Annotated in this window: 42 protein-coding genes and 3 pseudogenes; 23 read left to right on the forward strand and 22 right to left on the reverse strand. The window is 50.4% G+C overall.

What is annotated here, in order from left to right; all coding sequences use genetic code 11:
- Nucleotides 1-114: 114 nt before the first annotated feature.
- Nucleotides 115-642, reverse strand: a complete 528-nt coding sequence (mobB, locus tag A7589_RS11785; protein ID WP_000907622.1) for a molybdopterin-guanine dinucleotide biosynthesis protein MobB — start codon at nt 640-642, stop codon at nt 115-117.
- Nucleotides 624-1208 (reverse strand): molybdenum cofactor guanylyltransferase MobA, encoded by a 585-nt coding sequence (gene mobA / locus A7589_RS11790; protein ID WP_001052147.1) that lies wholly within the window; start codon nt 1206-1208, stop codon nt 624-626. The genes mobB and mobA overlap by 19 nt, the downstream gene beginning before the upstream one ends.
- 69 nt (nt 1209-1277) lie before the next feature.
- Here mobA and A7589_RS11795 point away from each other — a divergent pair, with 69 nt between their 5' ends.
- The 4 genes from A7589_RS11795 (at nt 1278) to A7589_RS11810 (ending at nt 4838) form a co-directional block, all read left to right on the forward strand.
- The gene (locus A7589_RS11795) at nt 1278-1547 is read left to right on the forward strand and encodes a YihD family protein (protein ID WP_001295263.1); all 270 of its coding nucleotides are present in this window, start codon (nt 1278-1280) and stop codon (nt 1545-1547) included.
- 76 nt (nt 1548-1623) lie between these two features.
- The gene (srkA, locus tag A7589_RS11800) at nt 1624-2610 is read left to right on the forward strand and encodes a stress response kinase SrkA (RefSeq protein WP_001062017.1); all 987 of its coding nucleotides are present in this window, start codon (nt 1624-1626) and stop codon (nt 2608-2610) included.
- A gap of 16 nt (nt 2611-2626) precedes the next feature.
- On the forward strand, nt 2627-3253 hold the full coding sequence (dsbA, locus tag A7589_RS11805; RefSeq protein WP_000725343.1) for a thiol:disulfide interchange protein DsbA: 627 nt from the start codon (nt 2627-2629) through the stop codon (nt 3251-3253).
- 154 nt (nt 3254-3407) lie between these two features.
- Nucleotides 3408-4838 (forward strand): YdgA family protein, encoded by a 1431-nt coding sequence (locus tag A7589_RS11810; RefSeq protein WP_010357881.1) that lies wholly within the window; start codon nt 3408-3410, stop codon nt 4836-4838.
- Nucleotides 4839-4877: 39 nt separating this feature from the next.
- On the opposite strand, the gene yihG is transcribed toward A7589_RS11810, so the two are convergent.
- Nucleotides 4878-5810, reverse strand: coding sequence for a 1-acylglycerol-3-phosphate O-acyltransferase YihG (yihG, locus tag A7589_RS11815; RefSeq protein WP_010357882.1), 933 nt, complete (start codon nt 5808-5810; stop codon nt 4878-4880).
- 363 nt (nt 5811-6173) lie between these two features.
- Between yihG and polA the strand changes: the two genes are divergently transcribed.
- Both polA and spfP read left to right on the forward strand, forming a co-directional pair.
- Nucleotides 6174-8960 (forward strand): DNA polymerase I, encoded by a 2787-nt coding sequence (gene polA, locus A7589_RS11825; RefSeq protein WP_105282822.1) that lies wholly within the window; start codon nt 6174-6176, stop codon nt 8958-8960.
- A gap of 165 nt (nt 8961-9125) precedes the next feature.
- Complete coding sequence (spfP, locus tag A7589_RS23690) at nt 9126-9173, forward strand: small protein SpfP (RefSeq protein ID WP_071892919.1); 48 nt, start codon at nt 9126-9128, stop codon at nt 9171-9173.
- A gap of 172 nt (nt 9174-9345) precedes the next feature.
- Here the strand turns inward: spfP and yihA are convergent, their stop codons facing one another.
- Nucleotides 9346-9978 (reverse strand): ribosome biogenesis GTP-binding protein YihA/YsxC, encoded by a 633-nt coding sequence (gene yihA, locus A7589_RS11830; protein ID WP_000183348.1) that lies wholly within the window; start codon nt 9976-9978, stop codon nt 9346-9348.
- A 234-nt stretch (nt 9979-10212) separates the two neighbouring features.
- On the opposite strand from yihA, the pseudogene A7589_RS11835 reads away from it, so the two are divergent.
- From A7589_RS11835 to hemN, 3 genes and pseudogenes are all read left to right on the forward strand, one after another.
- Nucleotides 10213-10440, forward strand: a pseudogene (locus tag A7589_RS11835) (hypothetical protein).
- 118 nt (nt 10441-10558) lie between these two features.
- On the forward strand, nt 10559-11068 hold the full coding sequence (gene yihI / locus A7589_RS11840) for a Der GTPase-activating protein YihI (protein ID WP_001295266.1): 510 nt from the start codon (nt 10559-10561) through the stop codon (nt 11066-11068).
- 188 nt (nt 11069-11256) lie between these two features.
- Nucleotides 11257-12630 (forward strand): oxygen-independent coproporphyrinogen III oxidase, encoded by a 1374-nt coding sequence (gene hemN / locus A7589_RS11845; protein ID WP_000116105.1) that lies wholly within the window; start codon nt 11257-11259, stop codon nt 12628-12630.
- 157 nt (nt 12631-12787) lie between these two features.
- Here the strand turns inward: hemN and A7589_RS11850 are convergent, their stop codons facing one another.
- The 4 genes from A7589_RS11850 to glnA form a co-directional block, all read right to left on the reverse strand.
- Nucleotides 12788-12898, reverse strand: coding sequence for a YshB family small membrane protein (locus tag A7589_RS11850; RefSeq protein ID WP_000893993.1), 111 nt, complete (start codon nt 12896-12898; stop codon nt 12788-12790).
- 111 nt (nt 12899-13009) lie between these two features.
- Nucleotides 13010-14419, reverse strand: coding sequence for a nitrogen regulation protein NR(I) (gene glnG / locus A7589_RS11855; protein WP_016160055.1), 1410 nt, complete (start codon nt 14417-14419; stop codon nt 13010-13012).
- A gap of 11 nt (nt 14420-14430) precedes the next feature.
- Nucleotides 14431-15480, reverse strand: a complete 1050-nt coding sequence (gene glnL / locus A7589_RS11860) for a nitrogen regulation protein NR(II) (RefSeq protein WP_016160054.1) — start codon at nt 15478-15480, stop codon at nt 14431-14433.
- Between the two features lie 174 nt (nt 15481-15654).
- Nucleotides 15655-17064: a glutamate--ammonia ligase gene (gene glnA, locus A7589_RS11870; RefSeq protein ID WP_001271718.1), complete on the reverse strand. Its 1410-nt coding sequence runs from the start codon at nt 17062-17064 to the stop codon at nt 15655-15657.
- Between the two features lie 372 nt (nt 17065-17436).
- Between glnA and typA the strand changes: the two genes are divergently transcribed.
- From typA to A7589_RS11915, 8 genes and pseudogenes are all read left to right on the forward strand, one after another.
- Nucleotides 17437-19260 (forward strand): ribosome-dependent GTPase TypA, encoded by a 1824-nt coding sequence (typA, locus tag A7589_RS11880; protein ID WP_000570663.1) that lies wholly within the window; start codon nt 17437-17439, stop codon nt 19258-19260.
- Nucleotides 19261-19506: 246 nt separating this feature from the next.
- Nucleotides 19507-19623 (forward strand): annotated as a pseudogene (locus A7589_RS23075) (aldose 1-epimerase); the annotation flags it as partial.
- 140 nt (nt 19624-19763) lie between these two features.
- On the forward strand, nt 19764-20363 hold the full coding sequence (yihX, locus tag A7589_RS11895) for a glucose-1-phosphatase (protein WP_010358056.1): 600 nt from the start codon (nt 19764-19766) through the stop codon (nt 20361-20363).
- The gene (locus tag A7589_RS11900) at nt 20357-21229 is read left to right on the forward strand and encodes a virulence factor BrkB family protein (RefSeq protein ID WP_000920720.1); all 873 of its coding nucleotides are present in this window, start codon (nt 20357-20359) and stop codon (nt 21227-21229) included. The genes yihX and A7589_RS11900 overlap by 7 nt, the downstream gene beginning before the upstream one ends.
- A complete protein-coding gene (gene dtd / locus A7589_RS11905; protein ID WP_000560983.1) occupies nt 21226-21663 on the forward strand; it encodes a D-aminoacyl-tRNA deacylase in 438 nt (145 codons plus the stop codon). Before A7589_RS11900 ends, dtd begins: the two co-directional genes overlap by 4 nt.
- 44 nt (nt 21664-21707) lie before the next feature.
- Nucleotides 21708-22649, forward strand: a complete 942-nt coding sequence (gene fabY, locus A7589_RS11910; RefSeq protein WP_001297068.1) for a fatty acid biosynthesis protein FabY — start codon at nt 21708-21710, stop codon at nt 22647-22649.
- 1 nt (nt 22650) lies between these two features.
- Nucleotides 22651-22809, forward strand: coding sequence for a hypothetical protein (locus A7589_RS22950; RefSeq protein ID WP_157945228.1), 159 nt, complete (start codon nt 22651-22653; stop codon nt 22807-22809).
- Between the two features lie 271 nt (nt 22810-23080).
- Nucleotides 23081-23278 carry a ribbon-helix-helix domain-containing protein gene (locus tag A7589_RS11915; protein WP_001251295.1) on the forward strand — a complete coding sequence of 66 codons (198 nt, stop codon included), beginning with the start codon at nt 23081-23083 and terminating at the stop codon, nt 23276-23278.
- A 352-nt stretch (nt 23279-23630) separates the two neighbouring features.
- Here A7589_RS11915 and fdhE read toward each other — a convergent pair whose 3' ends face one another.
- Genes fdhE through fdnG form a run of 4 tightly spaced genes read right to left on the reverse strand, consistent with a single transcriptional unit; the run spans nt 23631 to nt 29154 of the window.
- A complete protein-coding gene (fdhE, locus tag A7589_RS11920; protein ID WP_108188847.1) occupies nt 23631-24560 on the reverse strand; it encodes a formate dehydrogenase accessory protein FdhE in 930 nt (309 codons plus the stop codon).
- Nucleotides 24557-25192 carry a formate dehydrogenase cytochrome b556 subunit gene (gene fdoI / locus A7589_RS11925; protein ID WP_000829031.1) on the reverse strand — a complete coding sequence of 212 codons (636 nt, stop codon included), beginning with the start codon at nt 25190-25192 and terminating at the stop codon, nt 24557-24559. Before fdoI ends, fdhE begins: the two co-directional genes overlap by 4 nt.
- Nucleotides 25189-26091 (reverse strand): formate dehydrogenase O subunit beta, encoded by a 903-nt coding sequence (gene fdoH, locus A7589_RS11930; RefSeq protein WP_000331377.1) that lies wholly within the window; start codon nt 26089-26091, stop codon nt 25189-25191. Before fdoH ends, fdoI begins: the two co-directional genes overlap by 4 nt.
- Nucleotides 26092-26103: 12 nt before the next feature.
- Nucleotides 26104-29154: a formate dehydrogenase-N subunit alpha gene (gene fdnG / locus A7589_RS11935; protein WP_010723259.1), complete on the reverse strand. Its 3051-nt coding sequence runs from the start codon at nt 29152-29154 to the stop codon at nt 26104-26106.
- A 193-nt stretch (nt 29155-29347) separates the two neighbouring features.
- On the opposite strand from fdnG, the gene fdhD reads away from it, so the two are divergent.
- The 4 genes from fdhD (at nt 29348) to A7589_RS11960 (ending at nt 35891) form a co-directional block, all read left to right on the forward strand.
- Nucleotides 29348-30184, forward strand: a complete 837-nt coding sequence (gene fdhD / locus A7589_RS11945) for a formate dehydrogenase accessory sulfurtransferase FdhD (protein ID WP_000753604.1) — start codon at nt 29348-29350, stop codon at nt 30182-30184.
- Nucleotides 30185-30495: 311 nt separating this feature from the next.
- Nucleotides 30496-32331, forward strand: a complete 1836-nt coding sequence (locus A7589_RS11950) for an ATP-binding protein (protein WP_000105783.1) — start codon at nt 30496-30498, stop codon at nt 32329-32331.
- Between the two features lies 1 nt (nt 32332).
- Complete coding sequence (locus A7589_RS11955) at nt 32333-34639, forward strand: tetratricopeptide repeat protein (RefSeq protein WP_016160052.1); 2307 nt, start codon at nt 32333-32335, stop codon at nt 34637-34639.
- 211 nt (nt 34640-34850) lie between these two features.
- On the forward strand, nt 34851-35891 hold the full coding sequence (locus A7589_RS11960) for a YiiG family protein (RefSeq protein ID WP_010357067.1): 1041 nt from the start codon (nt 34851-34853) through the stop codon (nt 35889-35891).
- Nucleotides 35892-35972: 81 nt separating this feature from the next.
- Here the strand turns inward: A7589_RS11960 and araD are convergent, their stop codons facing one another.
- The 10 genes and pseudogenes from araD to yiaK all read right to left on the reverse strand — a co-directional run bounded on the left by araD (nt 35973) and on the right by yiaK (nt 44948).
- Complete coding sequence (gene araD, locus A7589_RS11965; RefSeq protein ID WP_000893150.1) at nt 35973-36668, reverse strand: L-ribulose-5-phosphate 4-epimerase; 696 nt, start codon at nt 36666-36668, stop codon at nt 35973-35975.
- Nucleotides 36662-37522, reverse strand: coding sequence for an L-ribulose-5-phosphate 3-epimerase (locus A7589_RS11970; protein ID WP_016160051.1), 861 nt, complete (start codon nt 37520-37522; stop codon nt 36662-36664). The genes araD and A7589_RS11970 overlap by 7 nt, the downstream gene beginning before the upstream one ends.
- Nucleotides 37515-38177, reverse strand: coding sequence for a 3-keto-L-gulonate-6-phosphate decarboxylase UlaD (gene ulaD, locus A7589_RS11975; protein WP_000089507.1), 663 nt, complete (start codon nt 38175-38177; stop codon nt 37515-37517). Before ulaD ends, A7589_RS11970 begins: the two co-directional genes overlap by 8 nt.
- Nucleotides 38174-39672, reverse strand: a pseudogene (lyxK, locus tag A7589_RS11980) (L-xylulokinase). Before lyxK ends, ulaD begins: the two are co-directional and overlap by 4 nt.
- A 3-nt stretch (nt 39673-39675) precedes the next feature.
- Nucleotides 39676-40662, reverse strand: a complete 987-nt coding sequence (gene yiaO / locus A7589_RS11985; protein ID WP_000776920.1) for a 2,3-diketo-L-gulonate TRAP transporter substrate-binding protein YiaO — start codon at nt 40660-40662, stop codon at nt 39676-39678.
- Between the two features lie 12 nt (nt 40663-40674).
- Nucleotides 40675-41952 carry a 2,3-diketo-L-gulonate TRAP transporter large permease YiaN gene (yiaN, locus tag A7589_RS11990; RefSeq protein WP_000153835.1) on the reverse strand — a complete coding sequence of 426 codons (1278 nt, stop codon included), beginning with the start codon at nt 41950-41952 and terminating at the stop codon, nt 40675-40677.
- Nucleotides 41953-41954: 2 nt separating this feature from the next.
- Nucleotides 41955-42422, reverse strand: coding sequence for a 2,3-diketo-L-gulonate TRAP transporter small permease YiaM (gene yiaM, locus A7589_RS11995; protein ID WP_000821449.1), 468 nt, complete (start codon nt 42420-42422; stop codon nt 41955-41957).
- 108 nt (nt 42423-42530) lie between these two features.
- On the reverse strand, nt 42531-43451 hold the full coding sequence (locus A7589_RS12000; RefSeq protein WP_000646712.1) for a DUF4862 family protein: 921 nt from the start codon (nt 43449-43451) through the stop codon (nt 42531-42533).
- Nucleotides 43452-43473: 22 nt separating this feature from the next.
- Nucleotides 43474-43938, reverse strand: coding sequence for a NanQ anomerase/TabA/YiaL family protein (locus tag A7589_RS12005; RefSeq protein WP_000576115.1), 465 nt, complete (start codon nt 43936-43938; stop codon nt 43474-43476).
- Nucleotides 43939-43949: 11 nt separating this feature from the next.
- Nucleotides 43950-44948 carry a 3-dehydro-L-gulonate 2-dehydrogenase gene (gene yiaK / locus A7589_RS12010; protein ID WP_000869058.1) on the reverse strand — a complete coding sequence of 333 codons (999 nt, stop codon included), beginning with the start codon at nt 44946-44948 and terminating at the stop codon, nt 43950-43952.
- A gap of 216 nt (nt 44949-45164) precedes the next feature.
- Here yiaK and yiaJ point away from each other — a divergent pair, with 216 nt between their 5' ends.
- Nucleotides 45165-45998 (forward strand): IclR family transcriptional regulator YiaJ, encoded by an 834-nt coding sequence (gene yiaJ, locus A7589_RS12015; protein ID WP_000516599.1) that lies wholly within the window; start codon nt 45165-45167, stop codon nt 45996-45998.
- Between the two features lie 101 nt (nt 45999-46099).
- On the forward strand, nt 46100-46441 hold a 342-nt coding region (locus A7589_RS12020), incomplete at its 3' end, for a 4Fe-4S binding protein (RefSeq protein ID WP_108188848.1).

Here is a 46441-nt window from a genome sequence, read left to right on the forward strand (position 1 = left end):
AACTGCCAGGCATCAAATTAAGCGAAAGGCCATCCGTCAGGATGGCCTTTTTGCATTGGCGCAGAAAAAAATGCCGGATGCGACGCTAGCGCGTCTTATCCAGCCTACTCTTGCTTATCCGTTCTGCTTTTGCATCCACTCCACCACAAAATCAGCCAGCCCCTCAACATCATTAATATCCAGTAATGCGACATCAAGATTAAGCGGCACATCACTGGCTACAGCAATAACATGCCTGTCTATCACTAATTCTTCAGGTCGATGTCCGGCTCCATCGCGAAACAGCACAATCTTTGCGATCTCTTCATGCTTAAACCCTTCGACCAGAATCAAATCCAGCTTTGAGGTATCCATTCGACTTGCGAGAAACTGTAGATCCAGCTCTTCTTCGTCTGGTGTTTCCGTCATCAAGGCCCATCGTTGCTGGCTGGCAACGATGGTTTGTGCCGCGCCAGCCTTGCGCAGCTCATAGCTGTCTTTGCCTGGCTTATCAACATCCATATCATGGTGCGTATGCTTAATCAGCCCTGGACGGATCCCTCTGGCGCATAATGCCGGGATCAGTTTTTTCAAAAGCGTAGTTTTTCCGGTACCACTCCACGCGGCAAAGGCGAGTAACGGTATCATCGTTTTTCCTGCCATCGGGCAAGCTCCTCTGGCGTATTCACGTTAACAAATGCATCTTTATGATCGCTGAAATCAACCGCATGACCGCCAGCCAGACGCATAAATGCCATTACCCGGCGTTCTCCTGCTTGCAGATATTCTTGTAATGACGGTTCAATAGCGCGGTTTACCAGAGCAATAGTCGGGTGATCGCGTTCACCGTCATGGACCCACACGACAGGCGCATCTTTGCGCTGATGATTAAGCCGGGCTGCTAAATCAGGGGGAATGTAAGGCGTATCGCACGGGCAAAACAAAAACCACTCACCAGCTTCCTGCTGCATTACTGAAAGCATTCCTGCCAGAGGGCCTGGGTAATCCGCCAGTGAATCTTCAATCACTTTCAGACCGCCTGCCTGATAGATTTCCTGATGGCGATTGGCATTAACCACGACGTGAGACAGCTGCGTCATAAGCGCGTCAGCGACATGTTGCCACAGCGGTTTGCCATTTAATTCAAGCAATCCTTTATCTACGCCGCCCATTCGTCTGGCTTTACCTCCTGCCAGCACAACGCCTGTTATCATCGTCATCAGATTCACCGATATCGCCTCTTTTATTGTGGGATTGACCCTGCTAACGTGTCTGTCTCAAGAGTAAGGAGCATTACTATGAAATGTAAACGTCTGAATGAAGTTATTGAACTCCTCCAGCCAGCCTGGCAAAAAGAGCCAGACCTTAACCTGCTGCAATTTTTGCAGAAACTGGCGAAAGAGTCAGGTTTTGACGGCGAACTGGCGGATTTGACGGATGACATTCTGATCTATCATTTGAAAATGCGTGATTCCGCGAAAGATGCGGTGATCCCAGGTTTGCAGAAAGATTATGAAGAAGACTTCAAAACGGCGCTATTACGCGCACGCGGCGTAATTAAAGAGTAAAAGCTTGTAAGCGGCGCGACCAAAATCATCGTGAAATGATATCCTTCATCATTCGTAATGTTTTCCGGATGATGGGATGAACAACAACGCTTTTACTTTCCAGACACTACACCCGGATACCATCATGGACGCTCTGTTTGAGCAAGGGATCCGGGTGGATTCCGGGCTTACCCCGCTTAACAGCTATGAAAACCGTGTCTATCAATTTCAGGACGAAGATCGTCGACGTTTTGTCGTCAAATTTTACCGCCCTGAACGCTGGACAGCCGATCAAATCCTCGAAGAACATCAATTTGCATTGCAGTTGGTAAACGATGAAGTGCCGGTCGCAGCGCCAGTGGTGTTCAATGGCCAGACTTTATTGAATCATCAGGGATTTTATTTCGCCGTTTTCCCAAGCGTCGGTGGTCGCCAGTTCGAAGCTGATAATATCGATCAGATGGAAGCGGTTGGTCGTTATCTGGGGCGTATGCACCAGACGGGGCGCAAACAGCTTTTTATCCATCGCCCGACCATCGGCCTGAATGAATATCTCATTGAGCCACGTAAACTGTTTGAGGACGCTACGCTGATACCTTCCGGGTTGAAAGCGGCATTCCTGAAAGCGACAGATGAGCTGATCACCGCCGTTACAGCGCACTGGCGGGAAGATTTCACCGTTCTGCGGCTACATGGTGACTGCCATGCCGGGAACATTCTCTGGCGCGATGGTCCGATGTTTGTCGATCTGGATGATGCACGTAATGGCCCGGCTATTCAGGATTTGTGGATGTTGCTGAATGGTGATAAAGCCGAGCAGCGGATGCAACTGGAAACTATTATTGAAGCTTATGAAGAATTTAGCGAGTTCGACACCGCTGAAATCGGACTGATTGAACCTTTACGCGCCATGCGTTTGGTTTATTATCTTGCCTGGCTAATGCGGCGTTGGGCTGATCCCGCGTTCCCGAAAAATTTCCCGTGGTTAACCGGGGAAGATTACTGGCTGCGACAGACGGCGACTTTTATAGAACAGGCAAAAGTTCTACAAGAACCCCCTTTGCAATTAACACCTATGTATTAATCGGAGAGAGTAGATCATGAAAAAGATTTGGCTGGCGCTGGCTGGTTTAGTTTTAGCGTTTAGCGCATCGGCGGCGCAGTATGAAGATGGTAAGCAGTACACCACCCTGGAAAAACCGGTTGCTGGCGCGCCGCAAGTGCTGGAGTTTTTCTCTTTCTTCTGTCCGCACTGCTATCAGTTTGAAGAAGTTCTGCATATTTCTGATAACGTGAAGAAAAAACTGCCGGAAGGCGTGAAGATGACTAAATACCACGTCAACTTCATGGGTGGGGATCTGGGCAAAGAACTGACTCAGGCATGGGCAGTGGCGATGGCGCTGGGCGTGGAAGACAAAGTCACGGTTCCGCTGTTTGAAGGCGTACAGAAAACCCAGACCATTCGTTCTGCATCTGATATTCGCGATGTATTTATCAACGCAGGTATTAAAGGTGAAGAGTACGACGCGGCGTGGAACAGCTTTGTGGTGAAATCTCTGGTCGCTCAGCAGGAAAAAGCCGCAGCTGACGTGCAATTGCGTGGCGTTCCGGCGATGTTTGTTAACGGCAAATATCAGCTGAACCCGCAGGGTATGGATACCAGCAATATGGATGTTTTTGTTCAGCAGTATGCTGATACAGTGAAATATCTGTTTGAGAAAAAATAATTCATTGTAAATTACATAAGGCCCGTGAATATTCACGGGCTTTTTTTATTATTTAATAAATATAAATACATTCTGATAATGCACCCTGTTACTGGACATTATTTCAGCATAAGTGGATATTCAAAGTTTTGCTGTTTTATCAGGGAATATTTATATGATACGTAAGTCAGTTACAGGTGTCATTGTTGCGTTAACCGTTATCTGGGGTGGTGGCACATGGTACACAGGTACGCAAATTCAGCCTGGTGTCGAAAAATTTATTAAAGATTTTAACGATGCTAAAAAGAAAGGTGAACATGCCTACGATATGACGTTAAGTTATAAAAATTTTGACAAAGGCTTTTTTAATTCCCGTTTTCAAATGCAAATGACATTCGATAACGGTGCACCCGATCTCAATATCAAGCCAGGCCAGAAAGTTGTATTTGATGTGGATGTTGAGCACGGTCCGTTGCCCATCACAATGTTAATGCATGGTAATGTCATCCCCGCACTGGCAGCGGCAAAAGTGAACTTAGTGAATAATGAACTGACACAACCGCTATTTATCGCCGCGAAAAATAAATCGCCCGTGGAAGCGACATTGCGATTCGCGTTTGGTGGCTCATTCTCCACGACATTAGATGTTGCCCCTGCAGAGTATGGAAAGTTTTCTTTTGGTGAGGGCCAGTTTACTTTTAATGGTGATGGTAGTTCATTGTCTAACCTGGATATTGAAGGCAAAGTCGAAGATATTGTTCTGCAATTATCACCAATGAACAAAGTAACGGCAAAAAGTTTTACCATTGATTCTCTGGCGCGATTAGAAGAAAAGAAATTTCCGGTTGGTGAAAGCGAGTCGAAATTTAATCAGATTAACATTATCAATCACGGGGAAGACGTTGCCCAAATCGATGCTTTCGTTGCAAAAACCAGGCTGGATCGCGTTAAAGACAAAGATTATATCAATGTCAATCTGACCTACGAACTTGATAAGTTAACAAAAGGGAATCAGCAACTCGGTAGTGGTGAGTGGTCATTGATTGCTGAATCTATTGATCCCTCAGCGGTGTGCCAATTTATCATCCAGTATAACATTGCGATGCAGAAGCAGCTTGCTGCACACCCTGAGTTAGCAAACGATGAAGTTGCTCTGCAAGAAGTGAATGCTGCATTGTTCAAAGAGTATTTACCGTTATTACAAAAAAGTGAGCCGACCATTAAACAACCGGTGAGATGGAAGAACGCACTCGGCGAACTAAATGCCAATCTGGATATCAGTATTGCCTACCCAGCCAAATCTTCATCATCCACAAACAAAGATATTAAATCGCTCAATTTTGATGTGAAGTTACCGCTTAATGTCGTCACAGAAACCGCAAAACAGCTTAATTTATCTGAAGGAATGGATGCGGAAAAAGCGCAAAAGCAGGCTGATAAACAAATCAGCGGGATGATGACATTAGGTCAGATGTTTCAGTTAATCACGATTGACAACAATACCGCCTCGCTGCAACTGCGTTATACACCGGGTAAAGTTGTTTTTAACGGACAGGAGATGAGCGAAGAAGAATTTATGTCTCGTGCCGGACGTTTTGCACATTAATATAATATCTCGCCTCTGCTAATTCAGAGGCGAGAAAAGCTACTTATTCTGGTGCTGCGATGACATCAATGACGTCAGAAGCCTGTCTTTTTCATGCCACAGTGAGTTCAGCCATTGCTGAAAATGGCGTTTAAAGTTTTTGTCATTGATATAGTCGCCATGCAACTCTTCAGCAATAGGTTGTAAATCCACATGCACGACAATTCTGGTCAGTTTGCCACTTAGCATATCGAAGAATGGTTGACGGTGATTATCCGGGTAACACAGCGTAACGTTGAGCAATTTATCGAATTGTTTACCCAGTACATTTAGCGCCATCGCAATACCGGCAGCTTTTGGCGGCAGAAGATTTTGAAATGTTGAGTGGGTTTGCTGGTGTTTCTCTTCAGTGAAGCGGGAACCCTCAACAAAATTCACAATAGTGGTGGGATGCAGGCGAAATTTTTCGCAGGAACGACGAGTGGTTTCTACATCTTTACCGCGTCGCTCCGGATGACGTAACAAATAAGCGCGCGAATAACGCTTCATAAACGGCATATCCAGCGCCCAACACGCCAGGCCAAGAAAAGGCACCCAGGCCAGTTGCTGTTTGAGGAAATATTTATTCATCGGAATGTGCTTACGAAACAGCACACACAGTACGACAATATCTGCCCAGCTACGGTGATTACAAATAAGCAGATACCAGTTCTTTTTACTTAACCCTTCCAGCCCGTGAACTTCCCATCGCAAATGTGGATTAAGGTGTAGTAATAGCGCCAGTCCTTCGCACCAGCAATACATCATAAAATCACAAAAACGTGAAACTTTTCGCCATATCATTGGCACAGGTAACAATAGTTTTACGATCCCGGCGATGATGATCGGGACGGAACAAAAAATGGTAACCAAAATGGTCAATACGATACTCAGCAAAAGGGTTATCGTAGCGAGTATTCTCGTCATAATTAATTTATTCAAAAAGTTAGCCATAGACAGTGCGCGAAAGAAGCGCAAGGCGCAGATTTTAGCAGAAAACGCCCCAAATAACGGATGATCCTGAAGTAGAAAAATAATTTATATCTATCCACATTAGAAGAAATCCTATTATCTCAATTATTAGGGATGGCTTTATTTTTAACTGCATGAAAAACAAAGATAAACATCATGCTGTAAAAAGCATGATAATAAATTAAAAGCGATGTAAATAATTTATGCACAAAGTTATCCACATGACGATTTGCGAGCGATCCAGAAGATCTACAAAAGATTTTCACGAAAAGCGGTGAAAAACTCATGTTTTCATCCTGTCTGTGGCATCCTTTACCCATAATCTGATAAACAGGCACGGACATTATGGTTCAGATCCCCCAAAATCCACTTATCCTTGTAGATGGTTCATCTTATCTTTATCGCGCATATCACGCGTTTCCGCCGCTGACCAACAGCGCAGGCGAGCCGACCGGTGCGATGTACGGTGTCCTCAACATGCTGCGTAGTCTAATCATGCAATATAAACCGACACATGCAGCGGTGGTCTTTGACGCCAAGGGAAAAACCTTTCGTGATGAACTGTTTGAACATTACAAATCACATCGCCCGCCAATGCCGGACGATTTGCGAGCGCAAATCGAACCCCTGCACGCAATGGTCAAGGCGATGGGACTGCCGCTGCTGGCGGTTTCTGGCGTAGAAGCGGACGACGTTATCGGTACACTGGCGCGCGAAGCCGAAAAAGCCGGGCGTCCGGTGCTGATCAGCACTGGCGATAAAGATATGGCGCAGCTGGTGACGCCAAATATTACGCTTATCAATACCATGACGAACACCATCCTCGGCCCGGAAGAAGTGGTGAATAAGTACGGCGTCCCGCCAGAACTGATCATCGACTTCCTGGCGCTGATGGGCGACTCCTCCGATAACATTCCTGGCGTACCGGGCGTGGGTGAAAAAACCGCGCAGGCACTGCTGCAGGGTCTTGGCGGGCTGGATACGCTGTATGCCGAGCCGGAAAAAATTGCTGGCCTAAGCTTCCGTGGCGCGAAAACAATGGCAGCCAAGCTCGAGCAAAACAAAGAAGTGGCTTATCTCTCTTACCAGCTGGCGACGATTAAAACCGACGTTGAACTGGAGCTGACCTGTGAACAACTGGAAGTGCAGCAACCGGCGGCTGAAGAGTTGTTGGGGCTGTTCAAAAAGTATGAGTTCAAACGCTGGACTGCTGATGTAGAGGCGGGCAAATGGTTACAGGCCAAAGGGGCTAAACCTGCCGCGAAGCCACAGGAAACGCTTGTTGTCGACGAAATGCCAGAAGTGACGGCAACGGCGATTTCTTACGATAACTACGTCACTATCCTTGATGAAGATACGCTGAAAGAATGGATTACGAAGCTGGAAAAAGCGCCGGTGTTTGCATTTGATACCGAAACTGACAGCCTCGATAACATCTCTGCCAACCTGGTGGGGCTTTCCTTTGCTATCGAGCCAGGCATAGCGGCATATATTCCGGTTGCTCATGATTATCTCGATGCGCCCGATCAAATCTCTCGCGAGCGTGCACTCGAGTTGCTAAAACCGCTACTGGAAGATGAAAAGGCGCTGAAGGTCGGGCAAAACCTGAAATACGATCGCGGTATTCTGGCGAACTACGGCATTGAGCTCCGTGGGATTGCGTTTGATACCATGCTCGAGTCCTACATTCTCAATAGCGTTGCCGGGCGTCATGATATGGACAGCCTCGCGGAACGTTGGTTGAAGCACAAAACCATCACTTTTGAAGAGATTGCCGGTAAAGGCAAAAATCAACTGACCTTTAACCAGATTGCTCTGGAAGAGGCCGGTCGCTACGCCGCCGAAGATGCAGACGTCACCTTACAATTGCATCTGAAAATGTGGCCGGATCTGCAGAAACACAAAGGGCCGTTGAACGTCTTCGAGAATATCGAAATGCCGCTTGTGCCGGTGCTTTCACGCATTGAACGTAACGGTGTGAAGATCGATCCGAAAGTTCTGCATAATCATTCTGAAGAGCTCACTCTACGTCTGGCGGAGCTGGAAAAGAAAGCGCATGAAATTGCAGGTGAAGAATTTAATCTTTCTTCGACCAAACAGTTGCAAACTATTCTTTTTGAAAAACAGGGCATTAAACCGCTGAAGAAAACGCCGGGTGGTGCGCCGTCAACGTCGGAAGAGGTGCTGGAAGAGCTGGCGCTGGACTATCCGTTACCGAAGGTGATTCTGGAGTATCGTGGTCTGGCGAAGCTGAAATCAACCTATACCGACAAACTACCGTTGATGATTAACCCGAAAACCGGGCGCGTACATACTTCTTATCACCAGGCAGTAACCGCAACGGGACGTTTATCGTCAACCGATCCTAACCTGCAAAACATTCCGGTGCGTAACGAAGAAGGTCGCCGTATCCGCCAGGCGTTTATTGCGCCAGAGGATTATGTGATTGTCTCGGCGGACTACTCGCAGATTGAACTGCGCATTATGGCGCATCTCTCGCGAGATAAAGGCCTGCTGACCGCATTCGCGGAAGGAAAAGATATTCACCGGGCAACGGCCGCAGAAGTGTTTGGTTTGCCGCTAGAAACCGTCACCAGCGAGCAACGCCGCAGCGCGAAAGCAATCAACTTTGGTCTGATTTACGGCATGAGTGCTTTCGGCCTGGCGCGCCAGTTAAACATTCCGCGCAAAGAAGCGCAGAAGTACATGGATCTTTACTTCGAACGCTATCCGGGCGTGCTGGAGTATATGGAACGTACCCGCACACAGGCGAAAGAGCAGGGCTACGTTGAAACGCTGGACGGACGCCGTCTATATTTGCCGGATATCAAGTCCAGCAACGGTGCGCGTCGTGCTGCGGCTGAACGTGCAGCAATTAACGCACCGATGCAGGGAACCGCAGCCGACATCATCAAACGGGCGATGATTGCCGTAGATGCATGGTTACAGGCCGAGCAACCGCGCGTTCGTATGATCATGCAGGTACACGATGAACTGGTATTTGAAGTTCATAAAGATGATCTCGATGTGGTATCAAAGAAAATCCATCAATTGATGGAAAACTGTACCCGTCTGGATGTACCGTTGCTGGTGGAAGTAGGAAGCGGTGAAAACTGGGATCAGGCGCACTAAGATTCGCCTGAATATGCCCTTTTTTCGTAAGTAAGCAACATAAGCTGTCACGTTTTGTGATGGCTATTAGAAATTCCTATGCAACAACTGAAAAAAAATTACAAAAAATGCTTTCTGAACTGAACAAAAAAGAGTAAAGTTATTCGCGTAGGGTACAGAGGTAAGATGTTCTATCTTTCAGACCTTTTACTTCACGTAATCGGATTTGGCTGAATTTTTTAGCCGCCCCAGTCAGTAATGACTGGGGCGTTTTTTATTGGGCGAGAGAAAAGATCTGAATTGCCTGATGCATAACGCTTATCAGATTTACGGCGTGAGTCGCAATATTTTGAAGACCCTGGCCAGACAAAGCATTTAAGCTGCATCCGGCACCGGGGAAAGAAAATTATTCGCCGTCCTGATTCTCTTCGACGGGCTGCATTTCGCTAAACCAGGTATCCAGCTTCTGACGCAGCTTATCCACACCTTGTTTCTTCAGCGAAGAGAAGGTTTCTACCTGCACATCACCATTAAATGCCAGCACCGCTTCACGCACCATATTCAATTGCGCTTTACGTGCACCGCTCGCCAGTTTGTCCGCTTTGGTCAGTAGCACCAACACGGCGATATTGCTGTCCACCGCCCACTCAATCATCTGCTGATCGAGATCTTTCAGCGGATGGCGAATATCCATCAGTACCACCAGACCTTGCAGGCTCTGACGTTTTTCGAGGTATTCGCCGAGCGCGCGCTGCCATTTGCGCTTCATCTCTTCCGGGACTTCCGCATAACCGTAGCCAGGCAAGTCAACCAGACGCTTGCCATCAGCCACTTCAAACAGGTTGATAAGCTGGGTGCGCCCTGGTGTTTTCGAGGTACGAGCCAGGCTTTTCTGGTTAGTCAGCGTGTTCAGCGCGCTGGATTTACCTGCGTTGGAACGGCCTGCAAAAGCCACTTCGATCCCGGTATCGGAAGGTAAGTGGCGAATATCAGGCGCACTCATCACAAAATGCGTCTGTTGATAATTCAAATTAGTCAAAGCGGTCGTCTCCGTCAGTCAAAGCTTTTCAGCGATTATACCTGAACCACAATAAAAGACGGATTTTTCGGGGGGCATGGTGTAAGTAAAAGCCACATGCTTTGTGAGACATTGCCGATCATCTTTATGCGAAATCGAAGAGAAAATTCTGCGATGCATGTCAAATAGGTCAAATAAATCATGTGATTAGTTTTATACAATAATCTGAAAATGAGAAAATACTGATGATAGTTTATTGTTTGTTTAGCGCAGAAGCGTAAAGTAGCACCCATAGAGCGAGGACGCTAACAGGAAGATGACTCAGGATGAGGGTCAGGAGCGCCAGGAGGCGAAGACAGAGGATTGTCAGGAAGACAAACGTCCGGAGACGTAATTAAACGGAAATGGAATCAACACGGAATGTTCTGGCTAATGGAAAAACAGGGTGTGTTGGCGGCCTGCAAGGATTGTAAGACCCGTTAAGGGTTATGAGTCAGGAAAAAAGGCGACAGAGTAATCTGTCGCCTTTTTTCTTTGCTTGCTTTCTGTTAGATTCCGCCGCAAATCTATACTGAATAAAACGGCTAAAAGACGAACTATTATGAAACCATCATCTTCAAACTCACGCAGCAAAGGTCATGCAAAAGCGCGTCGAAAAACACGCGAGGAGCTGGATCAGGAAGCTCGTGACCGTAAGCGTCAGAAAAAACGTCGTGGTCATGCGCCGGGCAGCCGCGCAGCGGGCGGAAACACCACGTCAGGCAGCAAAGGCCAGAACGCACCGAAAGATCCACGTATTGGCAGTAAAACCCCTATTCCATTGGGCGTGACTGAAAAAGTCACCAAACAGCACAAACCGAAGAGTGAGAAACCTATGCTTTCACCGCAGGCGGAGTTGGAGTTACTGGAAACGGATGAGCGTCTGGATGCGCTGCTGGAACGTCTGGAAGCAGGCGAAACCCTGAGCGCCGAAGAGCAATCCTGGGTTGATGCCAAACTGGATCGTATTGATGAGCTGATGCAGAAACTCGGCCTCTCTTATGACGACGATGAAGAAGAGGAAGAAGACGAGAAGCAAGAAGACATGATGCGTCTGCTGCGGGGCAACTAACGGATTGCCAGCGTGGGCCTTCCCGTTCTGCTGATAACCCTTCCGGTTATATGTTATCTGGTGTGGTTATTCGTTAAACTACAACGGTTGTCGCGGCGACAAAAGTGGCTGCGCAACCGGCTGATGACCCGAACCGGGCATCCGTCGGTACGCCGTAGCCGCCAGAGACGCCATCGGAAGGAGTGAGCATGTCTGTACAGCAAATCGACTGGGATCTGGCCCTGATCCAGAAATATAATTATTCCGGGCCACGATACACCTCGTACCCGACCGCGCTGGAGTTTTCAGAAGACTTTGGCGAACAGGCGTTTTTACAAGCCGTGGCGCGCTATCCTGAGCGTCCATTATCTCTCTACGTACATATCCCGTTCTGCCATAAGCTTTGTTACTTCTGCGGTTGCAATAAGATTGTCACACGCCAGCAGCACAAGGCCGATCAGTATCTGGACGCGCTGGAGCAAGAAATCGTTCATCGTGCACCGCTGTTTGCCGGGCGTCACGTTAGTCAGTTGCACTGGGGCGGCGGTACGCCGACGTATCTGAATAAAACGCAAATCAGCCGCCTGATGAAGCTGCTGCGGGAAAACTTCCAGTTCAATGCCGACGCGGAAATCTCGATCGAAGTCGATCCGCGTGAAATCGAACTGGATGTACTCGATCATTTACGCGCCGAAGGTTTTAACCGTCTGAGCATGGGCGTGCAGGACTTCAACAAAGAAGTACAGCGTCTGGTCAATCGCGAGCAGGATGAAGAGTTCATCTTTGCGCTGCTTAACCATGCGCGTGAGATTGGCTTTACCTCCACCAACATTGACCTGATTTACGGCCTGCCGAAACAGACGCCGGAGAGTTTCGCTTTTACCCTGAAACGCGTAGCGGAACTGAACCCCGATCGTCTGAGTGTCTTTAACTACGCGCATCTGCCGACCATTTTTGCTGCTCAGCGTAAAATCAAAGATGCTGACCTGCCGAGCCCGCAACAGAAACTCGATATTCTGCAAGAAACCATCGCCTTCCTGACGCAATCGGGCTATCAGTTTATTGGTATGGATCACTTTGCCCGCCCGGATGACGAGCTGGCTGTGGCTCAGCGTGAAGGCGTGCTTCATCGTAACTTCCAGGGCTACACCACCCAGGGGGATACCGACCTGCTGGGGATGGGCGTTTCAGCCATCAGCATGATTGGCGACTGCTACGCGCAAAACCAGAAAGAGTTGAAGCAGTACTATCAGCAGGTGGATGAACAAGGTAATGCGCTGTGGCGCGGTATTGCATTAACGCGCGATGACTGTATTCGCCGCGATGTGATTAAGTCGCTTATCTGCAATTTCCGTCTGGATTACGCCCCCGTTGAACAACAGTGGGATTTGCACTTCGCTGATTACTTTGCGGAAGATCTCAAGCTTCTCGCCCCGTTAGCAAAAGATGGGCTGGTGGATGTCAATGAGAAGGGGATTCAGGTGACGGCGAAAGGCCGCTTGCTGATCCGCAACATTTGCATGTGCTTCGATACTTATCTGCGCCAGAAAGCGCGGATGCAGCAGTTCTCACGGGTGATTTAAATAGTGAATGGCGCTTCGTTTACAAGTTAGAAAACGAAAGCGCCATCAATGTGCTGAGAACAAGGTTGCCTGATGCGCTACGCTTATCAGGTCTACAAAACCTGTTTTTGTAGGCCGGACAAGGCGTTCACGTCGCATCCGGCATAAACAATGAGCTTCAGCTAAACAGCCCAATCATCGCGACACACAGGATGGCCGCAACGGCAGTTTGCGGTGTGTGGCTATCAACTGCGCCACTCGATACCAGATTAATTATTGATTCCAGCATAATGACTTCCCCCGTTTTCCGGGCAAGATCATACTGAACTTATCGGAACAGTAAAGCGCAAAATAACAGCAATTTGCGCTCAATAATCAATCTTTACACACCAGCCGTGAATCACTCCATCCCCAACTCTTTTAACTTACGTGTCAGGGTGTTACGTCCCCAACCAAGCAGTCGCGCTGCTTCCTGTTTATGTCCCTGCGTATGTCGCAATGCGGTGGTCAGTAACGTCCGCTCCAGCTCTGGCTGCGCTTCAGAAAGCAGGTTTTGATGACCGGAACGCAGCGCCCGATCTGCCCACTGTGCTAACAATGTTGCCCAACTGTCCGGTTGCATAGTGGAAGGACTTTCCGGTACGGTTGATTCAAACAGTTCGCTTGGCAAATCCTGAATCAACACTTCCTGTCCGGCGGCCATCACCGTTAACCAGCGGCAGGTGTTTTCCAGTTGGCGCACGTTCCCCGGCCACGCCAGACGCGTCAGGGCGGCTTCGGTTTCCGGATGCAGCAACTTCGCTTCTACGCCCAATTCGCGCGCGGCAACCTGTAAAAAATGGCGCGCCAGGCGGGGAATATCTTCCCGACGCTCGCGCAGTGGTGGCAGATGAACACGGATAACGTTCAGGCGGTGGAAAAGATCCTCACGGAACTTGCCTTCCTGCACCCGCTGTTCGAGATTCTGGTGAGTCGCGGCAATAATACGCACATCCACTTTCACCGGCGCATAGCCGCCAACGCGGTAAAACTGACCGTCTGCCAGCACGCGCAGCAAACGCGTCTGCACATCCAGCGGCATATCGCCAATTTCGTCGAGAAATAACGTACCGCCATCGGCCTGTTCAAAACGCCCCTGGCGAACGGTATTGGCACCAGTAAACGCGCCTTTTTCGTGACCAAACAGTTCTGATTCGATCAAATCTTTTGGGATAGCCGCCATATTCAGCGCGATAAACGGCGCTTTGGCTCGCGGGCTGTGGCGATGCAGGGCATGAGCGACCAGCTCTTTACCGGTGCCGGACTCACCATTGATCAACACGCTAATCGAAGAACGCGAAAGCCGACCAATAATTCGGAACACGTCCTGCATGGCTGGTGCTTCGCCGATGATATCGGTTGTTGGGCCGTTAAGCTGAATATTGCGTGGCTGCTGCTGTTCCTGGTAATGGCTGATGGCGCGCTCAACCAGCGCCACGGCTTCGTCGATATCAAACGGTTTGGGCAGATAATCAAACGCCCCTTGTTGATAGGCGCTAACGGCGGCATCCAGATCCGAGTGCGCGGTCATAATGATGACCGGAAGCATCGGATGGCGCTGTTTAATCTGTTTGAGCAGCGCCAGCCCGTCCATTCCGGGCATACGGATATCTGAAAGCAGCACATCCGGCGTTTTGCTCGCCAGCGCCTCCAGCACCTCCGCGCCGTTCTCAAACGTCGTACAAGTTAAACCCGCCCCAGCGAGCGCACGTTCAAGCACCCAACGGATGGAACTATCGTCATCGACTACCCAGACTATCCCTCGTTGCATAAACGTCACCTTTATTTCCTGATAGGCAGGTAAACCGAGAACTCGGTATGACCTGGCCAACTGGTAAATTCAATTTTGCCTGAATGCTGATCAATCAAATTACGGGCGATGGATAAGCCAAGCCCGGTGCCGCCTTCGCGACCGCTGACCATCGGGTAAAACAGAGTATCCTGCAAATGAGGCGGAATGCCTGGCCCGTTGTCTTCTACATCGATCCGCGCTGCCAGCCGATAACGCTCACTGTGCAAGGTCAGTTGAAACGCGGTGCGGGTACGCAGAATAATTTCGCCGCCTTCCGGTCCCAGTGCCTGTAACGCATTGCGCACAATATTCAGCAATACCTGTTCAATTTGATCCGGATCGTGCGCCAGTTCCGGCAGGCTGGGGTCGTAATCACGAATCAACCGCACGTTACCCGGCAGTTCCATCGACACCAGCGCCACCACGCGTTCTGCCACCTTGTGAATACTTTCGGTAACACGTGTGCCAGGCAGTTGCGGCCCCAACAGACGGTCGACCAGATTACGTAATCTGTCCGCCTGCTCGATAATCACTTTGGTATATTCGAGTAGTGACGGGTCAGGTAATGCTTTGCTGAGCAGCTGCGCCGCGCCACGTAAACCGCCAAGCGGATTTTTAATCTCATGCGCCAGGCCGCGTACCAAATCGCGGGCAGCTACCTGCTGGGCGTGCTGTAGCTGTTCCTGACTTAAGCGGCGCTGATTATCCATTGGTGCCATCTCCAGCAGGATCATGCCATCTGGCATACGCTGAGCCGTCACAGAAAGGATATGTGAGCGCCCGTCAATCACCAGCGTCACTTCGTTATCGGTAAACCCTTGCCCCGCCTCCAGACTTTCTTGCATCAACTCGATATTTAATGAGAAGTAGCTCAACAGTTCCGGTAACGGCGTACCGAACAATTTGCGGGAGCTTTGGGCGAGCAGTTGTTGCGCGGCGGGGTTGGCGTAATGTATCGCCAGATTGTCATCAATTAACAAAATACTGTTAATCAGCGAGTTGAGGATCTGCCCAGCATCGGGCTGCGTGCCTGTTGCCATAAAGCAGTCTCCTGAACAGGTTGCACCATTTTAGTGCATTATAGCTTTTTACGGATAAAAAGCGCGAAGCATCAGAGAAATGACGGAGAAAAAAGCCCATGCAGAGATGGGCTGAAAGTTTCCACGGCAACTAAATCCCGGCGTTGTTCGCGCCGGGTAGTACAACTTCAACTATTAGACACTGTAGTACAGCTCAAACTCTACCGGATGCGGAGTCATACGCACGCGGTCATTTTCTTCGCGACGTAGAGCGATGTACGCATCGATCGCTTCATCCGTGAACACGCCACCGGCTTTCAGGAACTCGCGGTCCAGATCCAGTTCGTTCAGTGCTTCTTCCAGAGAGCCTGCAACTTGTGGGATCTCTTTCGCTTCTTCTGGCGGCAGGTCATACAGGTTTTTGTCCATGGCTTCGCCCGGATGGATCTTGTTCTTGATACCATCAAGACCGGCCATCAGCAGGGCAGCAAAGCACAGGTACGGGTTAGCCGCCGGGTCCGGGAAACGTACTTCGATACGACGTGCTTTCGGAGAAGAAACCACCGGAATACGGATAGACGCAGAACGGTTACGTGCAGAGTAAGCCAGCATTACCGGTGCTTCGTAGCCCGGGACCAGACGCTTATAAGAGTTGGTGGTCGGGTTTGCCAAGGCGTTAATCGCTTTAGCGTGTTTGATTACGCCGCCAATGTAGTACAGCGCCTGCTCAGACAGACCTGCGTATTTATCGCCCGCGAACAGGTTAACGCCGTTTTTAGACAGCGACATGTGGCAGTGCATACCGGAGCCGTTATCACCGAACATCGGTTTTGGCATAAAGGTCGCAGTTTTACCGAAGCGATGCGCTACGTTGTGCACAACATATTTGTAGATCTGAATTTCGTCAGCTTTTTTGGTCATGGTATTGAAGCGGGTAGCCACTTCGTTCTGACCAGCAGTCGCTACTTCGTGGTGATGGGCTTCAACCACCAGACCCATCTGTTCCATCACCAGACACATTTCAGAACGAATATCCTGAGCAGAGTCTACCGGTGGAACCGGGAAGTAACCGCCTTTCACTGCCGGACGGTGACCTTTGTTACCACCTTCGTATTGGGTGGAGGAGTTCCATGCGCCTTCGATATCGTCGATAGCAACGTGAGAACCGGAGATAGAAGATCCGAAACGGATGTCATCGAACAGGAAAAATTCTGGTTCTGGCCCGAACAGTACGGTGTCGGCAATGCCAGTAGAGCGCAGGTAATCTTCGGCGCGTTTCGCGATGGAGCGCGGGTCACGGTCATAGCCTTGCAGGGTGCCAGGTTCAAGGATGTCGCAACGGATAATCAGGGTAGAGTCGGCGAAGAACGGGTCAATCACTGCGGTGGATGCGTCTGGCATCAGCACCATGTCGGATTCGTTAATGCCTTTCCAGCCGCCAATCGAGGAGCCGTCAAACATTTTGCCTTCTTCGAAGAATTCAGCATTCACCTGATGAGCAGGGATAGTGACGTGCTGTTCTTTACCTTTGGTATCGGTGAAGCGCAAATCAACAAACTTCACTTCGTGCTCGTTCAGCATCGTCAGTACGTGTTCAGCGGACATACTTTAACTCTCCTGGATTGGTCATTGTCGTCGTGGTAACGAAATCTGCAATTATTTTGGCCGTGTCGCCGTAAAAAAGATAAAGCGAAATCTGTGCCAACTTTTAAATTGCCCCTAAAAGGCGTTATCATGCTTAACATCGTGCAAAAGGGCTGCACCGTGATGTGAATGTTGCACCAATATAGTGCTTCAATGGAAACATTAAGCACCATGTTGGTGCAATGACCTTTGGATAACCCTTTTTATGCTCCGTGAAAGCGATCACAAAGGGACTCTGCAATACTTGTTTGCGGAGGATGTTTGTGATCCTGTTTTGTAGTGCGATTAATCCGTGTACAATAACGCGCTATTTCTAATGCCTGAGGCAAAGTTGTGATCGAAAAATTGCGTAATATCGCCATCATCGCGCACGTCGACCATGGTAAAACCACCCTGGTAGACAAGCTGCTCCAACAATCCGGTACGTTCGACTCTCGTGCCGAAACCCAAGAGCGCGTGATGGACTCCAACGATTTGGAGAAAGAGCGTGGGATTACCATCCTCGCGAAAAACACCGCTATCAAATGGAATGATTACCGTATCAACATCGTTGATACCCCGGGGCACGCCGACTTCGGTGGTGAAGTTGAACGTGTAATGTCCATGGTAGACTCAGTGCTGCTGGTGGTTGACGCATTTGACGGCCCGATGCCGCAAACGCGTTTCGTAACCAAAAAAGCGTTTGCTTACGGCCTGAAGCCGATTGTTGTTATCAACAAAGTTGACCGCCCAGGCGCGCGTCCTGACTGGGTTGTGGATCAGGTATTTGACCTGTTCGTTAACCTCGACGCGACCGACGAGCAGCTGGACTTCCCGATCGTTTACGCTTCTGCGCTGAACGGCATCGCGGGTCTGGATCACGAAGATATGGCGGAAGACATGACCCCGCTGTACCAGGCGATTGTTGACCACGTTCCTGCGCCGGACGTTGACCTTGACGGTCCGTTCCAGATGCAGATTTCTCAGCTCGATTACAACAGCTATGTTGGCGTTATCGGCATTGGCCGCATCAAGCGCGGTAAAGTGAAGCCGAACCAGCAGGTTACTATCATCGATAGCGAAGGCAAAACCCGTAACGCGAAAGTCGGTAAAGTGCTGGGCCATCTCGGTCTGGAGCGTATCGAAACCGATCTGGCGGAAGCTGGCGATATCGTGGCGATCACAGGCCTTGGCGAGCTGAACATTTCAGACACCGTTTGCGACACGCAAAACGTTGAAGCATTGCCGGCACTCTCCGTTGATGAGCCGACCGTTTCCATGTTCTTCTGCGTTAACACCTCTCCGTTCTGCGGTAAAGAAGGTAAGTTCGTAACGTCTCGTCAGATTCTGGATCGTCTGAACAAAGAACTGGTACACAACGTTGCGCTGCGTGTAGAAGAAACCGAAGACGCCGATGCGTTCCGCGTTTCTGGTCGTGGCGAACTGCACCTGTCTGTTCTTATTGAGAACATGCGTCGTGAAGGTTTCGAACTGGCGGTATCCCGTCCGAAAGTTATCTTCCGTGAAATCGACGGTCGTAAACAAGAGCCGTTCGAAAACGTGACTCTGGACGTTGAAGAACAGCATCAGGGTTCTGTAATGCAGGCGCTGGGCGAGCGTAAAGGCGAGCTGAAAAACATGAATCCAGACGGTAAAGGCCGCGTACGTCTCGACTACGTGATCCCAAGCCGTGGTCTGATTGGCTTCCGTTCTGAGTTCATGACCATGACTTCCGGTACGGGTCTGCTGTACTCAACCTTCAGCCACTACGACGACGTACGTCCGGGTGAAGTGGGTCAGCGTCAGAACGGCGTACTGATCTCTAACGGCCAGGGTAAAGCGGTAGCGTTCGCGCTGTTTGGTCTGCAGGATCGCGGTAAGCTGTTCCTCGGTCACGGTGCAGAAGTTTACGAAGGTCAGATTATCGGTATTCACAGCCGTTCTAACGACCTGACTGTAAACTGCCTGACCGGTAAGAAACTGACCAACATGCGTGCTTCCGGTACTGACGAAGCCGTTGTTCTGGTTCCGCCTATCCGCATGACTCTGGAACAAGCTCTGGAGTTCATCGATGATGACGAACTGGTAGAAGTTACTCCGACCTCTATCCGTATTCGTAAACGTCACCTGACGGAAAACGATCGTCGCCGCGCGAACCGTGGTCCAAAAGAAGATTAATTTTTCTTTTTAGTCGTGAAAAACCTGCCAGTGATGGCAGGTTTTTTTTTGCCTTTGCAGGTCTGATAAGATGCGTCAGCATCGCATCAGGCATTATCGAAAGCCCTGCACACGGAGAAAATCCGCAATCGCGTCAGTGTTGTTGTGACCAATAACACTTTCAGCACAGGCACTCGCCATTACCCATCGCAATGCCTTTCCCAGCCATCCTCAAAATAAAGGCTATGATTTCATCCAGCGCGATGCACCTGGGTTAACCCGCTTACCCAGGCACCTGACGCAATAAATCTAACGCCGGAATTTGTGACGCCAGATAAGCCGCTGGTCATAGAAACTCGTCGGCCATTTACGCCTGAATCTTAACCATTCATCTATTGTGAAAAAGCCAGTGAAATTACTCTGCTTTTTCGCAATCAGCGTCACAAGATTACCCATATTGCCACATAGCCAAACCCCTCCTTTCCCGCTACAGTTAATTTCCTGTGGCGAGAAAGGAGGCAAAAATGCTCTATATCTTTGATTTAGGTAATGTGATTGTCGATATCGACTTTAACCGTGTGCTGGGAGCCTGGAGCGATTTAACGCGTGTTCCGCTGGCATCGCTTAAGAAGAGTTTTCATATGGGGGAGGCGTTTCATCAGCATGAACGTGGGGAAATTAGCGATGAAGCGTTCGCAGAGGCGCTGTGCCATGAGATGGCCTTACCGCTAAGCTACGAGCAGTTCTCCCACGGCTGGCAGGCAGTGTTTGTCGCGCTGCGCCCGGAAGTGATCGATATCATGCATAAACTGCGTGAACAGGGGCATCGCGTGGTGGTGCTTTCCAATACTAACCGCCTGCATACCACTTTCTGGCCGGAGGAATACCCGGAAATCCGCAACGCTGCCGACCATATCTATCTGTCGCAAGATTTAGGTATGCGCAAACCGGAAGCGCGAATTTACCAGCATGTTTTACAGGCAGAAGGTTTTTCACCAGATGAGACGGTCTTTTTCGATGACAACGCCGATAATATAGAAGGGGCTAATCAGCTAGGCATTACCAGCATTCTGGTGAAAGATAAAACCACCATCCCGGACTATTTCGCGAAGGTGTTATGCTAAAAACCATCCATGAAAAAGCCAGGCATCGTACCCGTCCGCTATGGGCCTGGCTGAAACTACTCTGGCAACGCATTAATGAGGACAACATGACAACCCTGGCAGGTAACCTTGCCTATGTGTCGTTGCTCTCATTAGTGCCGCTGGTTGCCGTTGTTTTTGCGCTTTTCGCCGCTTTTCCCATGTTTTCCGACGTCAGCATTCAGTTGCGTCACTTTATTTTCGCCAACTTTCTGCCTGCCACCGGCGATGTTATCCAGCAATATATCGAACAGTTTGTTGCCAATTCCAACAAGATGACCGCCGTCGGGGCATGTGGCCTGATCGTCACGGCGTTATTGCTGATGTACTCCATCGATAGCGCACTTAACGCCATCTGGCGCAGTAAACGGGTGCGTCCCAAAATTTACTCGTTTGCCGTGTACTGGATGATTTTGACGTTAGGGCCGCTGCTGGCAGGAGCCAGTCTGGCGATCAGCTCCTATCTGCTCTCCCTGCGCTGGGCGAGCGATCTCAATACTGTTATCGATAATGTGCTGCGTATTTTTCCGCTGCTGTTGTCGTGGATCTCCTTCTGGCTGCTGTACAGCATTGTTCCTACCATCCGCGTACCTAACCGCGACGCTATTGTCGGCGCGTTTTTCGCTGCGCTCCTGTTCGAAGCAGGAAAGAAAGGTTTCGCGCTTTATATCACCATGTTCCCGTCATATCAGCTCATTTACGGTGTGCTGGCGGTGATCCCCATTCTCTTTGTCTGGGTCTACTGGACATGGTGTATCGTCTTGCTTGGCGCGGAAATTACTGTCACTCTCGGGGAATACCGCAAACTAAAACAAGCAGCTGAACAAGAAGAAGACGACGAACCATGATTGCATTAATTCAACGCGTAACCCGTGCCAGCGTCACCGTGGAGGGAGAAGTGACGGGCGAAATTGGCGCGGGACTTTTGGTGTTATTGGGTGTCGAAAAGGATGACGACGAACAGAAAGCAAATCGTCTGTGCGAGCGTGTGCTCGGCTACCGCATCTTTAGCGATGCCGAAGGCAAGATGAATCTCAACGTGCAACAGGCGGGCGGCAGTGTACTGGTGGTTTCCCAGTTTACCCTCGCCGCAGATACCGAACGGGGGATGCGCCCAAGTTTCTCCAAAGGCGCATCACCGGATCGCGCAGAGGCGTTATATGACTATTTCGTCGAACGCTGCCGCCAGCAAGAGATGAACACGCAAACAGGACGCTTCGCTGCGGATATGCAGGTATCGCTGGTCAATGATGGCCCCGTGACATTCTGGTTGCAGGTATGAGCCAGCTTCCAGGGTTGTCACGGGAAACAAGAGAGAGTATCGCTATGTATCACCTTCGGGTTCCACAAACAGAAGAAGAATTAGAGCGTTACTATCAGTTTCGCTGGGAGATGTTGCGTAAACCCCTGCATCAACCGAAAGGTTCTGAACGCGACGCATGGGACGCGATGGCGCATCACCAGATGGTCGTCGATGAGCAGGGGAATCTGGTGGCGGTAGGGCGGCTGTATATCAATGCCGATAACGAAGCCTCCATCCGTTTTATGGCGGTACATCCGGACGTGCAGGACAAAGGGTTGGGGACGCTGATGGCGATGACGCTTGAGTCGGTGGCGCGTCAGGAAGGCGTTAAGCGCGTGACCTGTAGCGCCCGCGAAGATGCGGTGGAGTTTTTCGCCAAGCTGGGGTTTGTGAATCAGGGAGAAATCACCACACCAACTACCACGCCCATTCGTCATTTTTTGATGATTAAACCTGTCGCTACTCTGGATGATATTTTGCATCGCGGCGACTGGTGCGCACAGCTCCAGCAGGCGTGGTATGAACACATCCCATTAAGTGAAAAAATGGGCGTGCGTATTCAGCAATATACTGGGCAAAAATTTATCACCACCATGCCGGAAACCGGCAATCAGAATCCGCATCATACGTTATTTGCCGGGAGTTTATTCTCGCTGGCAACACTCACCGGTTGGGGGCTTATCTGGCTGATGCTGCGTGAACGCCATCTCGGCGGAACGATTATTCTGGCTGACGCGCATATTCGTTACAGCAAGCCGATTAGCGGTAAACCTCATGCGGTAGCCGACCTCGGTGCGTTAAGTGGCGATCTCGACCGTCTGGCGCGCGGGCGTAAAGCGCGGGTGCAAATGCAGGTTGAAATCTTTGGCGACGAGACGCCTGGTGCGGTGTTTGAAGGGACGTATATCGTTCTTCCCGCTAAGCCATTTGGCCCGTATGAAGAGGGCGGGAACGAAGAAGAGTAGGGTGGACGTTTTAATTAAAGATCGGTTGGTGGCGGCACTGACCGGTCAGTTACGGATGATTAATTTCACCTTAATCTCCGGTGCTGTAAAGAAGCTGACTTTTTTCGGGTACACCACCTGGATGATGCAAATGAAGACCCAATCAAAAAAATATTCTTGAATATAATATATTCATAACACCCATAACTCATCCTTATTATTTATTGTCGCTTTTCTGTGGGAGTGTCCCCGCCTAATTAAGAGTAATAAATTATTCTGGGCGATAACTAAGCCATTTTTGAGTAACAATTAAAATAATTGCAACTGTTGTATTATTTCTGGAAAACGTCTCGCAAAAACAAAACCGTATGAAAAAATAAGCTTTCGTCAGTTAATTTTTCGGCGTAATTTTCGCACATACATTAATGAGTAATTTATGTAAGGTGGTGAAAATGGCGATGAATACGGTTTTTCTTCATTTATCAGAAGAGGCAATTAAACGGCTGAATAAGCTCAGGGGCTGGCGTAAGGTTTCGCGATCTGCAATTTTACGCGAAGCGGTAGAGCAATATCTGGAGCGTCAGCAATTTCCGGTGCGTAGGGTAAAAGGCGGCAAGCAAAGGAGTGAGGCAGTAGGTGTTGAAGAATAGTGTAAGCTGCGCGAGGAATGGTAATGGCAAAAATGATACCAATCAGAATACTGAAAAGTGCGCGTTGTTCATACCGGATGCGGCTTGCACGCCTTATTCGACCTACAAAATCATGCCAATTCAATATATTGCAGTTTTTGGGGTAGGCCTGATAAGCGTAGCGCATCAGGCAATCTTACGTTTGTCATCAGTGACATACCAATAACCTTATCGATGTGTTGCTGGGAAAATTGAGACCAAACAGGCACTGACAGCATGGACTTGAATTGGTAACGCGGAATACGAGAGATGGTGTATCACACCCTATGAGCTGTAATCCGGGCGACCTGCGCCACCCGGAAAACGTCAGAGATTACTCCCCTTCACCTGGAAACAGGAACGGGTTGATGGAACTACGGGCATAGCCTTCTTGCTCCATTCGCGCGTCCAGTACCAGAGAGGCGAGGTCATCTACCACGGCTTCAACTTTCGGCTCTTTTTCCTGATAAAGAATCTTCAGGTAAGTGCCACAGTCATCGCAGCTTTCGGCTTTAATCGCGGCCTGTTCGTCATCCAGCGACCAGTAATGCAGTTTGCCGCTCTGCTCGCAGTTGCTGCATTTTACGCGCACCACGTGCCATTCGGTTTCGCACAGGTTGCAGTGCAGATAACGCAGACCCTGAGTGGTGCCAATTTGCACCATGCTGGACACCGGCATAGAACCACAAACCGGGCAATATTGACGTTGTTCGCCGTATTCTGCGCGGGCTTTGCCGGGGATCAGGTTAGCCATTTGCGCCCAGTAGAGCGACAGCGCGGCCCAGATAAACGGTGCTTTATCGCTGCTGACGGAGGAGAAATCAGAGGCAAACAGCGCGCTGGCCATATCTTCCAGCTCCTGGGTTGATGCCTTCTCCAGATTCTCAATCACGGCCAGCGCCGGACCGCTCATTTCAGGTTTCAGCTCGGCAATCAGCGCCATCAACAGTTTTTGCCAGTGCTTATCGCGCGGCAGAACGTGAATATCCAGCGGTGGCTTGCCTTGTGCGCTGGCTTCTTTAATGCGTGCAGTCAGATCCATCTCCAGCGGATGGTCGTACAGCACCACTTCCTGGGCGTGGGCGATAAGCGCAGCAAAGCGCAGGTAATCACCCAGCGGATTATTTTCTGCCAGTTCGCGCAGACGCTCGGCGCGGCGGTTGTACAAATTTTTGAGCCGAGGGAACAATAACGGCGGAATCATATCCGCCGTACGTTTCTCGCTCGAACCCAGCTCATCTTGCGGGATTATGCGAATACTCATTCAGCTTTCTTTTCCGTTGTCTTGCGGACTTCACGATACCAGCGTGGATGGTGTTTCTTCGCCCATGCGCTGGTAACCCATCCTTCCACCATGGCGGTAATCGTGCCTTTCACCCAAAGGGCGGCGTAGATATGCACCATGATAACCACAATTAACGCTACTGCGGCAAATGAATGCAGCATTAACGCGAATCGGATCACCGGGATTGAGAAAGCAGGCGCAAAATAAGGACGCCAGATAATCACACCGCTCACCAGCAGCAGAACCAGGAAAATAATCGCTGCCCAGAAAACGCATTTCTGACCGAAGTTATAACGCCCGGTGTCACCTACTTCCTCGTTGACGACGATCTTACGAATATTCTTCGCCCAAAAGATATCATCCCGATTGATTAGGTTGTGATGCCAGTAACGGAAAAACATGATGATGAACGAGGCAAACATAACCACGCCGACAAACGGGTGCAGAATTCGCGCCAGCTGCGGTGTGCCCATGATTTGCATCAACCAGTTGAAGGATGGGAACAAAAAGCCCAGCCCACTCACCGCCGCCAGGATGAAGCAGAAGGCGGTTACCCAGTGGTTGATACGTTCCGGCGCGGTGTAGCGCACGATGGTGTCACGTCGTTTCATTTGCGCTCCTCGTCTTTCTCTTCGTGCAGATTGTTCTCTTCCTCATCCGCACGGTTCGGGCCGACACCCACGTAGTGGAAGATACTGGCCGCAAAGGTAGCCGCAAAGCCAACAGCCGCGAGCGGTTTCCAGATGCCTTTCCAGAATTTCACTGTTTCGCTGATTTCCGGGTTCTCCGGCAAGCCATGATACAGATTCGGCTTGTCAGCATGGTGCAGCACGTACATAACGTGTGTACCACCGACGCCAGCCGGATCGTACAGACCCGCATTGTCGTAACCACGGGTTTTCAGCTCAGCCACACGCTCGCTCGCCAGCGTTTTCATCGACTCTTTCGTACCGAAGTGAATCGCGCCCGTCGGGCAGGTCTTCACACAGGCCGGTTCTTGCCCAACCACCACGCGGTCAACGCATAGCGTACATTTGTAGACGCGGTTGTCTTCCGGGTTGAGGCGCGGAATATCGAACGGACAGCCCGCAATGCAATAACCGCAGCCAATGCACTGCTCGGACTGGAAGTCGACGATGCCGTTGGCATACTGAATAATTGCACCTTCCGCCGGACACGCTTTCAGGCAGCCCGGATCGGAACAGTGCATACAGCCGTCTTTGCGGATCAGCCATTCCAGTTTGTCATTCTGCTCCACTTCCGAGAAGCGCATTACCGTCCACGATTTGGCGCTTAAATCATTGGGGTTATCGTACACCCCAATGTTATTGCCGACGGTATCGCGAATGTCGTTCCACTCTGAACACGCCACCTGACAGGCTTTACAGCCGATACAGGTGGTAACGTCGATGAGTTTCGCCACTTCTTCCTGGAAGTCCCGCGCCTGAGGCGCGGGGGTCAGACCGTTAGTCGCGGAACGACGAATGATATCTTGAGATTGATAAGCCATATGTCGTCTCCGTTACACCTTTTCCACATTCACAAGGAAGGACTTAAACTCCGGCGTCTGCGTGTTCGCATCACCGACGAATGGCGTCAACGTATTGGCAATAAAGCCTTTTTTCGCCACGCCTTCATAGCCCCAGTGAATCGGAATACCGATGGTATCGATATCTTTGCCGTTCGCTTTCAGCGTGCGAATACGTTTGGTCACCACCGCTTTGGCTTTGATATAGCCACGGTTGGAGGAGACTTTCACGGTATCGCCCTGAGCAATGCCAAGTTTATTCGCCAGCGACTCACCGATTTCCACAAACTGCTCTGGTTGCAAAATCGCGTTCAACAGCGCGTGTTTGGTCCAGTAGTGGAAGTGCTCGGTCAGACGATAGGTGGTTCCGACATACGGGAACTTATCGGCTTTACCCAATGCTTCAGCGTCATCTTTAAAGATACGCGCAGCCGGATTCGAGATAACGTTTGGATGCAGCGGGTTAGTCCCCAGCGGCGTTTCAAACGGCTCGTAGTGTTCCGGGAACGGACCTTCCGCCATCTTATCGAGAGCAAACAGACGCCCCATGCCTTCCTGCTGCATGATAAACGGCCCAACGCCGCTGCCCGGAGGCGCTGCGCTGTAGTCCGGAATATCCCAGCCGGTCCACTTGGTGCCGTCCCATTTCAGCAACTGACGCTTCGGATCCCACGGGTTACCCTGCGGGTCTGCGGAGGCGCGGTTATACAGGATGCGGCGGTTAAGCGGCCATGCCCATGCCCAGCCCAGCGTGTTACCGAGGCCAGACGGATCGGCGTTATCTCGGCGTGCCATCTGGTTGCCTTCCGGCGTCCAGCTACCGGCGAAAATCCAGCAGCCACAGGAAGTCGTACCATCATCGCGCAGTTGGGCGAACGAACTAAGTTGTTGGCCTTTCTTGACGATAACCGCACCGGTTGCTGGATCGGTAATATCGGCCAGCGCCTTACCGTTGCTCTCCATCGCCACTTCTTCTGAAGATGGCTCATGCGGAATGGCGTAGTTCCAGGTCATGTTCAGTACCTGATCCGGGTTCGCGCCACCCTGTTCGGCATACATCTTGCGCAAGCGCAGGAAGATACCGGAGAGGATCTCGCCGTCGGTCAGTGCAATCCCTGGGGCGTCCGCACCTTTCCAGTGCCACTGCAACCAGCGACCGGAGTTAACGATAGAACCGTTCTCTTCCGCGAAGCAGGTCGATGGCAGGCGGAACACTTCGGTTTGGATCTTCGACGAATCAACTTCGTTCAGCTCACCGTGGTTCTGCCAGAAGTTAGAGGTTTCAGTGTTCAGCGGGTCGATGGTGACGAGGAACTTCAGTTTCGACAGACAACCGATCACTTTGTTTTTGTTCGGGAATGAGGCAACAGGGTTAAAGCCCTGGCAGATATAGCCATTGACCTTGCCCTCTTTCATCATCTCGAAGTATTGCAGGACGTCGTAACCTTTATCCCACTTCGGCAACCAGTCAAAGCCCCAGCTATTTTCCGCCGTCGCTTTATCACCAAAGAAGGCCTTCATCATTGAGACGAAGAATTTCGGATAGTTGCCCCAGTAGTTTACCTGGCCTTCCAGCAGCGGTTTCGGCGTGTTGGCGGTAAGGTAAGTTTGCAGGTCGGTCTGCTTCTCGCTTGGCAGCGTCATGTAACCCGGCAGGCTCTGCGACAGCAGCCCCAGATCCGTCAGCCCCTGAATGTTGGAGTGACCGCGCAGGGCGTTAACGCCGCCACCTGCCATCCCCATGTTGCCGAGCAGCAGCTGGATCATCGCCATGGTACGGATGTTCTGCGCACCAACGGAGTGTTGCGTCCAGCCGAGCGCGTAGAGGAACGAGGCGGTTTTATCGTGTGCACTGGTTTCGGCGATGTATTCGCAGACTTTCAGGAACGCGTCTTTTGGCGTACCACAGATGTTTTCAACCACATCTGGCGTATAACGGGAAACGTGCTGTTTCAGCAAGTTCCACACGCAGCGTGGATGTTGCAGCGTGGTATCGCGTTTGGCGAAGCCGTTTTCGTCCAGTTCGTAAGTCCAGGAGGATTTATCGTACTTGCGTTTTTCCGCGTCGTAGCCGGTGAACAGGCCATCTTCAAAGCCGTAATCTTCACGCACGATCAAGCTGGCGTTGGTATAGGCTTCGGTGTATTCGCGGTTGAATTTTTCATTGTTCAGCAGGTACAGCAATACGCCTGACAGGAAAGCAATGTCAGTACCGGAACGAATAGGGGCATAGTAGTCAGCCACCGCCGCCGTACGCGTAAAGCGAGGATCAATCACAATTAGCTTCGCGCCGTTGTGAATTTTGGCTTCCATCGCCCAGCGGAATCCTACCGGGTGAGCTTCAGCGGCATTACCGCCCATCACCACGACGAGGTTGGCGTTCTTGATGTCGACCCAGTGGTTGGTCATCGCACCGCGACCAAATGTTGGAGCAAGACTTGCTACCGTTGGTCCGTGTCAGACACGCGCCTGGTTGTCGACCGCGAGCATACCCAGCGCGCGGGAGAATTTTTGCGTTAAATAGCCGGTTTCGTTACTCGACGCGGAAGCACACAGCATCCCGGTGGAGAGCCAGCGGTTAACAGTCACGCCTTCGGCGTTTTGCGCAATGTAGTTCGCATCGCGGTCTTCTTTCATCAGTTTGGCGATGCGATCAAACGCCTCTTCCCAACTGATTTGCTGCCATTTATCAGAACCAGGCGCACGGTATTCCGGGAACTTCAGACGGCTTTCGGAGTGGATGAAATCCACCAGGCCAGCGCCTTTCGGACAAAGTGCACCACGGTTGACCGGGTGATCCGGATCGCCTTCGATATGGAAGATAGATGCTTTGGCGTTTTTTGCTCCGTCACCGAGGCTGTACATCAACAGCCCGCAACCAACAGAACAATAGGTGCAGGTATTACGGGTTTCGCGGGTGCGCAGCAGTTTATACTGCCTTGTTTCCGCGAGTGCTACGCTGGGTGCAAAGCCCAGTGCCGCTGCCGTGGTGCCTGCCATACCGCCAGCGCAGATCTTAAAGAACTGCCTTCTGCTGACCTGCATGGATTGCTCCTTGTTTCGACATTGTCACGTCCCATTTACATTCGCTTGCTGCGTGTGCAGGGAGTGGGAGTTATTTTTCTTTGCGGAAGGGGCCGCAAAGGTCCAGAATTGGCTCAATTTCCCTCCATCCAGGAAGGGTTTGTAACAGAATACCATAATCTTGGTGTGTGTGTTCTTATCTGGTTAAGAGAAAGTGAAAAAAACACAGCAAAAAGAAATCAAAAATGTGACAAATATCACGGGAATGCGACAAATTGAGTTATGGCAGCGTGACGATTTACAACATTCCCGGCTTGATGAAGTCGCGGAAGAAGTTCCCGTTGCGTTGGTCTACAACGGCATTTCGCACGTAGTGATGATGGCTTCGCCAAAAGACCTTGAACGCTTTGCGCTTGGTTTTTCGCTTTCCGAAGGAATAATCGAAAGCCCGCGTGATATTTTCGGCATGGATGTTGTTCCCTCGTGTAATGGTCTGGAAGTGCAAATCGAACTTTCCAGCCGTCGCTTTATGGGGTTGAAGGAGCGCCGCCGGGCGCTGGCGGGGCGTACAGGCTGTGGCGTGTGCGGCGTGGAGCAACTTAATGACATCGGTAAACCGGTGCAGCCGCTGCCGTTCACCCAGACGTTTGATCTCAACAAACTGGATGATGCATTACGCCATCTCAATGATTTCCAGCCCGTGGGGCAACTGACCGGTTGTACCCATGCCGCAGCCTGGATGTTGCCGTCTGGCGAACTGGCGGGCGGACATGAAGATGTGGGTCGTCATGTGGCGCTGGATAAACTGTTAGGTCGGCGGGCGCAAGAAGGTGAACGTTGGCAGTCGGGGGCGGTGTTGGTTTCCAGCCGCGCCAGCTATGAAATGGTGCAAAAATCGGCGATGTGCGGAGTAGAAATTCTGTTTGCGGTGTCTGCCGCGACAACGCTTGCCGTAGAAGTCGCCGAGCGATGTAACCTGACGCTGGTAGGTTTTTGTAAGCCGGGACGGGCGACGATTTATACCCATCCGCAACGGTTGATTCATAATTAAAGAAATACCGCAATTCTGATTCTGGATTGCGGTTTTATTTTTTTATTAAATAATGCTGAATATGTTATTCAGCATTTAAATAATAATTTCACCACAAGAAATTATCTCGTTAACTCCGGTTTATATCGATATACTCCAGTCGCATTAATCCTTTAAGAATTAATCATTATTTATATAAGACATTTTGTTTTAATCATCGCGTCAATAAATAAATGTTTCCGATGAGTGAATGAAAATAACAAACCTTGCACCGGTTGTAAAAAACAGCAATGTATTTTCAATAGTGGGTGATGGATTATGAGTATTGAAAAATGAGTACATTACAATTACCTGGCAGTTCATATTCTACAGAAGTTAATTTAAACGGCTTAATTGAGGTGCTCAGTAAGCATCTTTACTCCACCCCCGTGGTCGCCGTGCGGGAATTAGTGCAGAACGGGCATGATGCGATCGTGCGCCGCAGGATTGAGCAACCCGATGCGCCAAATGATAACTCTATTCGTGTGGTGGCAGACGTGGCGAAATCCACCATCACCATTAGCGATACCGGCGCGGGTCTGACAGAAAGCGAAATTCACGGCTTCCTGGCTACAGTGGGCGTGGGTTATACCCGAATGCTGCGCCAGCAGGATGACAATACCGGTTTAATTGGTATGTTCGGCCTCGGTTTTTTGTCGGCATTTGTACTGGCAAAAGAGGTCACGGTGTTGACAACATCCTGGCAAACGCCGGATCAGAGCTGGAAATACCACTCTACCGACGGGCAAAAATATACCGTTACAGCGCATCAGACCTCGGAGCCGGGGACGCAGGTGATTCTGACGCTCAAAGAAGAGTACAGCCATCTGGCGAGTAACAATTTGCTGAACCGCGTCCTTTCCCGCTACTGCATATTGCTGCACGAACCGGTCTATGTGGGGGACGCCAGCGAGCCGGTGAACAAACTCCAGCCACCGTGGCGTGAAGAAACGCCAGACGGCGTAACGATGCACCGTGCGCTGGTACAGCGTAAAAATCTCGCCTTTGCCGCCCAGTTTGAATCTTCTTTTGAACCTATTTGCACCATTCCGGTGGTGCCAGCGGGAATGAGCGATGCAGTTGGAATTTTATGGATTCAGGATGGCGCAACCTACGGTACCAGCGATAACCGCAACCTGTCGCTGTTTTTGCGCGGCATGTTACTCGATGACGAAGCGCGTGAGCTGTTACCGCCCTGGGCCGGTTTTATTGGCGGCGTGATTGAGTCATCGAAACTGACGCCGACGGCGAGCCGGGAAGATCTCCAGCGCGACGAAACCTGGGTCGCGGTGCAGGAGGCGTTAAAAGAGGCGCTGATTTCTGGTTTATCCGATCTCGCACAAAATCAGCCAGAAATCTGGCGACGGGTATTAATGCGCCATAACGAAGCGTTGCTTGGCGCAGCGTTGTGTGATGACCGTCTGTTTGATTTGCTCAAAGACCGTTTACAGGTGCCAACGTCAAAAGGCGCGCTGCTGGCGAAAGATTTACGCGTTAATAACAGCATTCATATTCTGTTAAGTCGCGACGGCGGTTTCGAAGAGATGCTGTTCCACATTCTGCAACGACCTGTTGCTCGTGGCGATCGCTATGCCGTGGTGCCATTTTTACGCCGCTGGGCGCTGTTATATCACTGCCGGATTATTGAAGTCGGTACGCAAACGGGCAATGAGCAGTTGTTCAGCCTGGCGGAATTACCCGAAGAGCAGGTTGCTTATCTGGAAGAGCATCTCTGCGATGGCGAGCAATTAATTATCTCGCGCTTTGAACCGGCCGTTTTACCATTAGTGGTAACGCCAGATCGGGAAGCGGAATTAAAACAAATTCTTGAACAGGATGACGCGGATAAACGTATTAGCACCGCAGCGTTAATGCTGGCACGGCAATTTACCTCGCAAATCCAAAAGACCAAAACGTCAAGTCTGTATATCAATCTCAATAACCCCTGCATCATGCAACTGGTGACGGCATTACAACATCAGCAACAGCCAGCGGCGGCATTACGGTTATTAAAATCGCTGAAAGTAATTTTGTGCTCCAGCGGTAATAAAGAACAGCAGTGGGATTTACACCAGGCGCTGGATGATTTTACTCAGGTTATTCCTGTCTTAATTAATCAAGGAAAATAAAATGGATACATGGGAGTGGTACAACAAATATAGCCAGGAGTTGCGTGATGCCGGGCAGGAGTATATTCCGCAGATAATTGATGATTTTTCTGAAGGTGTTTTACATCTGCAAATGGAAAAGTGCGATTCGTTATTACCGGAAATGAAAGCACTGAATCAGGTGGCAAAAAATCCGTGGCTGGAAATATTTATCGGACACTGGGAGATGCGCCATCGTCTGACCAACTACGAAGAAGGCGAAAAAGTGCTGCCTGACGTGGTGGCGCTGTTTGAAAAAGCGCATCGGGAAGAGGCGAAAGATTGCCCGCAATCTATCTGCGTTACGCAGGATTTATCCGCCTGCTACGAGAATATAGATGCCCCAGGCTGGGCCAATGAACGCATGGCGGTGTGTGAAGAAACCATCGCGCGCATTGATCCGACCTGGAGCTGCTTTATGTGTTTATCCTGCGAATATGCCAGTGCGCTGATGGATTCCAACAGAACAGAAGAGGCGTTGGTTTATATCGACAGGCAAATCGACGCGGTAAAAGCATCGGGGAGTGAATATTTAGAAGCACTGCTGGCAACTCGTGCCGATATTTTGGTTGCCCTTCAGCGTTACGATGAAGCACGTGAAGTGATTGATGAACTGGCAAAAGAGAATGATTATTGGGGACGCGACCGCATCAATTATCAACTCAAAAAACTGTACATCATGGCGTTATGCGGGCAGGACAAAGAAGTCTGGGAGGAATTGCCGCGTTGGTCAGATCTGACTCCCTATTCATGGGGACTATGGCTGAAGATTATTACTGAATTACTGCCCCGCAATCCACAGAGAAACCACTGGCAACTGGCGCGAATCATCCAAAAAATGCTGGAGCACCGTTCACAGGCCGGGGCGCACCGCAAAGTGGTTGATCTGGCGAAACTGCAAATCACTCTGGCACTGGAGCGTGAATCCGTCTGGATTGCCAAAATGGCGATGAAGCTGGCTCAGCGGCACATACCGAAATTACGCGCGTTATTGGGGGTTGATCGCGAGTTTCTCGAACTTAGTGAAAAAATTGCCGCTAAAGAGGCGGAACTGCTTGCTCGCCCGGTTGTTGAATCGCCTGAAAATAGCGATGAAGAAACGCAGCCTGACCCCGAAAAAGACGTCGAAATATTCCGCCGTGCTTACCTGAACACGCCAGATGATACGGAATTGCTGGGTAAACTGGTCAATGCGTTAAAGGCTTGCAATGCGATTGATGAGTCGATTGAACTGCTGCAAAGCTATGTTGAAAGCCACATCCAGGAAGATAACGGCCTTTGCTTCGATCTGCTGGATCTCCTGCTACACCGTGGCGATCAGCAAGCGATCGAACAACTGGCGAAGCAGTATGAACGGGCTGGGCTACTACATATGGCCTTGTGGTTCCGCGCGCGAGTGATCAACCAACAGGAAGACTGGAGTGAACTGGAGTCGATTGGGCAACAGTTGCTGCAAAATGAAAAAGGGCGTGAGTGGATCGGCGTTTATCGCATGTGCTCCTGGGCAGCACAAAAACAGGAAGCCTGGGATCGGCAGCTGGATTATTTACAGCAATTGCAGCAACTTATGATTAGCCGTGAAGAAGATATTCGCAATCTCCAGTGGGATATCATGGCGACCGCCAGCATCTTACAACAGTGGGATTTGGTGCGGACTATCGCCGCAGAACTGGAAATCGAACTCACGGAAGGTGAAGGTTTTATTGACGAAAAATGGGGGTTACTGAATATCCGTTTCCGGGAAAACTTCGAATACCGCTATTACTATGCCCAGCGGATTGGACCGGTAACGGCAAGGATCATTGAACCAACCTACCGGACCGATTACCCACAACATGTTGATGAAATTGTCGTTTTCGATGCGGAGATGTTGAATACCCGGCCTGAAGATGAGGAAGAACAGAAGAATTTCACGCCGCTTTATGGCTGCCTGAAAACCATTATCCCGACTGAATACGGCGAGTCCTGGTTCTGCGAAGGCGTTATGCCTGGTGAAGAACAGTTTAATGCCTTCCGTGAGGCGCTACGTGAACGAAACTGGTACTACTGGAGCAACAGTAACGATGACTATACGTTAACGGACAGCCATCAGGGAGAAGATGCCGAGCCACTGCCCGCGTTATATTTTGTTATCAGCGCGCCGCGTTCGGTTGCTAAAGCTAATATTGATAAAACGCTAAGTGAGTTAACCGCAGACTGGGAACATCCGTTGTGTTGGTGGCGACTTGCCAAAGAAGCCGGAGCGAACGAAGAGAAACATGCTGCTATTTCTGAACGTTATGGGATGTAATGCAGGTTTAAATAATGGGGGGCAGAAACTTCCCTCCCGCAATGGTTGAACTGTTAATTGAATTAAGTCCTGTAATTTAGATATAAAATTACAGGACTTATTCATTCAGTGAATTGTAGCTATTTATTTATAAACAAAACGCGTGTAGTGACGCTTTCTTTTTTCCTTTATTATATTCACTCTCTTATTTATCTATTTATAAGGCAATTAAATGAAAAGGAATTTATTATCTTCAGCTATTATTATCGCCATAATGGCCCTCGGTATCACCGGATGTGATGATAAAAAAGCCGAAACAGAAACTCCCCCGCCCGCCAATAGTCAACCTGCCGCACCAGCTCCTGAAGCCCCCGTTGCAAAAGCAGAAGCTAAGCCTGAAACGCCTGCGCAACCGGTGGTCGATGAACAAGCGGTTTTCGACGAAAAAATGGATGTCTATATCAAGTGCTACAACAAGTTACAGATCCCTGTACAGCGTAGTCTGGCGCGTTATGCGGACTGGCTGGAAGATTTTAAACAGGGGCCTACCGGTAAAGAGAGGACTGTCTATGGCATCTACAGTATTAGTGAATCCAATCTCTCAGAGTGTGAGAAAGGCGTGAAAAGTGCTGTGGCGTTAACGCCTGCACTGCAACCTATTGACGGCGTGGCGGTGAGTTATATCGATGCTGCCGTGGCGTTGGGTAATACCATTAACGAAATGGATAAATATTACACCCAGGAAAATTATAAAGACGATGCGTTTGCCAAAGGGAAAACGCTGCACCAGACATTCTTAAAAAATCTTGATGCCTTTGAACCTGTCGCAGAATCTTATCATGCGGCAATTCAGGAAATTAATGATAAGCGCCAGCTTGCGGAACTGAAAAATATTGAAGAAAGAGAAGGGAAAACATTCCACTACTACTCTCTGGCAGTCATGATCTCAGCGAAACAAATTAATAACCTGATCTCGCAAGATAAGTTTGATGCCGAAGCGGCAATGAAGAAAGTGACTGAGCTGGAAACGCTGGTGGCGCAGGCCAAAGAAGCGGATAAAGGTGGCATGAATTTCTCATTCATCCATTCGGCAGACCAATATCAGCTTGAGGCTAAAAAATATGTTCGCCGCGTAAGAGATAAAGTCCCGTACTCTGACTGGGACAAAGAGCAACTTCAGGACGCAAACTCAAGCTGGATGGTCGAAGACTCTTTCCCGAGAGCGTTACGCGAGTACAACGAAATGGTCGATGATTATAATCGCCTACGTTAAACGTTTCTGATTCTTGTGCGCAATGTAGTCGGGAGCATATCAATTCATAGTACCGGGGCGATGAAGCCCCGGCGTGAGAGATTACTGCCCGTAATAGGCATTAGCCCCGTGCTTACGCAGATAGTGCTTATCTAAGAGTTCATTTTGCATGGCAGGAAGCTGCGGCGCGAGCTGGCGCGAGAACAGCCCCATATACGCGCACTCTTCCAGCACCACAGCATTATGCACCGCATCGGCGGCGTTTTTACCCCAGGCGAACGGGCCGTGAGAATGCACCAGTACCGCCGGGATTTGTGCCGGACTCCTGCCGCGCTCTTCGAAGGTTTTAATGATCACTTCGCCAGTCTGGTATTCATACTCACCGTTGATCTCCTCTGCGGTCATCTGGCGCGTGCAGGGGATCGCACCGTAAAAATAGTCAGCGTGAGTCGTACCCCAGGCAGGGAGATCAATCCCTGCCTGCGACCAGATAGTGGCATGGCGCGAGTGGGTATGCACAATGCCGCCAATTTCTGCATAGCGGCGATAAAGCGCCAGATGCGTTGGCGTGTCGGAAGAGGGCTTTTTGCTGCCTTCCACCACCTTACCGCTGGCTATTTCAACCACCACCATATCGTCGGCGGTCATCACGTCGTACTCGACGCCGGAAGGCTTGATCACCATCCATTGTCGCGTCTTATCTACTGCGCTGACATTGCCCCAGGTGAACGTCACCAGATGGTGAGCGGGAAGCGCCAGATTCGCCGCCAGCACGTCGGCTTTCAGTTGCTCTAACATATAAAACCAGCCTCCTGCATACGCGCTTCAATCCAGCGCCGCGCCTGAATAATCTCCAGCACCGGTTCTTTGGCTTTTTCGGTCCACATCTCAATCAGGAAAGAACCGCGATAGTTCAGTTCATGCAGCGTTTTGAAGATGCCAACGAAATCGACGCAGCCTTCGCCAAACGGCACATCACGGAACTGTCCGGGGCTTTGCTCGGTGACTGGCAGGGTGTCTTTCAGGTGAATAGCCGCGATACGGTCAATGCCCAGTTTCAGTTCTGCGGGAACATCATTACCCCAGGCGCTGAGGTTGCCGACATCCGGGTAGACGGTGAACCATGGCGAGGCGAGCATCTCGTCCCATTTTTTCCATTTGCTGATGGAGTTCATAAACGCGGTGTCCATAATCTCCACCGCCAGCATCACTTGTGATGCCGCCGCCTGTTCAACCGCCCACGCCAGTCCTTCAGCAAACCGTTGCCGGGTGCCTTCGTCATGGTCTTCGTAATAGACGTCGTAGCCCGCCAGTTGAATGGTGCGAATACCAAGGTCGCGCGCCAGGCGAATCGCGTTACTCATGATTTCCCGCGCCCGCTGGCGCACCGCCTCGTCGCGGCTACCAAAAGGGAAACGGCGATGGGCAGACAGGCACATTGACGGAATAGCAATGCCCGTTTCGATCATCGCGGTAACCAGCGAAGCACGTTGTGCGGCGCTCCAGTCCAGGCGTGACAGACGTTCGTCGGTTTCATCCACCGACATTTCGACAAAATCAAAACCGCAGCTTTTTGCCAGCACCAGTCGCTCCGGCCAGGAGAGATCTTTCGCCAGCGCCTTTTCATAAATACCTAACGGATGATTACGCACGTGCGCCTCCCCAGATTGAGTCGATTTGCGCATGAAAATCAGCGGCCACCTGCGCCGGATTTGCTGCGCCTGCCAGCGCCCGCCCGGCAATAAACGCTTTCACGCGGATATCTTTAAACAGCGGCAGGTCAGCAGGGGTAATCCCGCCAGTAATAGAAAGTTCGAGGCCGATATCAGAAAGAGCCTTCATACGCGCCAGATCCGCCTCGCCCCATTGCTGCCCGCTGGCCTGTGCGTCGCGACCACGATGATAAATCGCCTGCCGTACACCAATGCGATGCCAGTCACGTGCGTCGTCCAGTGTCCAGTTGCCGAACAGCTCTATCTGGATTTCACCGCCGCAGTGTTGCGCCATCGCGTGGCCTTTTTCCACCGTGGCGAGCGGCGCGGCGCAGATGATGGTCATCCAGTTGGCGCCCGCGCCAAACGCCTGTTGCGCGAGCGTTTCACCGGCATCAGCGACCTTCCAGTCAGCGACGATGATTTTGTTCGGGCACTGTTCACGCAAGGCTTTCACCGCGCCAAGCCCTTCGTTTAAACAGAGAATGGTGCCCGCTTCGACGATATCGACGCTGTCTTTTAACCGCGTCACGTCGCGCTGCGCGGCTTCAAGTGATGAGTGGTCGAGAGCCAGTTGCAGAAGTGGTCTGCTCATAGTGTGTGTTCCTTAATGCGGGTGTGATAACCCTGAAGTGCGGCAATGAGTTGCTGATAGCGTTGATATTTTTGTTGGTAATGCTGATGCGCGGTCATGTCCGGCAGTAATGTGCGTAGCGGATGTTGCGAGCTGTGCTGGGCCTCGCTGAAGTTGCGATAAACGCCCGTACCGACACGGGCAGCGAGCGCCGCGCCAAAGCATCCCGTTTCTTCCACCTGCGGCAGCTCGATACGCAGACCGCTGACGTCCGCCAGCATTTGCATCCAGACATCGGAGTGCGCCGGACCGCCAGTCACGCGCAGGGTGTGAACAGCGGTAAAACGTTCACGCATCCGGTTGAGGTGGGTCATGTGGCTGAACACCACGCCTTCATAAATGGCCTGCAACAGGTGCGCGCGGGTGTGAATGGCCTGCATCCCGTAGAAACCGCTGGTCATCTCAAGTCCGGCGTTACTGCCGTACAGGAACGGCAGGAAAAAGAGATCGCCTCCGGCTTTCGGCAAGCTGGCAACGGCCTGATTAATCTCAGCAAAAGAGATTTCTCCCCACTGCGCGGTAAACCATTCGAGATTGCCGGAAGAGGTAGGGCTGGCTTCGTGAACGATAAATTGACCGTCATTAACGTAGCGGCCATAGACATACGGATGCGCTTCACCGTCACGTAAACCGCTGGTTATGCCGCTGGTCACCGCCCAGGTTCCCATCACCGCATTGAGGGTAGATTCGTCTTCGATCCCGGCGCAGAGTGCGGTGGAAACCACATCAAAAAGGCCACCGACAACGGGCGTACCCGCTTTCAGACCGGTCTGTGCGGCTGTCTGAGCGGTGATCTCCCCGCAGATTTCGGCAGATCCAACAACAGGCGGCAGGGCGTGGTTGATTTCACCTATCCCCAGCCAGTCGGTGAGGCACGGGTCATATTCCCCAAGACTCATGTTGTAGAGATTGGACTCGGAAATATTGCTTTCTTCGCAGCCTTTGACGCCGGTTAAACACCAGCGCAGGTAGTCGTGCGTCATCATCACGCAGCCAATTTGCGCATAACGCTCAGGTTCGTGCATTTTCAGCCAGCGTAACAGCGACACCGGATGCCCGGTCCACAAGGTTTGGCGGGTCAGCGGGTAGAGTTTTTCCGGGACGCCATCTTCCTGCCAGCAACGGACGATTTCCATCGCCCGGCGGTCAGAGGACAAAATGGCGTTACCTAGCGGTTTGTTATTTTTATCGAGTAAAAACAAACCTTTCCCTTGTGCGGAGATACCGATACCCACAATTTGCTCCCCGCTAACGCCGGAATGGGTAAGCAGGGCGCGAATGACAGCCATGCAGCATTGCCACAGTTCTGCCATATCGCGCTCTGCCCAGCCTGGCTGCGGGCTTAATGCGCACAGCGGCAGGCGCTGCACGCCCGCCTCCCGGCCTTCGCGGTCATACAGTCCGGCTTTCAGCCAGCTACCGCCACAATCTAACCCCAGCGCCAGTATTGCGTCATGGTTTATTGCACCTCATCCACGGCTTTCAGCAGTTCAGCGCCCTGCGGAACATCTTTAACAAACATGTCGCGAACCTGATTACCCAATGCATCGCTAAAGGCTTTGCGGTCGAGATCGGTAATCACTTCAACGCCCGCGTCTTTCATGCCGTCGATGATTTTTTGCTGATCTTCAGCAACCAGTTTGCGCTGATAGTTACCCGCTTCTTGCGCAGATGTGATCAGTGCCTGCTGGAACTCAGGGGTTAAGCCATCAAACTTCGCTTTGTTGATCACCACCAGAAGTGGGGAGTAGGCGTGATGGGTCAGAGAAAGGTACTTCTGCACTTCATAAAATTTTGCTGACCAGACGACGTTAATCGGGTGTTCCTGGGCGTCGATGGTGCGGGTTTCCAGCCCGGTATAGACTTCGGCAAATGGCATCGGGATCGGGTTAGCACCGAAGATTTTGAATGCCGCAATATTCATTGGACTATTGTTGGTACGGATCTTCAGCCCTTGCAGATCGGCGGGAGTTTTAACCGGTGCACGCGAGTTGGTGACATCGCGCCAGCCGTTTTCCCAGTAAGCCAGCACTTTCAGCCCTTTACCTTCAAGGGAGATTTTCAGCTCATCACCGACTTTACCGTCGAGGGTTTTATGCGCATGGGCGGTATCGCGGAACAGGAAAGGGACATCGAGCAGGTTGATGACGGGCGAGAGTCCCGTAAAGTTATTGGAGCCAGACATCTCCATATCAATAGTGCCGCCGCGCACGCCGCTGATCATCGCCTGCGCATTGCCGAGGGTGCTATCCGGGAACAGTTTTAACTTCAGTTCGCCTTTGGTTTTTTCTTGCAATAATTCGTTGAATTTTTTTGCTGCAATATGTTGTGAATCGGTTTGCGAGGTTTCATAACCGAAACGTAATGATTGTGCCGCCAGAGAAGATGTACTGAACGCCGCCACTCCGGCAAATAATAAAGCGTAGGTTACAGAACGTAATTTCATTATGATTTCCTTTTAACTCATCCATTTAAGAGGAGCGGTAATAAGCTCCGGTATAAAAATAAATAATGCTAACAACATGAATAAAACCATGACGTAAGGCGCAACGCCTTTTACCGCATCGTCAAATTTAAGTTTTGCCACGCCGCATACCACGTTAAGGACGTTACCGACCGGGGGCGTAATCAGTGATATTGAACAGTTGATAATAAACATGATGCCGAAATAGACCGGATCTATTCCCGCTTCTTTCACTAATGGCATTAATACAGGTGTAAGAATTAATACGGTGGGCGTTAAGTCCATTACCGTGCTGATCACCATAATAGCAAGCATAATGACGATGAATAATAAGCGAGGCGAATCAACCAACGGTTGTAATAGCTCCGATACCATCATGGGTAATTCGGCGATCGTAATAAGCCATGCAGATACCGCAGCAGAAGCCACCAGGAACATGACCACGGATGTGGTTTTCGCCGCGTTAATCAGAACATGATAAAGCGTGGAGAAGGTCATTTCGCGATAGACCACCACCGAGACGAACAGAGCGTAGAAGGCGGCAACCGCGCCTGCTTCGGTAGGCGTAAATAACCCCGAACGGAAACCGCCAATAATAATTATCGGCAAAAAGAGCGCCCAAATACCGGAGACTAAAGATTGCCAGACTTCCCGCAGTGAGGCTTTTGGCTGGCAAGGCAGATTCAGCCGTTTTGCCTGCCACCACCAGGTAATCATCAGCGTGACGCCCATCATGATGCCCGGCGCGATGCCCGCCATAAACAGTTTACTGATAGAGAGTCCGCTGGAGACGCCGAAGATAATGAGTGGAATAGAGGGAGGGATAATGGCCGCAATAATACCGCCAGAACCGATAAGTCCGGCGGCGCGATTTACCGGATAGTTGGCCTGACGCATCATCGGCACCAGCAGCGCCGCGACAGCTGCGGTATCAGCAACCGCAGAACCGGAAAGGCTTGCCATGATCATTGCCGCCAGCACGCCAACGTAACCCAGACCGCCTGGCCTGTGACCCACCAGTTTCATTGGCAGGTCGACAATACGTTGCGACAGGCCGCCCGCATTCATGATCTCACCCGCCAGCACAAAGAAGGGGATCGCCAGCAGGGAGAAACTGTCTGCACCGTTGACCAGCGTTTGCGCCAGAATTTGCACATCAAAGATATCCATCCAGAACATCAATGAGATGCCGCACAGCAATAATGCCCAGGCGATGGGAACACCAATCGCGATAGCGCCTAACAAACTGACAATAAATATAAGAATTGTCATCGTCAGACTCCTTGTTGATTTTGGCTGATGGTATTTGTGAACTGCCGGTATAAATGACGCAATTCCAGCAATGCGATAATCAGGCTGGTGGGGATAGCGGCGGCGTACATTAAGCCAACGGGTACGCCGAGAATGGGCGATAAGTTACTCCAGTCCTGTGACGTTTTTTCTATTGCACCCCAGGCCAGACCCAGACACAGCAATAAAATGAGCGTATGGGTTAGCAGCGAAACACGTTGTTGATTAGTGGGAGAGAGTTTTTCGACTAAAAAAGTAACCTGCACATGGCTGTTGTCCATATAAGCAACGATAGCGCCAATAAAGGTTAACCAGACAAATAAAAGCCGGGATAATTCATCAATCGATAATATGCTTGTGTGAAATCCATATCGAAGAATGATATTAATAAAAATAATACAAGACAGTATTGCGATGATGAGCGCAAGAATGCCTTCGAGTATCCGTTTCATAACGAGTCCTTCTTGTTATGCAATATGTTTTCATTAATTAATGTTGTTGGTATTCGTAATATTTATTGGAGAGCGATTAATTAGAATCTGGCAAAATAATGAATCGTTTTAAATAGATTCATTTAGAGAGTGAATGCCATTGCGTAATATTTCGATGCGGTGCTGAACATCAGCAGCAGCATGGATTTCTAATAACTTGATGCCCGAAAATTGCAATGTTGATGGTTCTGCTACATTAAATAACTCGCGAACATGATCTGTGGTCATCAGGCTTTCTGCACAGAATGGTGCAAACGGCGCGTGTAAATCCTGCCATTCTCCGTATGCTCCGTTTAGCGTCGTACCAGAGAACATCAACGCGCCGAGTTTCCCGGCCTGTTTCGCCATTTGGGTATGGGTCAGCGGCAACGCTGTATTGCGGCCTTCAATGGCGGATCGCGCCCAGTTGATACAGATGCTGATGTCATAATCGGCAATGACTTCCAGCACATTTTCCAAAGGCAAAAAGCCTTTGCGTGGAGCGGCAGACGTCATGGCATCGCAGTGTTCCAGCACCAGTTTGCACGGCCAGTCCCAACTGGCGATTTCTTTTAACGAGCGGGCAAAAGCATCCGTCGCTTGCATAACATTGGGATTCGTTGCTAACGGTGCGGCCTGGATCTCCAGTGCGAGCACTTTATTAGCCTGCAATGAGTTGATTTTATGGAACAGGTGGCAATAGTACGCCACGCAGGCCTTGCGTTGTTCTTCATCGCTGGAGGCGAGACCAAAGCCGCTGTTTTCGCTGCGGCGACGCATGGTTTCCATCACAGCGGTGATGACAAATTTCCAGCTTTCCGGCGTATGGCGAAGTAACCATTGATCGCCAAGAGGATGGAAGTTTTCCAGGCAGGGTTGTTCCAGACCGCGAATATCAGGGGTATCTGATAATTGTCGCCAGAATTCCTTCTCTTCCTCTTCACTTCTTTGATGAAAAGAAGGTGCACAGGGATACGCGCCGATAATATAACCGACATTATTCGCTTTCATTTTGTGCTCCAGTAATAACTTTTTATAAAGCGCAGAGGGCGACTTTAACCACGATTTTGCGGATTGCCGTAGGGGCATTTTTATTACATGCCGGTCGGTGAACATCCTGCGGGAAGAAAATAGCGTAGCTACCCGGTATCATTTCTATAAATGATTCATGTTCACTATCGTGATAAAAAATAATATCGCGTTGCTCTAATAACGACTCACTGAATTTATTATTTCCCGTATCAATAGCAATGCCGATTTTCTCTTCACCCCACGCCAGAAACTGAATATCGATATACCGACGATGCACTTCCGGACGGTTTTCCACCGCTTCGCGTGTGGTTAAATCGATAATTTGCGCATAAATATTCTTGCCGTCGATTTCGACGACGCCCGGCTCCAGGGCGTTGAAGTCGGTGGTGCGCAGAAAATCGAGCGCCTTTTCAATGGCGACGGGCAAACGGCACGGATTAGGTTGTGTGATATGTCCAAATATCATGGTCTATCTCCTTATAATGCCTGGATTTTTGCCCATACGCTGTCGTCAATGGTAATTCCGTTACGACGGTTTTCTGCCAGCAGGGTAGTGAATTCGTGACCGGGTAAACGAATGGCCTGGTTTTCGTCTGCGCGCTCGGCGCTAGTAACGTAATCCATAATGCGTTGCAGTTTGGCATCGCGGGTGGAACCGTCGATCAGTTTGTCCACTTCAATGGCAATAAAGATTTGTGAAATGCCGTACTCGTCGCTGTTGTCCTGGGTGACTTCAGCAACCGATGCGCCGTCAGAAAGGAGAGTGGCTATCATATCCAGCACAATCGACATGCCAGAACCTTTCCAGTAACCCATCGGCAAAATGCGGCGATTTTTCTCGATAATGCCAGGTTCTTTGGTCAAATTGCCCTCATCATCAAACCCACCATCGACCGGCAGCTCGCGTCCCGCCAGACGATTCACTTCTAACATGCCGTAGGAGAACATCGACATCGACATATCGACCATGGTGATGGGGGACGAAGGAATGGCGACGATCAGCGGGTTAGTGCCGATGCGACACTCTTTTGCGCCCCACGGCGGCATTACGGCGATAGAGTTGGTCCAGCAGATGCCGATATAGCCTTTTTCCGCCGCCTGCCAGCCGTAGCTGCCGCCGCGCATCCAGTGGTTGGCATTGCGTAACGCGACCAGGCCAATCCCGTGAGTTGCCGCCAGTTCAATGGCGCGATCCATCATCTTTTTCGCCGTCAGGTTACCGATCGAACGCTGGGCGTCCCACTGCTCAATCGCGCCGAGGCTGGTTATACGTTTGGGTTGGGCGTCAGGAATGATATCGCCGTTTTCCAGTTGCTGAATGAAACGGGGGAAACGGTTAACGCCATGAGAATAAACGCCGGATTCGGTGGTGCGGGCGAACATCTCTGCACAGGCATCGGCTGTTTCGCTGTCAACGCCACGTGAAATTAATACCCGATTAAAGGCTGTTTTTAACTGCTCAAATGTCACTTTCATCCCTGGCTTCCTTGTGTTTGTTGATCGCTTTTTTAGCTTAAAATTCCATTATGTGAAATTTGATTTCAAATATATCGATCGCTTTTTAACAAAGCAATCCGCGCCATTATTTTAAAAAATTATTAAAATCAAATGGTTACAAATTATCTGTCGAGATCGTGAACTGCGACACACTTTGCGTTACCATCAGGGCGCGATAAAAAGGGGAAGAAAGCGATGGGAAAAAAAGAGCACGAGTTGGCGCAGGAAAAAGAGCGCCCAGCTGGAAGTCAGAGCCTGTTTCGCGGGTTGATGCTGATTGAGATTTTGAGCAACTATCCAAACGGTTGTCCGCTGGCGCATCTCTCTGAACTGGCTGGCTTAAATAAAAGCACGGTCCATCGTTTATTGCAGGGGCTACAGTCCTGTGGCTATGTGACAACTGCGCCCGCTGCGGGGAGTTACCGCCTGACCACAAAATTTATTGCTGTTGGGCAAAAGGCGCTGTCGTCGCTGAATATCATTCATATTGCCGCGCCGCATCTTGAGACGCTGAACATCTCCACTGGTGAAACCATTAACTTTTCCAGTCGAGAAGATGATCACGCTATTTTGATTTATAAACTGGAACCTACTACCGGTATGCTACGAACTCGCGCCTATATTGGTCAGCATATGCCGCTCTACTGTTCGGCGATGGGTAAGGTTTATATGGCGTTTGGGCATCAGGACTACGTGAAATCGTATTGGGAAAGCCATCAGAATGAAATCCAGCCGCTAACCCGCAACACCATTACCGAACTGCCCGCGATGTTCGATGAACTGGCGCGCATTCGTGAAAGCGGCGTGGCAATGGACAGAGAAGAGAATGAACTTGGCGTCTCCTGTATTGCTGTTCCGGTGTTTGATATTCATGGGCGGGTGCCGTATGCGGTGTCGATTTCGCTTTCGACATCACGCCTGAAACAGGTGGGGGAGAAAAATCTCCTGAAACCGCTGCTTGAAACTGCGCAGGCTATCTCCAATGAACTGGGATTTACCGTCCGGGATGACCAGGGCGCGATCACATAACGCTTTTGGCAGGTGGCAAAACTTTAATATTTCCTTCGTTGGATCAAAGCAATAATGGCGCACTCTCTGGCACGCTGCGGTTTTAGTGCAAAGGAGTGATCATGAACCGGTTTATTATTGCGGATGCGACGAAATGTATCGGTTGCCGTACCTGTGAAGTGGCTTGCGCAGTGTTGCATCAGGAGAATCAGGATTGCGCTTCGTTGTTACCTGGCGAGTTTATTTCCCGTATTCGTGTCATCAAAGACCACACCTGGACCACGGCAGTAGCCTGTCATCAGTGTGAAGATGCACCGTGCGCGAATGTTTGCCCTGTGGACGCTATTCGCCGCGAACATGGGCATATCTTCGTTGAACAATCACGTTGTATTGGCTGTAAAAGCTGTATGTTGGCTTGCCCGTTTGGTGCGATGGAAGTGGTTTCTTCGGGTAATGACTCCAAC

Origin of the sequence: Escherichia sp. MOD1-EC6475, assembly GCF_003046645.1 — a bacterium.
Classification (GTDB): domain Bacteria; phylum Pseudomonadota; class Gammaproteobacteria; order Enterobacterales; family Enterobacteriaceae; genus Escherichia; species Escherichia ruysiae.

Bases quoted from the DNA above. Each gene is read 5' to 3' on its own strand.
- ulaD (WP_000089507.1), bottom strand. From the start codon at position 38,177: ATGAGCAGACCACTTCTGCAACTGGCTCTCGACCACTCATCACTTGAA.
- glnA (WP_001271718.1), bottom strand. From the start codon at position 17,064: ATGTCCGCTGAACACGTACTGACGATGCTGAACGAGCACGAAGTGAAG.
- yiaK (WP_000869058.1), bottom strand. From the start codon at position 44,948: ATGAAAGTGACATTTGAGCAGTTAAAAACAGCCTTTAATCGGGTATTA.
- fabY (WP_001297068.1), top strand. From the start codon at position 21,708: ATGTATCACCTTCGGGTTCCACAAACAGAAGAAGAATTAGAGCGTTAC.
- A7589_RS11955 (WP_016160052.1), top strand. From the start codon at position 32,333: ATGGATACATGGGAGTGGTACAACAAATATAGCCAGGAGTTGCGTGAT.
- dtd (WP_000560983.1), top strand. From the start codon at position 21,226: ATGATTGCATTAATTCAACGCGTAACCCGTGCCAGCGTCACCGTGGAG.
- yihG (WP_010357882.1), bottom strand. From the start codon at position 5,810: ATGGCTAACTTTTTGAATAAATTAATTATGACGAGAATACTCGCTACG.
- A7589_RS11960 (WP_010357067.1), top strand. From the start codon at position 34,851: ATGAAAAGGAATTTATTATCTTCAGCTATTATTATCGCCATAATGGCC.
- glnL (WP_016160054.1), bottom strand. From the start codon at position 15,480: ATGGCAACAGGCACGCAGCCCGATGCTGGGCAGATCCTCAACTCGCTG.
- A7589_RS11915 (WP_001251295.1), top strand. From the start codon at position 23,081: ATGGCGATGAATACGGTTTTTCTTCATTTATCAGAAGAGGCAATTAAA.
- yihI (WP_001295266.1), top strand. From the start codon at position 10,559: ATGAAACCATCATCTTCAAACTCACGCAGCAAAGGTCATGCAAAAGCG.
- yiaO (WP_000776920.1), bottom strand. From the start codon at position 40,662: ATGAAATTACGTTCTGTAACCTACGCTTTATTATTTGCCGGAGTGGCG.
- yiaM (WP_000821449.1), bottom strand. From the start codon at position 42,422: ATGAAACGGATACTCGAAGGCATTCTTGCGCTCATCATCGCAATACTG.
- glnG (WP_016160055.1), bottom strand. From the start codon at position 14,419: ATGCAACGAGGGATAGTCTGGGTAGTCGATGACGATAGTTCCATCCGT.
- fdhE (WP_108188847.1), bottom strand. From the start codon at position 24,560: ATGAGTATTCGCATAATCCCGCAAGATGAGCTGGGTTCGAGCGAGAAA.
- A7589_RS11900 (WP_000920720.1), top strand. From the start codon at position 20,357: ATGCTAAAAACCATCCATGAAAAAGCCAGGCATCGTACCCGTCCGCTA.
- A7589_RS11950 (WP_000105783.1), top strand. From the start codon at position 30,496: ATGAGTACATTACAATTACCTGGCAGTTCATATTCTACAGAAGTTAAT.
- araD (WP_000893150.1), bottom strand. From the start codon at position 36,668: ATGTTAGAGCAACTGAAAGCCGACGTGCTGGCGGCGAATCTGGCGCTT.
- A7589_RS12005 (WP_000576115.1), bottom strand. From the start codon at position 43,938: ATGATATTTGGACATATCACACAACCTAATCCGTGCCGTTTGCCCGTC.
- A7589_RS11795 (WP_001295263.1), top strand. From the start codon at position 1,278: ATGAAATGTAAACGTCTGAATGAAGTTATTGAACTCCTCCAGCCAGCC.
- hemN (WP_000116105.1), top strand. From the start codon at position 11,257: ATGTCTGTACAGCAAATCGACTGGGATCTGGCCCTGATCCAGAAATAT.
- srkA (WP_001062017.1), top strand. From the start codon at position 1,624: ATGAACAACAACGCTTTTACTTTCCAGACACTACACCCGGATACCATC.
- A7589_RS11850 (WP_000893993.1), bottom strand. From the start codon at position 12,898: ATGCTGGAATCAATAATTAATCTGGTATCGAGTGGCGCAGTTGATAGC.
- fdoI (WP_000829031.1), bottom strand. From the start codon at position 25,192: ATGAAACGACGTGACACCATCGTGCGCTACACCGCGCCGGAACGTATC.
- fdoH (WP_000331377.1), bottom strand. From the start codon at position 26,091: ATGGCTTATCAATCTCAAGATATCATTCGTCGTTCCGCGACTAACGGT.
- A7589_RS11810 (WP_010357881.1), top strand. From the start codon at position 3,408: ATGATACGTAAGTCAGTTACAGGTGTCATTGTTGCGTTAACCGTTATC.
- yiaN (WP_000153835.1), bottom strand. From the start codon at position 41,952: ATGACAATTCTTATATTTATTGTCAGTTTGTTAGGCGCTATCGCGATT.
- yihX (WP_010358056.1), top strand. From the start codon at position 19,764: ATGCTCTATATCTTTGATTTAGGTAATGTGATTGTCGATATCGACTTT.
- mobB (WP_000907622.1), bottom strand. From the start codon at position 642: ATGGCAGGAAAAACGATGATACCGTTACTCGCCTTTGCCGCGTGGAGT.
- polA (WP_105282822.1), top strand. From the start codon at position 6,174: ATGGTTCAGATCCCCCAAAATCCACTTATCCTTGTAGATGGTTCATCT.
- dsbA (WP_000725343.1), top strand. From the start codon at position 2,627: ATGAAAAAGATTTGGCTGGCGCTGGCTGGTTTAGTTTTAGCGTTTAGC.
- A7589_RS12000 (WP_000646712.1), bottom strand. From the start codon at position 43,451: ATGAAAGCGAATAATGTCGGTTATATTATCGGCGCGTATCCCTGTGCA.
- yiaJ (WP_000516599.1), top strand. From the start codon at position 45,165: ATGGGAAAAAAAGAGCACGAGTTGGCGCAGGAAAAAGAGCGCCCAGCT.